This is a genomic window from Mangrovibacillus cuniculi (genome assembly GCF_015482585.1).
In the GTDB taxonomy this organism is placed as follows: domain Bacteria; phylum Bacillota; class Bacilli; order Bacillales; family R1DC41; genus Mangrovibacillus; species Mangrovibacillus cuniculi.
The window spans coordinates 184,477-242,147 of sequence record NZ_CP049742.1 but is presented as its reverse complement, the minus strand read 5'-3'; the positions used below and the strand labels follow the sequence as shown (position 1 = coordinate 242,147).

The following is a 57,671-nucleotide window of genomic DNA, read 5'->3' as shown; positions in this document are numbered from 1 at the left end:
ACAAACTCACCATCGCTGCTGCTACCTACATTCCATACCCAGTCTAAATAGTTAGCTTGTAAATCTTTAGCACCTAAATCATTTAAGTTAGTGAAACGATCTTTTGCATCACGGTAACGTTCGATTTCCCCTACCTCGATCATTGCGATATCAGGTGCACCTTTACCAGCAGATAATGCTGTAAATAAGTTGTTATGGTGATCCCCCATTTCAGTAGATTGTACTTTAATTTGTACATCTGGGTTTTCTTCCATATAAGCTTTTGCTAGTTCGTCATAACCTGTTGTACCGAATACCCACATATCTAATACTACTTTACCGTCTTTCGGCGTAGATGCGCTTTCCCCATCAGAACATCCAGCTAACATTGTCATTAAACCGACACCCACTGCAGCTTGTTTCCACCACTTTTTCATCCTAATTCCCCCTTAGTTTTTGCTTGTACTTACAGGTAACGGAACTTCGTTTGTTTCCATTACTTGTTTGAACCACTTTGCACTTGTTTTTGGAATTCTTTGCTGTGTATGGAAATCTACATAGACAATTCCAAATCTCTTGGCATAACCAAAAGCCCACTCGAAATTATCTAGGAAGCTCCAAGCATAGTAACCTTTCAATCTAACACCTGCATCGATTGCATCTAGGCAAGCCTCTAAATGTTCGTAAAGATATTCTACACGCTCTGGATCATGTACTTCGCCATTTTCTACTTTGTCGTCGTAAGCTGCTCCATTTTCTGTAATGTAGATAACAGGGTTTGCGTAATCGTCTTTAATACGAACTAGTAAATCTTTCAAGCCAGTTGCGTAAACTTCCCAACCCATTGCCGTTCTGCGATGACCGCCACTTACACCTTCAACGCCTAACCAATCTCCTTTTTTCTCTTCGGAGTAACCAACGGAGTAATAGTTAATCCCTAGGAAGTCGAAAGGTACAGAAATCGTTTCCATATCCCCTTCTTGTACGAAACTAAAGTCACTGAATCCTTTATAGATAGTTAACATATCTGCTGGATATTCACCTTTATAAATTGGATCCAAGAACCATCTATTTAAGAAACCATCCGCTCTTCTTGCAGCCGCAATACTTTCTGGAGTATTCGAAGCTGGATATGAGTGGTTAAGATTTAACGTAATACCAATTTCTCCTGTGAAGTTTAATTCACGGTAGCGTTTTACCACTTCACCATGTGACAATAGCACGTGGTGAGCTGCTTTTAGGAAACTAGGAATATCTTTATATCCTGGAGCGTGCTCTCCTGCTCCATATCCTAACCAAGTTACTACCCAAGGCTCATTGTGTGTAATCCATTGTGATACTCGATTTCCAAATCTATTAAAGATTGTTTCGGAAAAATACACGAATTCATCTACAATATCACGGTTCATCCAGCCGCCTTTATCTTGCAAGGCTTGTGGTAAATCCCAATGGTATAAAGTTACAATTGGTGTGACACCGCTTTCTTCAAGGGCGTCTAGTAAATTTTCATAGAATTGAAGTCCTTCTTCGTTTACTACTCGATCTCCGTTAGGGAAAATTCTTGCCCATGAAATAGAGAATCTGTAGGAAGGAATACTTAGTTCTTTCATTAATGCTACATCTTCTTTGTACATATTATAATGGTTACATGCAATGTCCCCATTTTCTTGGTTGTGTACTTTACCTGGTGTTTTTGCAAATTGATCCCAAATTGTTTCTCCTCTAGAATCTCTTCCACCCTCTATTTGATAAGATGATGTTGCAGTACCCCAAGCAAAATCTTTCGGAAAGCGTCTCATAATTACCCCTCTCTCTTACGAATGTTTTCGTAATGAACGAAAAATAGTAAGTATTGTTTCGTTAATTCCACTATAAACACAAAAGAAAGCGGTGTCAATAATTAATTTTATGAAATATCCGTCGGATTTCAACGAAATATCTACGAAAGTTTTCGTAAATAATTAGGAGTAGTAGGAGTAGTAGGAGTAAAAGATGAAATACTATTTCGATATGTATAGATGATAAGTAATTCCATAGTCGTGTAAAAATAAAAGACAGATACCATCTATAAAAAGATGTACCTGTCTTTTAAATAGTTACAAGAACTACAATAGAATACTGCAGATAATATAATTTACAACAAGACAATTTTGAGATTGTAGCGGAAGGGGGCGACTCCTACGGGAAAGGTGTTGTGTCTAGCTCCAGGTGCGCAACCACTTGGGAAAATCCAAAAGCTCTCCGGTGGCTGAAGAACTGCCTCCTCGATCTTCTGAACTTTCCTGCCGTGGCTGAACGCGCGCCTTCCGCTTTTCGAGGTGGAAAGCGTCCCCCTGCAGCGAAAATCCCTGTGCAGTCATATTTCAACTGCATTTTCGTGATAATTAATCAAACCATTCCCTGCATCACGACATCCATAATCTTTTTATTCGTCGATGATATACTGCTTGCAGAAACATTAAATTCCGTTGCTAGATCTTGCTGCGTCCATGTTTTCTCCACTGACACCATTTGATCCACTACGTATACTAATGCAGCCGTATAGTTTTGAGCGTTACGAATGATTGGTTGTACAGACTTCGTAAAGTTATTCCACATCTTTAAACCAATCTGGTAATCATAGGATACAGAAGATTTCTCGAAGAACGCTAAGAATTCGTTAGCAATCTCTTCATAAACAGGTTTATCCCACTCATATCCCACTTCAGCAGGAGCTGTTTCTTCTTTCCCTTCTACATCCGCTACACTAGTAACAAAGAAGAGAATAAACGTAAAGAACTCTGCTAACACGAATCTAGCTGGATTTTTTCCACTGTTCTCTTGATAATAGTCTATCAATAGTTTTTGGAAATCTTCTTTATCCTGATCTACATACGAGATTGGGCCAACGAAGTACTGATACATGTCACCGACAGGAATTAATGTACCTAATAGGACTTCACCTGGTTCAAAGCGTTCCACACCGTTTACCGTCATGACTTGTTTTACTTCTTTTGTATACAAGTCCTCTACCGTAATAGAACCAGCTTGCTTCCCTTTTACTACAGCAACACTTGGGAAAGATTGATTCCAACTTGCTATCACTTGTTTTACTTCATCTTTATATGTGCTAATTGGGAACGTTTCTAAGAAATGTTGTACGATGCTTTTTTGTTCCACTTGATCGTGTAGAACAAAAATAGTTGATCCATAATATTTTAGTATTAAAGAAAGTTCCGTTGATACATTTTCATCTCCAATGTATCTCTCATGAAAACGAGCAATCTTTGTTTCTAGTAATGTTGTTCCGAATGTATATAGTTGATCTTGAATCTGCGCGTAATCCAGAACTTGTCCCGAATCTTTTTTCTCACAGCATTTTTTATATTTTTTCCCACTTCCGCATGGGCATAAGTCATTTCTACCAATCTTCATGATTGTGTTGCACTTCCTTTCTAGCAAACCACTTTTACCTATATATAGACATTAAATGCTTAGTTATTATAACGTTTTTCCGACCATATGTACAAACTAGCGTGATTCCTTCCATAAATTACACTGCTCTTTCTTTCATGACAGATAAATCAGCGACAGCTGAATGATTTACACAGAACTTTTTTATAAGTACTTAACGTTGTAATTTGACGTTTCTGTTTCCTCATGGTAATTTGTATGTACAAATGATGTTAGGGTGGATAACATGAAGTCCGAAGAAGAGTTAGTATTAATGAATTGCTTGTTCTTTTCCGCAAACCGTTTCGCTAGGCACATTACGAAACTCACGGAAGACGTGTTTGAGCAAGAACTGGCACCGTCATATTTGTATATGGTAATGGTCATCCATTTTCATCCTGGAATAACGCAAAAAGAACTTTGCCAGCGTCTTTCCATCGCACCTTCTACCAGCACTCGCTTTATTGATAAATTAGTGAAGCATAAAATGGTGGATCGAAAAATGGACGGAAAAGAAACAAATATCTATCTAACCCAAATAGGGGAAGAGAAATACGTGGAGTTTAGACGTTTGTTAAAAGAACTTTTTGAAGAATATGCGACCATTCTTGGAAAAGACTTCAGTCTTCAATTAAGTAGAATGTTGCATGAGGCAAGCGAAAAGTTTGAGGATTAAGTGTCTTATATCGTTACCAAGGGATCTACCACCTTCGCTTCCCTTGGTGTCTACGATACTTCTCTACTAATAACATAAGAGAGATATACTTTTTTTACCCCATCATTTGTACATACAAATAAAAGGAGTTATTGATATGAAAATTTTAGTAATTGTTGCACATCCTTCCATTAATGAATCTATTGTAAACAAACATTTAGCTACAAGATGGTCACAAGAAGAAAATGTTACTGTCCATTATTTATATACAGAATATCCTGATAGAAAAATAGATGTACAGAGAGAACAGGAACTATTACTTGCACATGACCGTATCCTTTTTCAATTCCCGTTATATTGGTACAGCAGCCCCTCTCTATTAAAAGAGTGGCAAGATGTTGTGCTTGAATATGGTTGGGCTTATGGTACTCAAGGAACAAAACTACATGGAAAAGAGTTCGGGTTAATTATTTCCACCGGTGGTCCAGAAACTGCTTACCAAGCTGGTGGTTTTAATCATTACAGCATTAGTGAGTTAACGAAACCGTTTCAGGCAACAGCCAATTTAACAGGAATGCGTTTCCTACCAACATATGCAATCCAAGGTGTACGAACTCTTTCTCCCGAAGATCTATCTATTGAAGCAGAGAGGATGATCAAGCATTTTTAATAGTTGATCAAACGTTTGTTTAAAGATATTGTCGAATGTATGCTACTCTTCGGTGTTGCTGGTCACGTAACAAAAAGCTGCGAAGTCCGTTTCCTCCGCAGCTTTCTTTTTATTTAAATAGATTTGCAGTTAACCGAATATCCTTACTTGCAGCAATAGCAGATATTACTGCTACTCCATCGGCACCTGCATTTCTCACAATCACCGCATTCTCGGGAGTAATTCCTCCAATCCCTACTTTAGGAAGAGAAGGATACATTTTGGTCGCATGCTCAATTAACCACGTTCCTGCTGGTTCTTTTGCATCGTCTTTTGAGCGTGTGCCAAATACCGGACCAATCCCCACATAGTCAGCAAGTTCCGCTGCTCTCCTCAGTTCTTCTTTTGTATGCACAGAGACTCCTAACATTTTACTTGGACCTATCTTCTCTCTAACGGAAGCAATATCTTCATCTTCTTGCCCAACGTGTACGCCATCAGCATCTAATTCTATCGCCAAGTCGACGTCATCGTTTATAATAAATGGAACATGATACTGCTGACACAACGCGAAGAGGGATGTTGCTAATTCTCGTTTCTCTGCACCTTGCAAGCTACCAATACCCTTTTCTCTAAATTGAAAACAAGTAATGCCACCTTCTAGTGCTTCTTTTACTGTCTCCAAAGGGTCTTTCTTCGCGTTTTGACTACCTAAAATAAAATAGATCTCCAATTGCTTACGAATGTCTTGATAGTACAACCGGTTCAACGATAACCCCTCCACCAGTAAGATGTCGTGCACTCTCTTGATACGCCCAATGATTTGTTGGTCCATGTCCGTTGCCAATGTGCAAATCTTGCTTAATAGCCTGATAGATAAAGCATTTTGCTAGATAAGCAGATTCTCTAATAGTTTTTCCTTTTGCTAGTTCTGCTGTTAACGCAGCCGAAAAGGTACATCCCGTTCCATGTGTATTTTGGGTGTGAAGTCTATTACTTTTCACCACATACTTCTCCGTTCCTCTAACTACGAGATCCCATGCATCTGATTCTTCAGCGTGACCTCCTTTTAGAATGACACATTCTGCTCCCATACTAAGTAAATCGTCTGCAGCACGCAACCGATCTTCCATGTTACGAATGGATTCACCTGTTAGCACTTCCGCTTCCGGAATATTAGGCGTAATCACTTTTGCCAGAGGGATTAATTTTTGCACTAAAGCTTCTACCGCTTTCTCCTGCAAAAGGGAAGCTCCTCCTTTAGCAATCATCACAGGGTCAACTACTAATTTTCTAAAGCCGTATTTCCTGACTGCCGCCGCAACCACTTCAATGATTTCATGGTCAAATAACATCCCTGTCTTCACAGCGCTTATTGTAAAATCATTTCCAATAGAAGCTAGTTGACTCTCAACTGCACTTGCGCTCATCGGGTATACAGCCTGCACTCCAGTTGTATTTTGAGCAGTCACAGCTGTAATAACGGATGTACCAAAGACGTTAAGTTCTTGAAACGTCTTTAAATCCGCTTGAATACCTGCGCCGCCTCCTGAATCCGATCCTGCAATCGTCAATACTTGAGGAATCATCGAACTACCTCCTCTATTTGCAGTCGTGGCTTTATATCTTCCGCAGTCACATCATGTAAAAGATCCATAAAGGCAACCACAAAACTACCAGGTAACTTGGTTTTTTCTGCTGCCAGCTCTCCTACCACGCCGTATGTCGCAATAGCAGTTGTTACTTTTGAAAGAATAGTAGACGCTGATTCCACTCCTAAAAATGCACCAATAACGGCGCTTAGTAAGCAGCCAGAACCAGTTATAAGCGGCATTACAGGGTCTCCATTTTTTACCTTATAGACCGTATTCCCGTCCGTGATAATATCGATTTCTCCCGTCATTCCAACCGTACATTTATGTTTTGTCGCCACCAATTCTGCAATGTACTCAGCGCTATGAGACCCAACTCCAGCGTCCACCCCTTTTGCTTGCCACTCCACATCTGCTATCGTTGCAAGCTCTCCAATATTCCCACGAATCACATCCACATTCACTTCTTGCAAAATAGTCTGAACAACACGTCGACGAAATTGACTTGCCCCAACTCCTACTGGATCCAGCACGACAGGAACTCCTTTTACATTCGCGGCTTTTCCAGCTAAAATCATTGCTTCCACAGTAGTAGGGTTTAACGTACCGATGTTTAAAACGACGGAGGAAGCAATAGTCACCATATCTTCCATTTCTTCTGGTGAATCCGCCATAATCGGTGAGGCCCCTAAAGCAAGCAATCCGTTAGCAGAAAAGTTGGCTACCACGATATTGGTGATATTGTGAACCAAAGGATTCTCTTGTCGAATCTTTTGTAACAGCAGCCCATCATATATCATCGTTGTGCCACCTCTCTATTCATCAACGAATCCCACGATTCTAATGACCAACTCATCTCCCAAAATGCTAACTCGTAATAGCTACTCTTCACGAAATGTTTCTCTATTCTATCTTTCTCATGATCTGATAACTCACCTACCAGCTCATCTAAACGATTAATTTGTTCTGTCACTAGTTCACCAAACCAATCTGATGCATAGGTTGCAATCCATTTATCATAGATTGGATGGTTTGGTTTTGCGTGTTGCAACTTCTGGCCAATCTCATAATACAGCCAGTAGCAAGGCAAAATCGCTGCTAGTAAATCCGCTAACGTCCCTTCTTCTGCGGCACGATACATATGGGACGTATAGGCGTAAGCAGTCGGAGCTGGTTCAAACGCTTGAATCTCTTCTTCTGTAATATCTAATAGTTCATAAAAATGTTGATGCAAGGAAAGCTCTGCCTCAAATGTGTGACTCGCATGTGTCACAAAACGCTGCGCAGTATCCATATTGTCTGATTTAATCGCACCGAGTGCTTGCACTTTCGCAAAATGGTGTAGATAGTAAGAATCTTGCATCACATAGTGTCTAAAGTTCTTTACCGGTAAACTACCGTCTGCAATCCCTTTGACAAACTGGTGCTGAAAGCTTGCTTCCCAAATCGGTGCTACTTTTTCTCGTAAGTCTTTTGTAAAAGTGGTCATTATGAATCGCTCCTTTTTTGTTTTAGATGGAACATGAATACTCATCTAAGAACGGACCACATCTCGTGATCAACGATGAGTGGTTACTGGTCACGTAACAAAAAAGCCACTCCCAATGGAAGTGGCGTTAGAAGGTCAATAAATAATAAACACATTGAACGACTCGCCCACTTCCCTCCGCTAGTATGAACTAGATCAGGTTCAAAGGGTCTTTGCGTAACACGCTCATCTCAGCCTATTGTATAGGCCCCCCTAGTGGTAAAAATATGTAGTTGTGACGTTTCTTTCACTATAACATGTCAGAAAATTAATTCAAGCAAAAAGATAACTACCTCATTGATCAAACGTTTGTTTAAATTTAATGTCGAAATAGCACGAAGGAAACTCAACCAAGATCTATATAATTTTACGAGAGTTAGTGTATCTATCTTTGTTATCTGATAAGCTAAAAGTTAAGATAATCCACTTCCGTTAAGGTGTCGTTAAAAATAATTTAAAATACAATAAATGAAAAAGTAGGTATCGTATATGATAGATGAATTTTTGCATCAAAACCCTTTTGAATCAGATGATACCATAGAGGTAATTCTTACAAGATTGGTAGGTTACTTGTCAGAAATATTTACAGAAGCTACCGTTACCACAATGATTTATGATGAATCGTCTCAAACACTTAATCCCGGACCAGGATATGAAGCGTTCCCAAATTCTTACACGAAGGTTGCTAGTAACCTCCCTTTACGAATGGGTGGATGTGGAGTTGCTGTAGCAGAAAAGCGCGTAGTAATAGTAGAAGATACACACAAAAGCGAAATATGGAAGCCTTTTGTCGTTCACAGTGATAAAGTTGGTGTTCGAGCTGTTTGGTCCGTTCCTATAATCTTCCGAGACAAAATTTATGGCACATTCGCCATCTACCACTTTGCCCCATATACACCTACAGAATTAGATATCAAGTTAACTATTTTAATGAGTAAACAAGCAATTACTGCCATCTCCTATGTAAAACAAAAAGAACTAGAAAGTATGTATACCATCATTGCTAATAAATCTAAAGATATTATAACGATCACGTTATCTGATGGTTCCTTATCCTATATCAACCCAGCAGCAAAGAAAATATTAGGCTATAGTTTAGAAGAAGTGATGGGGAATAACTTTGATCGGTTTATTTATCCGGAAGATCGAGAAATAGTAAAAGAGTATCGAGATAAAATCCTTCAATCAGATAGTAATTCCAGTGTAGAGTTTCGAGCATTTACGAAAAAAGGCACTTTAACTTGGTTGGAAACAACTTCTACAGCAATTTATAATAAGAACGGAAAGCTCACACAAGTTGTTAGTACCACAAGAGATATACAAGAGCGAAAGTTTTCTGAGAAAGCTTTATTGCATTCAGAGAAATTAACCACAGTTGGGCAAATTGCAGCCGGCATTGCGCATGAAATTAGAAATCCATTAACCTCCCTTAAAGGATTTTTACAATTACTAGATGCGAAAAACGATATTACAAGAGAATATATATCGATCATGTCAAATGAGCTAAGTCATATCGAACTGATTTCCAATGAGATGTTGATTTTAGCAAAGCCTCAAGCAAAACATTTTGTTTATGCCAACTTATTAGAAATTCTAGAAAGCGTTCTAGTCTTATTGGATAATCAAGCAATCTTACATAACGTCGAGATAAAAAGGAATATCACATGTAGTCCAGTAGTCTTTTGTGTACCTAATGAATTGAGACAAGTATTTGTGAATCTAATAAAAAATGCAATGGAATCAATGAATAAATCAGGTGGCTCCATTTTAATAAATGTTCAACAAACTGCTTCGTTAGTGACAGTGGAAATAGTGGATTCTGGTGAGGGAATAACGTCAGAAAAGTTGGTCCAGCTAGGCACTCCATTCTATACAACGAAAGAAAAAGGAACAGGACTAGGATTATTAGTTACCTACAAAATAATTGATCAGCACAATGGTAGTCTTGTGTATGAAAGTGAAGTGAATGTCGGAACTACTGCTAGAGTAACATTGCCGCTTCATCATCAGTAGTAAGGTCTAAAGTAAAAGCAGCGAACCTCTCTTCCTTAACAGAAAGGTTCGCTGCTTTTTAGTTTCTTTTTGCTTTAAAGGATAACAAACTCACTACTAATAAGAGTACTAGGGTCCCTACATAAAGATAGGTGGGCAGTTGTTGGAGAACGGTGACAAATCCAACTTCTAAGAAAAGGGATGGAATTTTCCCTATCGTTGTCGCAATCGTGAAGGATAGAAATCCCATCTTACTAAATGCAGCGGTTAGAGCAACTAACCCAGATGGTACAAACGGTAGTAACCTTAAAATAATGACGGCAAAGAAGGCCTCGGCACCTTCTTTATCTCTTACAATGCGTAGAAATTTATTGTTTACAGGCTTTTCTTGCTTTTCACGGAAGAGATTAATCCCTTTTCGATATAGGATAAAGCTCGCCATAGCTCCCAGTGCTTCTCCAATAATTAAAATAGGGATACTTGCTTGTACACCGAGAGCAGAAACGGTGCCAAGTGTGACGAATGTACTTGGAACCACTCCTAAAATGGATACAATAATGTTCATAAGGATACTTATAATAGCCACTAATATTGGGTCTAGTGTGGTCCATTGTTCTAGAATACTCATATAATTTCCTTTCTACTGAAAAAGCTAAGCGACGCTTCATCGCTTAGCTTCTTTTATATCATAAATCCGTCAATTCTTCCTGTGTTACCCACTTATGATTCTTCACTTCTTTACCATCCGTTGTGGTGTAATCTACCATGTAGACAGTTGTTTCTTCTGCAGCTTCAATTACACCAGTCGCTCCCATCATACCTTCCATATGGTCGGTATTGATTTCTACTTCTGTGCCTGGTTCAATTGGCGCTTCTGGAGCATTCAGTAATTCTTCTTGCACAACCCATTTGTGGTCTTTCACTTCAGGGCCGCCAGAAGTTGGCGTGTAGGTAATGACATAGGCTGTCGTGTCAAAAGCTCCAACGATAGTCGCTTCCACACCTTCCATTTCATCCATGTGAGCATTTTGGATTTTTGCTTTGGATCCGACTTCATATGTAGGATTTTCCGCTTCTTCTAGTCCCTCTGGTATAGAGCCGTCGCTAGAGTGATCCATCTCCGAATGATCCATACCACTGTGGTCCATGTCACTGTGATCTTCTTGTTGAGCGTTTTCTTCTGGTTCGTTTACTTCTTCATCATTGTTGCAAGCACCTAACAAAAGAATGGAAGAAAGTGCTAAGCTTCCTATGAGTGTATATTTCTTCATTGTCATCGCCTCCTATAATGAAAGTATAGCCAATAGAAATCAAATTAAAAAGTAATATGGAGTTGGGGGGAAACTCTCGGATGGCGGCTTTGGCGACTTCTATGACTTGCCGTATGGCGCATGCTGCTTTTTCCGCGGCTTTGACGACTTGCCGTATGGGGCACGCTGATTTCTCGGCGGCTTTGGCGACTTGCCGCATGGGGCACTCTGTTTTCTCGGCGGCTTCTACGACTTGCCGCATGGGGCACGCTGCTTTCTCCCCGGCTTCTCCGACTTGCCGCATGGGGCACGCTGTTTTCTCGGCGGCTTAAGCCATTTGTCGCCTCACTTCCATTCCTGTCATGGCGACTTAACCCTTTTGTCGCCTCGGTCCCACTCCTGCCATGGCGACTTATCCCGTTTGTCGCCTCACTTCCACTCCCCCAATGGCGACTTTACCCTTTTGTCGCCTCGCTTCCACTCCTGGCATGGCGACTTAACCCTTTTGCCGCCTCGCTTCCACTCCTGCCATGGCGACTTTACCCTTTTGTCGCCTCGGTCCCGCTTCCCCCATGGCGGCTTAAGCCTTTTGTCGCCTCGCTTCCACTTCTACCATGGCGACTTAACCCTTTTGCCGCCTCACTTCCATTCCTGTCATGGCGACTTAACCCTTTTGTCGCCCCGCTTCCACTCCCCAATGGCGACTTAACCCTTTTGTCCCCTCGCTTCCACTCCTACCATGGCGACTTAACCCTTTTGTCGCCTCGGTCCCACTCCTGACATGGCGACTTATCCCTTTTATCGCCTCGGTCCCGCTTCCTCCATGCCGGTTTTGCCCACTTGCGACAAAAGAAAGGGACAAAACGGAATTCCGCTTTGTCCCCACTATACTTCTATTTATTTTTCGTTCTGTATCCAATCAATCTCATCGAATTAAATACTACTAACAATGTCGCACCCATGTCTGCGAAGATGGCCATCCAGAGTGTTAACCATCCTGGTATGATCAACAACAGTGCAGCCACTTTTAACAATAAGGCAAAAGAAATGTTCTGCTTTATAATCGTCAGTGTTTTTCTGCTTAGACCAATCGTATACGGTAGCTTCGTTAAGTCATCTGCCATCAAAGCAATGTCTGCCGTCTCAAGCGCTGTATCAGTTCCAGCGCCGCCCATTGCGATTCCCACTGTTGAGGTAGCTAATGCTGGAGCATCATTCACTCCATCTCCCACCATTGCAATGCTTCCATACTTTTCACGCAGAGCTTTCACAGCTGTTACCTTATCCTGTGGAAGCAATTCCGCTTTCACATTGGTAACGCCAACTTTCTCTCCAATAGCTTTACCAGTTGCGCTATTATCTCCAGTGAGCATGATTGTTTCCTGAATACCAATACTGCTCAGCTCTTTAATAACCGCCTTACTAGTATCTCTCACCTGATCAGCTACGGCGATGATGGCTAATACGTTTTGGTGTGTTCCAAGCAACAACACTGTCTTAGCTTCTTCTTGCAGGGACGTTACTTTCTCCAGCACTTCCGAAGGTACTTCATCGAATAACGCTGGACTTCCAATCAAGTACTCTACTCCATCAACAGTCGCCTTGGCACCTTTACCTGTTATTGATTGGAAATCTGCAGCTTCCAACTCTTTTTGGTCAATACCAAGCTGTTCTCCTTTTAACAAGATTGCTGATGCCAAAGGATGTTGAGAGTATTTTTCTATTGCCATCGCTATCTTGATTACTTCTACTTCTGAAGAATCTAACAACACGATGTCTGTTACTTCTGGCTGTCCTTTTGTTAACGTACCTGTTTTATCAAACGCAATAGCTTTTAATCTACCGGCCTCTTCTAAATGAATACCGCCTTTAATTAATACACCTTGCTTCGCAGCGTTGCCAATGGCTGTTACGATAGCAACTGGTGTCGAAATGACAAGTGCACATGGGCAACCAACTACCAATACCGCTAATCCCCTATAGATCCACTCTGACCAATCACCACTGAAAAACAGAGGAGGAAACGTCGCTACCATTCCAGCGATCACTAGTATAGCAGGGGTGTAATACTTCGCAAATTTATCCACAAAAGCCTGTGAGGGTGCACGTTCTGCTTGTGCTTCCTCTACTAAATGAATAATTTTAGCGATCGTGGTGTCTTCCACTCGCTTCGTAATCTTCACTTCTAAAGAGCCTTCTTCGTTTAAAGTACCAGCATACACTTCGTCCCCAACTTTTTTGGAAACGGGGATTGACTCACCCGTTATGGTGGATTGGTTAATAGTCGACGTTCCTTTCACTACCTCCCCGTCCATCGCCAATTTTTGTCCTGGCTTGACTAACAAAATATCTCCAATCTGCATCTCTTCTCGCGCAAGCTCAATCTCTAATCCGTTTCTTCTGACAACGGCTTTTTTCGGTGCTATGTCCATTAGTGAACGAATGGATTGCCTTGCTTTATCCATAGAGTATTGCTCCAGTGCCTCACTGATAGCAAAAAGGAACACCACTACTGCTCCTTCACTCCATTCCCCAATTAAAGCAGCACCTATTACAGCTATCGTCATTAACGTTTTCATATCAAAATGGATAGAGACTAAATTCTTTAACCCTTCCTTAAATAGGCTAACTCCACCGATAATAATAGACAGTGCGAACAGTCCTATCGTCCAGTAAGACTCTTCTCCAAAAGAGAAGAATGCTACGTAACCCGCTAGTAAAAATAAGAAAGAGATAAATGTTTGTTGAACATGTTTACTTTGCCACAAAGGTGTTTTTTTCCTATTTGTCTCTTGTTCACGGTACACTTTGATCCCATCAAACGCTCCTGCTTTTTCTAACTGTTCTACCGTTGCATCACCGAACACCGTAATTTTGGATGCTCCAAAATTCAGCTGAACGTCTGACACGCTGGAGATATCACGTATGTTTTTCTCAAATTTAGCAGCACAATTTGTACAGGAAAGCCCTTGTAATCTGTACGTTTCTTGTTTATTTTCTATTTCCTTCGCCATGGCTTACACCTTCTTTAGAGTGAATTAATGCAATGGAAACGAGCTGGTGAATATGGTCATCGTCTAGTGAATAGTAAACCATTTTTCCGTCTTTCCTAAACTTCGCTAACCCTTTATCTCTTAATAGACGCAAATGGTGTGAAGCTGTTGCTGTTGTAGATCCAATAATATTGGCAACATCGCATACGCATAGTTCTTTTTCTATCGTTAATGCATAAGCAATTTTCATTCGAGTTGGGTCTGCTAATGCTTTAAACAATTCGGCTACACCATTTACTTCTTCTACTCTGTCCTTTAAATCCTTTACTAATTCTTCATTGAAGCATGTAGTATCGCATGTGGAATCTTTTTTTATTATTTGACTCATTTCGCATCCCCTTTATATTCAAATAGTTGTTTGAATGTTTGATTATATGCTTAGTGTATGCAGAAGCGAAGGATATGTCAAAGAAAACATTTCAAATAAGTATTTGAATGTCATAGTCTTTTGTACTATACCTGCACTAATAAAACAGGGAATATGAAGTGAATAATCTCTCTTTATACATTAACCAAAAGTGACTGCACAGGGATTTCCGTTGCAGGAGGCGACTCTAATCCCAAATATTTATTCTGTAGAATCATTAATTTTGAAATAATTTAATACAAAAACAACACAAAAAAGGTACATTCGTATTTTGAAATAATTTAATACAAAAACAACACAAAAAAGGTACATTCGTATTTTGAATGTACCTTCTTATTTTATCTCAGCCTCTTCTTCTAGTTTAAATCGTTACCTCTTGTGTATAGGGCAAGATTACTTTTTATTCGTCGTCCTTACCGTTGCCTTTTCCATTTCCTTTACGATTTGAATCATTGTCTTCGTTGTCCTCTTTATCTTCTTGCTCGTCATCATTTTCAGACTTACTGTTATGTTTATCTTGTTTGCGATCTTCATTCTTTTGCTTGTTTTTTTCAGCTTTTTCTTTACCTTCTGCTCTTCTCTCTTCTGTTTTAACTTTTGTTTCTTCTTTCTTCTCTTTCACTTCTGCTTTTTTCTCTTCTGCAACAGCTTTACCAGTTTGCTTTTTCTCTGGTTGTGTTACCACAGTTTCATCTTTTTCTGTTGTTTCTTCTACTACTTCTTCAACCGTTTCTTCTGTTATTTCATCTGTTTCTACTTCATCTGTAATAACTTCTTCTGTCGTTTCTTCTGGAAGTTCAACTTCTACTTCTTCCATTTTCTTTTGTTCTTTTTTCTCGATTTTTTCGATCTTCTTCTCTAGTTTACCGAAGCTCTTCTCAATATTTTTCATTAACGCTTCTTGAGCAGTTGGGTTGTCCACTTTTTCTAAAGCAGCAAGCAACGCTAAAATATTGTTTCCAAGCATTGTACGAACTTCTTCTTTCACCGTATCTTCTTCTGTTACTTCTTCTTCTGTCTCTTCTACTGTATCTTCTTCAGCAGTTTCTTCTTCCGTCACTTCTTCTGTATTACCTTCTACAGCTTCCGTTTCTTCTGTAGTTTCTTCCTCCATAGTGTCTTCTTCAGGAGTTTGCTCTACTTCTTCCTCTGTACCTTCTAGTAGGTCACTCGCTTCTTCTTGCATTGATAAAGCTTTTTCTAATAGCTCTGCAGCTTCTTCTGATTTCCCATCAGCAATTAATGCATTTGCTTCTGCAATACGCTCTGCAGCAAATTCAGCTAATAGTTTTGCTTCTTTGAAATCATCGTTCGTAATAGCAAGACGAATGTTTTCCATAAACGTTTTCACAAAATAGAAGAACTTTCCTGGTACTAGAGAAGGTGCTTCTTCTTCCAATTCAGGAACTTCTACTACTTCATCAGTTTGTGAGATACCCTCGACGATAATCGCTTCTGTTTCTTCTACACTAGTGTTTTCATTTGCTGAAACTGTTCCACCAGCAGCAGCTAATAATAGAGCTGACGTAATCATTCCGCTAGTTGCTAATTGATATAGTTTTTTATTATTCATGTTTGTTCCATCTCCTTTTTTGTTTTTCGTTAAAAGATACGGAACCGTTTTCTCCTTTTTGTCGGCTTATTAGAAAAAAGATAGAAAATAGTAGAATATTCATACTATCTTTCATACCAAAAAAAACACGATTTCCCTTAATAACAAATCGTGTTTTTTCCAAGTTCACATATACCTATATTTAGTTATTCACAGGCCCATCCATCTTTGTCACCATCGTGTTTTGGATTATAGGAAGGATGTTCTTTCCCTACTCCATTAGGGTAAACTTTTCGAAGTTCCGTACAGTTTGCGAAGTCTCCATTTTCCGCTTTCTGATCGAAATCTCCAGAAGTTGTTCCATTAGGTCCAATTGACCATAACCCTACTTCTTTTTCTCTAGCTTCTTCCGCAAATTTTCGGAATAATTTACTATACGACACATCGGGTGGGAAAGTAGAAGGTTCTGCATATCCATTTAATAGCAGGTCTGCATTAAACATGTGTTCTCTTATTTCTTGTTCATTCCTAACACTTTTCGGAATCTCCAACCAAATGAAGCGAAGTTGTCTGTCATATCGGTCTCTATCAGAAACATCTCGTTGCAAGAAGACTTCTTTACCTAGGATCATTGCAGTAGTATATTTTTTAGCTTTTTCTCCGTACTCTTCTATGCGATTAGAACTTTCCGGACTGTTCACACCGATCAATCTAATTTTTTCTCCACTTTCTGTCACAACTGTATCACCATCAATTACTCTATCAATGGTAACTGCTTCTAGTTGTAAATCGTCCAATAATTGTTGCCTTTCACGCTCGGTCAAATTGGGTGACTCTATAAGTTCTTGAGCTTTTCTTTCTGCCTCTCGTTCACTTTCCACATTGCCTTTTGGACCTTCTATAGTAGAATTATGAAAATTTACTTCCTCAGATTTCCTGTCATTCGTTGAGTCGCCACCATTGGTTGCAAAACCTATTAAACTAATGGTGATACCAAGGACAATGAGAACAATAGAACGCGTTTTCTTTTTTTGTAAACGCGTACTAGCCTTCCACTCTCTAATTCCCCAAGCCGTAATGACAATTCCGATCATAATAAGGGGAAATTGAAGGAGAAACAGAAGAAGAATTAATATGACGATAACAAATAAACATCCTCTCATCGAATTTCCTGCCTTTCATAATATACTTATAACAAAAAAAGTAGCTTACTAGCTACTTTTCCTTGTTTATCTAAGTATTATCCTATTGTTAAACAATGTAAACAAATATACTCTCAACCTGTTAGCTAAATCAATGCCTGAACACTTTCCCACTTGTCTTTCAAGAAGCATAAACTCCTACCGTTGGAAAATATTCAAAGATGATATGACCAAAATCCACCGATTAATTTACTGTAACTAACATGATAATATCCTCTATTTACTAAGCAGATAAGACTATTATTTTGTCCATTGTCAATTGTGTAGGTACCTGCCCAGCCATTTACCATTTGTCTGAATAGTATTAAGTAGACAGAGAGGAGGAAAGAAGTATGCAACATTTTGGTGTGCCCCACTATCGCAATGGTAATCAACGTATATTCGTAGGAGGCTTTGGCCGTAGACCGTTTTTTGGAGGTCCATTTCTTGGAGGTGTGGCTGGAGGTTTGTTAGGTGCAGCATTATTAGCTCCTGCTGTAAGACCACCTGTTTATTATCCATACCCACCTTATCCTTACTATCCACCTTACTATTATTAATATGATATCAAAAGAAAGGGATAGACTATTCTACCCCTTTCTTTTCCCTATTCCATTAATCTAAACCACCCAAAGAGATATACTTCACTTCTAGATATTCCATAATTCCTTCTTTTCCACCCTCTCGGCCAAGACCACTCTCTTTATATCCCCAAAAGGAGCTTGAGCTGCTGAAGTGGATCCATCGTTAATTCCGACGATTCCAAACTGAAGTCGATCCATTAAATAAATGGCTTCATTCATTTTCTCTGTAAAAACGTAAGCCGCTAATCCATAAGGTGTGTTATTCGCTCGCTGGATTGCTTCATCTAAGGTTTTAAAAGTAGAAACAGGGATAACAGGACCAAATGTCTCTTCCTGGAAGCAGAGCATATCGTCTGTAGCGCCCTTAATAACAGTTGGTTCAAAGAAGTGACCTGCTCCCACGTGTGCTCTTTTTCCACCCGTAGTAACCTCTGCTCCTTTTTCCACCGCATCGTTTACATGCTTCTCCACTTTCTCCACTGCATCAGCATTGATTAATGGACCAACATGTACCCCTTCCTCTAATCCATTCCCGCAAACTAATTCAGCAGTTCTAGCGGTGATCCTTTCTACAAATTCATCAAATAAATCTTCATGCACCAAAAATCTGTTTGCTGCAACACATGCTTGCCCACCGTTTCGGAACTTTGCTTGAAGCGCTCCATCGACCGCTTTTGCTAAGTCTGCATGCTGAGAAACAATCAATGGGGCTTGCCCACCAAGTTCTAAAGAAATCTTTTTCATTGTCTCCGCAGCGTCTTTCATTAGGATTTTCCCAACTGGTGTAGACCCTGTAAACGTTATTTTGCGAACACGCGCATCTTTTTGCCATACACCTGCAATTGTCTTAGCATCACCGGTTACGATGTTGATGACACCTTTAGGTATTCCCACTTTCTCTGCTAGCTCCGCTAATTTTAAAGCGGTAAACGGTGTTTCTTCCGAAGGTTTTAGTACGACAGTACATCCAGCTGCAAGCGCTGGTGCAAACTTTCGAGTTATCATCGCTGCCGGAAAGTTCCACGGGGTGATAGCTGCAACTACTCCAACAGGTTCATGTTTTACAAAAATTCGTTTATCTTTCGTCGATGCAGGGATGATCTCTCCATACACCCGCTTGGCTTCTTCTGCATACCACTTCATATAGGCATTTCCGTACACTAGTTCACCGATAGCATCTTTCTTAGGCTTTCCTTGCTCCAACGTCATAATTTTCGCTAATTCCTCTTGCTCCTCATCAATTAGACGACTCCAGTTAGCCAGATACTCACTACGCTCATATGCCGATAAACCAGCCCAGCCAGCTAATGCTTGGTGTGCGGCATCTACTGCACTTTTCGCTTCTTTTTCTGAAGCGTCAGGTACTGTCCCTAATACCTCTAATGTAGCTGGGTTCACTACCTCTACTTTCTCTTCCGTTTCGATCCACTCACCATTTATATAATTTTTATGTAAAAACATTGTATTCCCTCCTGCTCTAATTTAAATTTCTACTCTTTATTGTTACTATCCTTTTTACCTCTCTACGAAACATCGGTTTATTTTATCCAATAATAAAATTCCCTCTCCATGAGTCTTAAAATAGTGTTCCATACAAGTTATTTTCCCAAGTACCCTTACGACTTAAGATAATAATTCAAGAGTCGTTTTATTAACACTTTAATTTTCCAAATATTTAGATTAATTATAAGTCTTTCGTTTTATTTAAGGTAGTATTATTGGCATTATTTTATTATCTGAATTATCTAATAGGCCTAATTAACCGGTATATAAACAACCGTACCTCTGATAATATCTGAATTGTGAATATTATTTGAATATTCATCATTACAGATTGAAAGGGTGGATTTTATTGAAAAAGAAATCAAGACTTTTATCTACTGTTGTACTAGGAGCTGCATTATTATTCCCATCATTCAGTACTGTTACAGAAGCGAAAACGTTTGAACCGGAAAGTAATCAAGAAAAGTTCAGAGTCTTTATTACCTCTACTAACTCGAATGAAAAAGCTGCTGCAAAAGGAAAGTTTGGCGTACGTTGGGAACTAGATGAAAATACATTTTCCACATCCGTCAATCAAGCGCAATACGAAGCGCTCCAAAAGAATAAAAATTTAACCGTGGGTAAAGTCTCTGAGGTGCAAGTCGCAGCTAAGCCATCTACTGGAACTGCTGCTGTTGCAGATCAAACACCTTGGGGAATTGAAGCTATATATGAAGATGCCAACATTACAGCGACTTCAGGTGGTAACAATGTCCGCGTTGCAGTTCTAGATACTGGCGTTTTAACCACACATACTGATTTAAAAAACAATGCTGAGCAATGTAAAGATTTCACTGCAAGATCTAGCTCATTAATTAACGGAAAATGTGAAGATAGAAATGGTCATGGTACGCATGTAGCAGGAACTGTTCTTGCTGATGGTGGTGATACAGGCACAGGATTATACGGTGTAGCACCTGACGCTAAGCTGTGGGCATATAAAGTACTTGGTAACAGTGGTTCAGGGTATTCCGATGACATTGCTTACGCTATCCGTCATGCTGCTGATGAAGGTAAACGTTTGGGCGTAAAAACAATTATCTCTATGTCTCTTGGTTCAGCTGGTAAAGATACCCTAATTTCTAACGCTGTTACTTACGCGTATAGCAATGGAGCTTTAGTGGTGGCTGCTGCTGGTAACTCTGGTCCTAACGAAAACACAATCGGCTACCCTGGGGCATTAAAAGATGCAGTAGCTGTTGCTGCTTTAGAAAATACATTTGAAAATGGTACTTATCGCGTTGCAGACTTCTCTTCTCGTGGTGTAAAAGCAACTGCTGGTGACTATGTAATCGGAGAAAAAGATGTGGAACTTTCTGCACCAGGTCGTAACATCTTCTCTACATGGAGCAACGGAACTTATAACACAATCAGTGGTACTTCCATGGCTACACCACATATCTCAGGATTAGCAGCAAAAATTTGGGCTGAGAACCCTTCTTTCACTGCGCAACAATTACGTACAGAACTTCAAAACCGTGCGAAAGCAAACGACATTAACGGTGGATTGCATGCAGCTGCTGGTGATGACATCGCTGCTGGTTTTGGTTTCCCAACTGTTAAATAAGAGATTACTATTTTCATAGAAATTTATGCGGGTTTATTAATTTCACCATTCGGCTTGTCTGAATGGTGACCTGCCTACTTAACGCGAAAAAATTATTTTTTATGGAGGCATATCATGAAATCAAAATTAATTTCTTCTATTGTACTTGGTAGTTTACTTACTCTTTCTTCTTTCCAGCCAACTGTAAATGCAGCGACTGCGGACGATAGTAACACAAAAGAAAAGTTTAGAGTTTACATTCAAACAATTGATAAAAAAGAAAAGGCCAATGCAAAAGAGAAATATGGTGTACGTTGGGAATTAGATGAGAAGACATTCTCAACAACTGTAAACCAAAATCAATATGAAGCGTTAAAGAAAAACAAGAATATTACAATTAATAAAGTATCCGAAGTACACGTTGATCTAATTGATTTAAGACCAAGTGCTGCTGCACCAACCGACCAAACTCCTTGGGGAATTGAAGCAATGTATGAAGATGCTAACATTACAGCTACTTCTGGCGGAAAAGATGTACGTGTTGCAGTATTAGATACTGGTGCTAAGAAGGATCACCAAGACTTAGCAAGCAGAGTGGAACAGTGTAAGGATTTCACTGGTTTCCTTTTCCCTCTTCGTAACGGTAGCTGTTCAGATTTAAACGGTCACGGAACACACGTTGCTGGTACGGTATTAGCTGATGGCGGCTCGAATAAGACAGGAATCTACGGTGTAGCACCAGAAGCAAGTCTATGGGCGTATAAAGTTTTAGGTAATACAGGCTCTGGTTTCTCTGATGACATTGCCTATGCTATCCGCCATGCTGCAGATGAAGGAAAACGTTTAGGAGTTAAAACAATCATCTCGATGTCGCTTGGTTCCTCTGGTAAAGACACGTTAATCACTGACGCAGTAAAATACGCTAACGCTAACGGTGCTTTAGTTGTTGCTGCTGCTGGTAACTCTGGTCCTAACGAAAATACAATCGGTTACCCTGGAGCACTTCCAGAAGCAATTGCCGTTGCTGCTCTTGAGAACACATTTGAAAATGGTACCTACCGAGTAGCAGATTTCTCTTCACGTGGTGTCAAAGCTACAGCTGGTGATTTCTCCATTACGGAAAAAGATGTAGAACTATCGGCACCAGGTCGAAATATCTTATCTACTTGGATTGATGGTGGATACAACTCCATCAGTGGAACTTCCATGGCTACTCCACACGTTTCTGGTTTAGCTGCAAAAATCTGGGCACAGAATCCATCTTTATCTGCACAACAATTACGTACAGAGCTACAAAATCGTGCGAAAGCAAATGATATCAACGGTGGATTACATGCAGCTGCTGGTGATGACATTGCATCTGGATTTGGTTTCCCAACAGTAAAATAATGTTTAAGAAGACTTCCGAGCAATATGTTCGGAAGTTTTTTTACTTTTTTACCCATGTATTTACTAACGCTACCCAACAAATACTTAATAGCAGAATCTATGACATGGACGAGGTGACAAGATGGCTGAACAATGCACAACTAATAATAAAGTAAGTAACTGGTGTGTCGTAAGTATGGCATCCATTCCGCTCGTAATGACGCTTGGAAACTCCATGCTTATCCCTGTTCTTCCAATCTTTGAAGAAAAAGTAGGCGTGACTTCTTTTCAAACAAGCATGATTATCACCAGCTATTCTATTGCATCTATTTTTTTAATTCCCATTGCGGGCTATCTTTCTGATCGTTATGGTCGAAAAATGGTCATTTTACCGAGTCTAATTATGTCTCTGATTGGTGGATTAATCGCTGGATTTGCTTCATGGAAAATGAACGATCCATTCACATGGATTATTGTCGGCCGTGTTCTGCAAGGAATCGGAGCTGCAGGTGCGGCACCTATTATTCTTCCTTTAGTAGGAGACCTCTACAAAGACGATGATGAAAAAACCAGTTCGTGTCTAGGGACCATTGAAACATCTAATACATTTGGTAAAGTGTTAAGCCCTATTTTAGGTGCTGCTTTTGCGGCATTTTTATGGTTTTTACCGTTTTTCTCGATATCCTTTTTCAGTCTAATCTCAATTCTATTGGTAATTTTCTTTATTAAAGCTCCAAAGAATACGGATAAGCCTGTTGAAATAAAAGTATTTCTGCACAAGACGAAAGATATTTTCAAAAAGCAAGGCAAATGGATTTTCACCGTCTTTCTTGTCGGCGCTTACGTGATGCTCGTGCTGTTTGCAACTCTCTTCTTTTTGTCTGATTACTTGGAGAAAGTTCACGACCTTCATGGTGTTTTAAAAGGATTTGTATTGGCAATCCCTCTCTTATTTTTATGTATCGCCTCCTTTATTACAGGAAAAAAGATCAAAGGCGACTTGAAACTAATGAAGTGGATCATGATGTTTAGTTTGGTCACAATGTCTGTTGCAGTCGCGTTTGTAGGATTTACAAGTGAGCAGTTATATTTGCTACTAGCAGTAACTAGCTTTGTGGGATTATCCATTGGCGCTTTGCTTCCAACGTTGGATGCTCTTATTACCGAAAACATTGAAAAAGCAGAGCGTGGTACCATTTCCTCTTTTTATAGCTCTTCCAGATTTATTGGCGTTGCAGCTGGTCCACCCTTGATGTCTGTTTTAATGAAAGACCTGCTAAACCAAACATTTATTGGGGCAGGGATACTCGGTGGTGTCATTTTGTTAGCAGTGATCTTTTTTATTAAAGGGAAGTCCTCTGATAAAAGCCCAAAAGCGGAAGCTATGCCTGCACATTAACATTTGGGGAATAACGTGTGCTCTGCTCTGCCTTCCCTTCTACGTGAGCGCACGTTATTTCTTTAACGTGTGCTCTGCTCTGCATTCTCTCCTCCGTGAGCGCACGTTATGCTCAAAATAGAACGGAAAAAGCTATCCAGAAAAATACAGATAGCTTTTTCACCAATCATTGTTAAACTTTCGCTAATTTATACACAGTTCTATCTTCAAATAGCTCTGCTGCTTTCTCTCGGTAGGTAACGTAATGTGCAGACTCTACATGTTTTTGGACAGCTTCTGCATCTTTCCACACTTCGTAGAAAACAAAGGTAGATATATCTTCCAAAGATTGGTGCAACTGATACGTCATACACCCTTCTTCTTCTCTAGATGGTGTTACTACTTCCTGCAGCGCTGCCAATGCTTCCGCTTCTTTTCCAGGCTTTGCTTTTAGCACTGCTGTAATGACAACATTTGTCATAAAACACCCTCCTGTTAGAACTACTTATTTTGATAAAAGGTTAACTACTTCTTTTGCTACAGCTTCAGTAGATTGAGGATTTTGACCAGTTACTAATTTTCCATCCACTTGTACATGGTTTGCCCAGTTTTCTTTTACTACTACATTAGCACCAAGTTCGCGTAAACGAGTCTCTAAAAGGAATGGCATAAAGCGATCTAGTGTTGTCTCACGCTCTTCTTCATCTGTGAAAGCAGTTACTGTTTTACCTTCTACTAGTGGTTTACCATTAGAAAGTGTTACACCAACTAGTCCAGCTGGTCCGTGACATACTGCTGCGACTACTTTATCTGCTTCATATAGTTCACGAGTTAGTTCATGTAATTTCGTGTTGTCTGGTAAATCAAACATCGTACCGTGTCCACCAGGCATGAAGATTGCGTCAAATTTAGATGCATCTGTGATTTGATCTAGTTTTATTGTGTTTTCAAGATATTTCGCCGTATCTAAGATTTCTTGAGGTACTCCACCTTCTAGGCTTCGATCGTCGACAGGAGCTTTTCCACCTTTAGGGCTTGCAACGGTAATTTCATAACCTAATTTATCAAATTCTACATATGCTTCACCGAACTCAGATAACCATAGTCCTGTTTCGTGTCCTTCGTTCATTTTATCTGCTGTTGTTACTACCATTAAAATATGTTTAGTCATTGTTCATTCCTCCAATAAATTTTAGTTAATAAATCCCAACGATATATATTTCACTACTATTAAATTATTTATTCTCACTTTACCACGATGAGTAAAGTGTTAAACGTAACAAAATCAATCAAAGTTGTTGCATTTGTTTTTGCTACAACCATAGGTTATCATCGCTTTAAATAGATTGGTACTTCCACTAAGTTTGGTGGGAATAACTAAAAGTTATGAGGGACAAAACATGAGATTCGAATGGTTAGAAGCATTTCAATTAACAGCAGAAACACAAAGCTTAACGAAAGCTAGTGAACTTTTACATATGAGTCAACCTGCACTTAGTAAACAAATTAAAAACCTAGAGAATGATTTAGGAGCTTCTTTGTTTAAAAGGACTACGGTTGGTGTTTCTCTCACGCAAGCTGGTGAAAGATTGTTGCCAGTTAGTCAGCGGATTTTAAAAGAATTAAACACGGTAAAAAAAGCGATTGCTCTTGAACAGGGGTTGATGGGGGTCACAATTGGAGCTTGGCCAAGCGTTGCTACTTCTTATTTACCTACGAAATTAGCCTCCGCCAATCGCTCGGATTATTCGCTGAAAATTTCTCATAGTTATGTGGAATTATTAGAAGGGTTGAATGAGGGGAAGATAGACGTAGCCCTCTTTGATGAGACAGGTATACAACATAGCTATTTTTCTACGCCAGTATTTTCGGAGTCTTTTTTGTTATTTGCTCATAAGGACCATCTCCTATTTGGCAGCAGAGAATCTGTTACGTTTAAAGAAATAAAGGATGAAGAGTTTGTTATGCTTTTGGAAACATGTGATGCAAGAAGATTAATACAAGATGCTTTTGTTGAAAGAAATGCTACGTTGAATATTCAAGCAGAAATAGAATTCGGCCACAGCATTTTGGGGTTTATTGAAGCGAACATTGGCATTTCTATTTTGCCAGAAATCTTTACAAAAGGTATCTCTCCTAATGTTAGAGCGATACCAATTGAAGGATTTCCTATTAAACGAACAGTTAGCTTGATCGCAAGGGAAGAGAGTGTAGGTAAAAAAGTGCTCGCAATGCTAAAGTGAAGTAAGTAGACGGTCGCGTGACTAGCAGAAAAGTGGTTTTGGCGACCGTCTAACTGTGCTGACGGCTCTCTATCCCGCATTCTCACGCTTTTGACGACCGCCTCCCATCGCTGACGGCTCTCTAACCCACCTTCTGACGCTTTTAACGACCGCCTCCCACCACTGACGGCTCTCTACCCCACCTTCTAACGCTTTTGACGACCGCCTTCCACCGCTGACTGCTCTCTACCTTACCTTCTCGCCCTTTTAACAACCTTCTCAATCCCCAAACACATCGTCATAGTCATGAAATCCATCTGCAATCACCGTTTCTACCACATTCTCTTGATCCACAGCAATCGGAGACAGCAACACAGACGGAACTTGAATCTTACCGTTGTTTACTTTTCGATCCGCTCCAACATCCTCATCCCTCGCCATCTTCACCGCTAACTCAGCAGCTGCCTCCGCTAAAATGTTAATTGGTTTGTATACCGTCATCGTTTGCGTTCCTTCCACAATCCTTCTCACAGCAGCCAACTCCGCGTCCTGTCCAGCGACTGGAATCTCTCCCAACAGTCCATATGCAGCCAAAACCTTCGTCGCACTTCCAGCTGTAGCATCATTCGCTGCAATAACCGCATCAATTTCACGGTTGTTTGCCTCTATTGCAGATCGCATATTTTCAAATGCATTTGACGGTAACCAGTTCTTCGTCCACTGATCGTACACCACCGTTATATCACCTTTTTCAATTAACGGTTGCAACACATTAAATACACCCTTCTTAAAAAGATGCGCATTATTATCTGTTTCCGCCCCGCCAATATAAACGTACTTCCCCTTCGGAACCAATTTCGTTATCGCTTCCGCTTGCATTTCTCCTACTTTCTCATTATCAAAGGATACATATAAATCTAAGTCCGCATTCTTAATAAGCCGGTCGTAGGACATCACTTTAATTCCTGCATCGTGAGCTTTTGCTACAATCGCTGCGGTCGCCTCGGCGTTATGCGGCACCACTACTAACACATCGACACCTAATTGAATCAGCTGCTCTGCTTGGACAATTTGCAAGGCATCATCTCCACTTGCAGCCATAATAGTTACCTTAGCTCCTAAGCGTTCTGCTGATTCTTTAAACAAATCTCGATCGCGTAACCAACGCTCTTCTTCTAACGTATCCATGGAAAAGCCGATATGAATTCTCTCTTTTACCTCCGTTTTGTTCGGAACTGCGGTCGTTTCCTTAGCGCAACCACTTAAAAGAAGCAGGAGAAGTAAATAACTCATCAAACGTTTCATTAACATACTCCTCCTTCACTATTGACTCCACATGAGATTTTTTCGATATTCTTTCGGCGTCACCTGACAGATTTTTTTAAACACCTTACTAAAATAATTTGGATCGTGGTAGCCCACTTCAAAAGTAATTTCTTTCACACTTTTTTCAGGGTCTGAAAGAAGCTTCTTTGCTTTTTCCACCCTGCATTCTGTTAAGAAATCAATATAATTTATCCCTAACTTCTCTTTAAACATTTTGCTAATATATATAGGACTTAACTCTACTCGGTTTGCCAGTGCATCTAAGGATATATCTTCATGGGAATGAGCCATGATATAGTTCTTGAGTTGATGGATGGTGTCCGTTTCTGTTTGTTCCTTTAATTGTTCAAAACCTTCACGCATGCCATTAAAAACCTGTAAAGCAGCAATTCGTAGGTGTTGATAATTCTCTACTCCATCAAGGAAATAAGAATTCCTTTCCAGCCCTAGCTCTTCCAATACATTGGAGACGCTCCACAACACCTCTAAAATTCTCTGCTGCGCCTGAATAAGAGAAACATTTTCTCTCTCCAAGCTATCCACAGTTTTTGTCATATATTGAGAGATTTGATGCCACTGCCCCAGTCGAATATATTCGCCAATTTCCTGTCTAGTAAACTGTCCTATGTTACTACTATTCACTCGAACTTGATCGTAATAGGAATATTTCGATTCTAAAGAGAGATCCATTGTTGCAGCTAATGCATGTTGATAAGATTGCTTCACTGTTTCTAATCCTTCACATTCACTTCCAATTCCGATAAAGACACCACTTGAGTAAACTGTTATTTCTTGCAATAACTTTTTCACCACTTGTTGTGCTTGGGAACGATAAGTCGTCTTTTCCTTTCGAAAGACGATAATAGGTAACTGATTTCCATACAGAGGACCGATCCAACCAAGATGATGCGTTCTTACATATTCTCGAACAGTCTTGGTAACAGAAGAGGCGTTATTAGGTACATGAAGAACTAAAACAAAAAGTTTATGAGGTATCGGCGTATCCAACATATCCACTAGCATATCCACATGAACATCATGCACATGATCAAATAACAACTGTGTGACAACATCCGTTTCAATCACTCTAGACGTCTGTTGTTCCAAGAATCTTTTCTTTTTCGCCTCTTCCACTTGTTCCACGACTTTTCCAATCGTTGACACAATATCACTAACTTTACTAGGCTTTAGCAAGTAGTCTTTTACACCAAGTTTTATCGCTGCTCGTAAATAATCAAACGTGTCGTATGCCGTGACCATCACAAAATGAGTGGTAGGAAAATCCGAACTAATTTTTTCTACAGCCTCTAATCCAGTCATTCCTGGCATTTTGATATCCATTAATACAATGTCTGGTTGAAAGGTATGGGACAGCTCCACTGCCATCTGACCGTTCTTCGCTTGTTCTATGATAAGGTTCGGAAATGCTCTCTCTAAAATCGTTTGCATCCCTTCCCTCTCCATTTGCTCATCATCGACGATTAAGACTTTCATCATCTTGTTTTACACCTCTCTTTTCAATGAATATCATTACTTTTGTCCCTACACCTTGTGTACTTTCGATGCGGATGACGTCATACTCCCCGAAAAACAGACGAAGTCTCTTCACCACATTTGGGAAGCCGATACCGGTAGAGTGACCTTCTAGTTGAACAGGTTTTTCCTGTAAGATTTCCTCCATCTTCTGAGGTGTCATTCCGCTACCATCATCCTCTATTTCTATCACTACTTTATTTTGAAGATCTTTTACACGGATGATTAACTGACCTCCTTCCACTTTTGGCTCGACAGCATGTATTACCGCATTTTCTACAATCGGTTGAAGTGTAAGTGCTGGGATAGGAACAAATAAACAATCTTCATCAATTTCATAGCGCACGTGTAATCGATCAGTAAATCTAGCTTTTTGGATTTCGATATACTGCTTTAAAACAAATATTTCTTCTCTTAACGAAACTGAACGATCTACTTGTTTTAAGTTATATCGCAAAATACCAGCAACACTTACTAACAGATCGCTTGTTTCCTCAGAACCTTCTAAATAAGCTTTTTTGGACAACGTATTTAGCGTGTTAAATAAAAAGTGGGGGTTAATCTGACTTTGCAAACTTTTAAACTGTATTTCTTGTAATAGTAGTTGATTCTGTTGTAGTTCATGCTCTAATTGTGCTTTATGTTTAATTTCTCCTATTAAGTTATTAATATTGATTCGCATGCGGTCAAATGTCTTGGCTAGAAAAGCAATTTCGTCATTTGACTCTACCTTAATCGGTTTTTTAAAACGACCATTGGAGAGGTCATTTGCTGCCTGTGTTAATTGCTGAATAGGTCTTGTAATACTTAAGGAGAACCAGTATGTAGCGATAAATAATATAGCTGTCATGATTAGTAGTAGCCATATACCTAACCTAATCACTTCCTCCGCTTGCTGCATAATCCCACGATAAAAAATGTCATACGTTGTTAATTCTTTATCTAACAACGTTAAAGTCATCTCAGATATATAACTAGATATTCGTGTCGCTTCTTCAAATTCCTTCGCAGAAGCTTCCTGATTATTTTCATCAAAAAATATAACCGATCTGTCCATCGTTTCTACTAAACTATCAATTAAAGAGACGTAAGTGGTTAAGGTAAATTGGTTAGCTTTGTTTTCCAGTTTCAACACGTCTCTCTTTGCTTTGCGAACATTTTCTTTACTATGTTCAAAACGAATAATATTACTAGAGATTGGCTTCCTTAAATAACTATTTAGGTCAGCGATACTTTGTTGACTTGCCGTAGTAACATCATTCATCGTTAGATAACGTTTTAAAATTTCATTGTACTGTTTATGTGTTTCATTGTTGTAGTAGGTTAAAGTAATCCAGATAGATGACATAAATATTAGTACTAGTGAGGTTAATAATAAGATTTTCTTTTGGATGCTATTCATCGTTTGTCTTCACTTTCGCAACCCTTATATTAGTGAAATATCCTTCGCTATCGAGTGGAAAACTTTGTCCTCTAACCCATTCCGCAAGTTTTTCTACACTAATTTCTCCAATCATAGAGGGATCTTGTTCAATGATCGCATCTAATTTGCCAGTTTCTAAGAGTGCCGTTGATTCGGCTCCATCATCGAACGAATATAAATAATACGGTTCTACTTGATAACGCTTACTTATTTCATGAACTAAAGGACTTGCCATGTTGGCATTAACGGCTATATATGCTTTTGCTTTCGGATATACGTTTAACATATGTTGGGTCGTCATCTGAATTTGTTCACGTGAACCTTCTGACTTTGCATGATAGACAGAAATGGATGGGTATTTTTCTAAAACACTCTGAATCCCCTCTATTCGTTTCATTTGGTAATCAAACTTATTCGTGTCATAGAGTAAGATTACTTCCCCTTGATTCCCCATATCTTTAACTAATTGGTTCGCTATCATTTTACCTGCTTTCTGGTGATCTGATCCCACATACGTTTTACGTAGACTTTCTTGCATTGGCACATCATTTGCAACTGTTACGATAGGGATTCCATAAAAAGATGCTTTTACTTTTGTTAGTTCTTTAAATTTATCCGTATCGGAACCTTGAACAATAATGCCATCCACTTTTCCGTGTATAGCTATCTCTATTTGTTTAAGAAATGTCTCTTGTTGATTACCATAACTTCCCCACACTTCTAAACTTATGGTTAGTTCCTCTGCGGCTTGTTTGGCGCCTGTAGCGACTTTATCCCAAAAAGGAGTTTCCAAGTCTTGTGTAATCATGACAAATCGGAGGGTTTCCTCTTCTGTTATGGTTGGTGTAGGTAATTCCCAGTTTGTTTTTCTTACTTTATCAAGCGTTTGAAGGGTTACTATTCCAAAGAAGATAAACACTAGAGTAAAAGTTGCTATACCAATCTTTTTCATGCAGAATCCCCCCTCCTTTCTTCCTCTTATCATACCAAAATAGAGAAAGCGCTTACTATAATAGTCATAAAATTTCTTCCTATTTAGCAATAATTTTCGTGTCAATAGATTCACTACTAAGAGATGTAAAGGAAAAACCCTGAGTAAAGACATCTCAGGGTTTTCAGGGAACGTTCTTATCGTTTCTCTAATTGTATTTCCAGTTCCGCATCCTTTACAAATGCTTCAGGAAATAATATGGCTGTGGGATCAAACGCTCGTTGTTCTTTCCCAGCTTTCACTAAGTTTGGTGTATCTGGATTTGCTAGTGCAGTAGCTCCAATGGAAACAAAATCTGCTTTCTCTTCTGTAACAGCTTTTAGTGCTTTATCAGGATCACCTAATTTACCGTTAGCAATTACCGGGAGTCCTACCACTTCTTTTGCAAGTCTTGCAATGGAGCGAGAATGTTCTCCGAAAGAAGGTGCTGTACCATCTGCATCTGTCACATGGATATAGTCTAGTGGAAGTTCTTTTACCAGATTAAAGAAGTTCTCAGCACCTTGTTCTCCACCCGGCCAGCGGTACTCCTGATCAGATACTTTACCTTGTGAAAGTCGAATTCCTACAATGAAAGATTCCCCTACAGCTAAGCGCACTGCATCTGCTACTTCTTTTACATACCCCAATCCAGCTTCCATAGAACCACCGTATTCGTCATCTCGAAGGTTCATATATTCAGTTAGAAACTCATCTAGTAAATAACCGTTTGCTGCATGTAATTCTACCCCATCAAATCCAGCATCTTTTGCATGAATAGCCGCCTGAACAAATCCTTCACGAACTTGTTCAAAATCCTTTGTTTCCATTGCTTTAGGCGTTTTGTAAGGGCCTGATCCACCGTAAAAAGCCAGCTGTTCTCCCTTCGGTGCAGTAGCGGACGGAGCAATTGTTTCATCTGTATAGGCATTCCCTTGAGACTGTGCTCCTCCATGCATTAATTGGGCAATGAACTTGGTACCGTGAGCTTTTACCGCTTCTACTACTGGCTTCCAAGCATCGACATGCATATCCGACGCTAATCCCGGTTGATTTCGGTATCCCTGACTATAATGTTTATCCGTATATATTCCTTCAGAGATTATTGCCCCGAAACCACCTACTGCAAAACGCTCATAGTAAGCTTTCATTCTGTCATTCGCTTTGCCGTCAGATTCTGCAGACACTCTTGTCATAGGTGCTACTATATAACGATTGGAAAACGTTTGTTGTGAGATTTGTTGAGACTCAAATAATGGTTGAAACTTCATTTTAGTGACCTCCTCCATTTAGATAAATCGGTATCATTGTAAAGAGCTACTTCTACTAGGACAACCATTTTGCTTACGGAATGTTCTATAAAAATTATCTTAACCTAAAATTTGGAATCAATGCTTACTTCCTGCTATTAGACCAATAAAAAGACAGAGGGTACAATACCCTCTGTTGATCTTTCTTTATTTTCTTCCTCGAGTCATGACATCAAAAATTACTGCTCCTGCTAGTACTCCCCCACGAATCATATATTGATAAGAGATTCCTACCCCGAGTAAGTTCATTCCGTTCGTTAAAGAAGCCATTACGATTGCTCCAATGATAGCACCGGTTACTTTCCCTACTCCACCAGCTGAAGAGACCCCTCCAACGTATGCTGCTGCGATAGCATCTAACTCGAATAGTGTCCCTGCAGTTGTCGTTGCAGATTGCAAACGAGCTGTGAATAGGATACCTGATAAAGCAGCTAACATTCCCATAGAACCGAATACGATATACGTAATCTTCTTTACATTGATCCCGCTTAGATGTGCTGCTTCCGGGTTACTACCTACTGCATAAATGTGACGTCCAAGAACTGTTTTTGTCGTTAAGAAATGATATAGAAGGACAACCGCTAACATAACGATGACAGTCCATGAGAAACCATTATAGCCTGCAAGAATCCATGTGACATAAGCGATAATCGCAGATACGAAGACTAACTTTAAGATGAAGATTCCTGTGGAAACCACTTCAAAATTATATTTCATCTTGTTCTTACGTGTATTCATTTCACTGTAAATATAAAAGATAATACCGACCATACCGACTAACAAAGATAATAGATGAAGTCCGTTTACTTCCATTAAAGATGGAATATAACCGTTACCAATTGCGTTAAACATATCATCACGAATAATAATCGTTCCCGTTTTCTCCGTTACTTGTAAAAGTGCTCCACGGAAAATTAACATTCCTGCGAGCGTTGCGACAAAGGACGGAATACCAATCTTCGCTACTAGCACACCGTTTAATAAACCAGTTGCTACCCCTAACACTAGAATGATGGGGATAGTAATAAACATGGATACACCAGCTTGCGTTAATAAAATCGCAGCTACCGCTCCTAGAAATCCGGCTGCATAGCCAACAGATAAGTCAATGTGACGTATGACAATAACAAGCGTCATTCCTACAGCTAAAACAGCAATATACCCCGCTGAATCTAGTAAGTTACTAATATTACGAGAAGAGATAAATAGACCATTTGTCATCACGGTAAACGTTAAAATAATTACTGCTAAAGCAATATACATACCATAATCACGGATATTTTCACTAACTAGCGTTCGTACTTCTTTTATAAAACTCATCGTCAATACCCCCTTATTGCGTTGCAAGTTCCATAATAGTTTCTTGTGAAGCGTCTTCGATTGTAAGTTCCCCTTTAAGCTCATTTTGCGCCATGACGTAAATTCGGTCACTCATACCAAGAACTTCTCCAAGTTCAGATGAAATCATGATAATACTCATACCAGCTTCTATCAATTCGTTCATTACAGTGTAAATTTCAAACTTCGCTCCCACATCAATTCCTCTAGTAGGTTCATCTAAGATTAGTAGTTTCGGTCCTACAAACAACCACTTACCTAATGAAACTTTCTGTTGGTTCCCTCCACTCAATTTACCAACCTCTTGCTCGATGGAAGATGCCTTAATATAGAGGGATTTTTTGTATTTATCTGCAATGATAATTTCCTCATTGTCGTTGATAATACCCTTTGAGGAGATTCCTTGTAGATTTGCTGCGGAGATATTACTTTTGATGTCTTGTAATAAAAATAATCCGTCGCCCTTTCGATCTTCTGTTACATAAGCAATACCAGCTTTAATTGCTTCGTTTGGATGTTTTAAATTAGTTAAATTCCCGTTAAGCATTAGGTCCCCTTGAAGCTTATACCCTTTTGCATTGCCAAAAATACTTAAAGCTAACTCTGTTCGGCCAGATCCCATCAAGCCTGAAATCCCAACAATTTCTCCTTTATTTACATGTAGGTTAACGTTTTTCACCACGTTACGACCTATTGCAGGATCATAAGCAGTCCAATCGTGTAATTCTAAGATTCTCTCGCCTTTTTCTCTCTTCGGACGTTTTGGGTAAATATCTTCTATCTCTCTACCAACCATGTTTTTAATAATGATACTTTCCGTAACTTCTTTCTTAGTCGCATCCAGCGTACAAATGGTTTGTCCGTCCCTTAGTACCGTTGCTTTGTCAGCAATAGAAATGACCTCTTTTAACTTGTGCGAAATCATAATGCAAGTGATGCCTTGTGTTTTTAATTCTTTTAACAACTTCAATAAATTCTCGCTGTCATCTTCATTTAACGCTGCCGTTGGCTCATCCAAGATTAGCAACTTAACATCTTTACTTAATGCTTTTGCGATTTCAATTAGCTGACGTTTTCCCACCCCAAGATCTTTTACTAACGTCTCTGGATTTACATCAAGCTTTACCTTCTGAAGTAACTTCTTAGCTTGAAGAATCGTTTCGTTCCAATCAATAACTCCTCCGCGTTTCATTTCATTTCCAGTAAAGATGTTTTCATAGACAGATAGATCTGGAAACAGGGCTAACTCTTGATAAATGATCGCGATACCAGCTTTTACACTATCGCTAATCTTCCCAAACTGTTGCACATTCCCTTCGTACACAATGTCTCCTTCATAAGTACCAAAAGGATATACACCGCTTAACACTTTCATTAGTGTAGATTTCCCCGCTCCGTTTTCTCCTATTAAACAGTGAATCTCTCCTTTTTCCACCTGGAAATTTACATTGCTTAACGCTTTGACACCGACGAATTCTTTCGAAATAGAGTTCATTTCCAATATATACTGTGACATGTTGCTCCCCCTTTCTTATAACAATGGCGGAGAAGTGTAGGTAACACCGCTCCGCCTAAGCCTTACAGTCCTTCGAATTCGCTAGCTTCGTAGTAGCCAGAATCGATTAGTTCTTTTTGAACGTTCTCTTGATTTACAACAATTACATCTGTTTGTTTTGCATTTACATCTACGCTTCCGTTGTTATAAGAACCAGTAGTTTCCGGTGTATCGCCATCTAGAATGGATACTGCCATACCCATCGCATCCGTTACTAACGTACGTACGTCTTTGAAAACCGTCATGGATTGCTTACCATCAATAACGTATTGAATAGAAGCTTTTTCTGCATCTTGACCAGTCACGATATAACTGGAAACATCACCATCAGAAGCAAATACATCTGCGATGGAGCGAGCTGTTCCATCATTTGGCGCTAATACTGCTACATCGCCTTTTAAGTCTGCTCCAACTGCTGTTAAGTGTGTTTGAGCTTTATTAATTGCTTCATTTGGATCCCAGTTCGTTGTTACTTGGCCTAGAATTTTACTCATTTCATCACGAGATAGCATTGCTTTGTCTTTTAACGCTTCTGCTTCGGAAGAGTTAGCAACTTTGAACGTGCCATCAGCAATTTTTGGTTGAAGGACATTCCATGCACCTTCGAAGAATAAGAATGCGTTGTTGTCAGATGCCGCTCCAGCATAAAGGTATAAAGGAACGTCGGAGCCGCTAACGTTATCCACTAAGTATTGACCTTGTGCCGCACCTACTGCAACGCTATCAAACGTTACATAGTAATCTACTGCATCTGTATTTGTAATTAAACGGTCGTAAGAAATAACCGTAACACCATCTTTTTTCGCTGCTTCTACTGCTGCAGCCGCTGCATCGCCATCGTGTGGACAGATGATTAACACTTTAATCCCCTTATTTAAAAGTGTTTCCACGTTTTCTTTCTCTTTAGCTGAAGATCCTTGGCTAAATAGAATCTCTGTTGTGTAGTCAGAATCTGCTAGCGCTTCTTTGAAACGTTGCTCATCTTGTACCCAACGTGGTTCATCTTTTGTAGGTAATACGATCCCAACATCTACACTACCGCTTCCCCCGCCAGTAGTTTGGGAACATGCTGCCATGAATACCGCAAAGATCGTGACTAATAAAGTCAACGAAAGCCATTTCCATCCCTTTTTCATTTTCTTTTCCCCCTGTGTTCGTTTTTTGTATTAGTACAGTTTGATTATATGATTCTCTAACACCCATTTGTAAGCGTTATCATTAGTAATCTTTTGGTATTAACTGTACTTTTTTGGTGTGGAACAGGTTGGGAGTTACATAGATAATGACTGAACGAGGTAATACAAAACGAATAAAAGGTACATTCATTAGCGAATGCACCTTTATATTTAAAATTCATATTAATTATAGTTTTAGAAATAAGTCACTGCGGAAGTAGTGTTCTTACCTAATTAATCTTAGGGATTGGAGCGGAAGGGGGCGACTCCTACGGGATATAGCGGTTCGTCGAGACCCCACAGGAGTTTTAAAATAAAGATGCCATGTCTAGCTCCAGGTGCGCAACCGCTTGGTAAAGTCCGAAAGCCCTCCGGTGGCTGAAGATCTGCCTCCTCATGCTTTCAAACTTTCCTGCCGCGGCTAAACGCGCGCCTTTCGCTTTTCTAAGTGGAAAGCGTCCCCCTGCAGCGGAAATCCCTGTGCAGTCACTTTTGGTGTTGTCCCAGCCTCTTTTAGACAGGGTGACTTTTATGAAGAAGAGAACACTAAATCTCTTTCTTTTTGACGGTTATAGACAATTTTACAGATTATGATGCTTGCTTCATATAGCAAGATCATCGGTATTAGCACAAATAGCTGGGAGATAAAGTCCGGTGGTGTCACTACTGCTGAGATAATAACCAATGCGAATAGTACATATTTACGGTATTTCATCATAACGGTTGGCGTTAATAAGCGTAGCTTTGTCAAGAACAACACGACAGCAGGCATCTCAAACAGCAAGCCTAATGGCAACGTAATTTGCAATAGGAATCGGAAATACTTCTCCACCGTGAAGGTAGTGTCGAACATTCCGCTAGATAAAGAGACGATAAAAGCATAAACGGAAGGGAATACAACGAAGTAGCCGAATGCTATCCCTCCAATGAATAGGATAAATAATAACGGGATGAATACGAGCGTTGCTTTTCTCTCTTCCTGCTTCAATGCTGGTCGGATAAAAGCCCACACTTGATAAGCAATGAAAGGGATTGTAAGCGATATGGAACAAAGACTTGCAAGCATGAAATAAATCCATAGAATCTCTGATGGTCCAAGTACTGTTAAGGAAACTTCTGCATTTTGTAACAGCCAATGATACAACTTTTTAACGAACACAAATCCTGCCACTAAAAACACAACATATACAATCAACACATAGATCATTCTTTGTCGTAATTCTTGCATATGCGTGAACAACATCTCATTTCCTTTCACCATTTCACCCTCCTTTGCACCTAAAGAAAGGGTCTACACCCATCATGTTGGGTGTAGACAACCAATTATGCTTCTTTGTTTTTTTGTGTTTCCGTTGTTGCTGTGGATGGTTCGTCTGCCATAATATCTTTTGTTCCTTTTTTAAATTCTTTCAATGTGACTCCAAACGAACGTCCAATTTCCGGTAGCTTGGATGGCCCAAAGACAATTAAAGCAATAATGAGAATTAAAATTAAACCTGGGATTCCTATACTCTGTAGCACGTAATCTCCTCCTTAGAAAATACTTCCTTCTAATACGTTAATTTTCGCTTTACCGTTTGGTACTTCACATTGCCATAGCAATGACTTTGTGGATGATGGTTTTTCAATATTATCTACTGCATAAGCAGTCCATTTTGCGTTTGTCTTCGAAAGCTGTAATAAAGCATACCCATGCGTCGTACTATCGAATAGCTCAATCCATGGGTTTTCTACTTTTACAATATTTTGTAATTCTTTAAAAAGAAGTTCTGCTGTAAAGGTACTTGCATCTGTCAATCTCGTTTTTAGTTTATTTACAAGCTCACTTGCTGCACTCATAGGAATAGGACTTGAGAAATCTGGTGTTTGATTGATAACATTTCGGAACGTTTCACGTAAATTAGTGGAAGTTACCGATCCTACCATTAGCTCTACACCAAGTTTTTCTCCAAACAGCTTGTACTCATCTTGAATGTAGGAAGCTTCAAATGTGTGGAAGTCTCCTGTAAGTGCAAGGAAATTCTTAATATTGTTGTTTTTTAAGGTGTCTGCAATTAGTTTACGCTCATAAGCATATCCATCCCAAGCATCCAAGTTAAGGAAATTGGTTAATGCTTTTAGTTGGGTAACTTGTACTTCATTCCCCCATACTTTCCACGTTTTATTAGAACTTTTAATTTCGTTTAAGAACCAATCGCGTTGCGTCGTTCCAAGCATGGAGCGATTAGAAGCATTAATATTTTCACAACCTCTAGTTAGGTAGCGATCTAATGTCTCTTGCCCACAAGGATGCGCACTACGATATAACCTTTCATCTGTCATAACAATGGAAGCAAGGTTTCCGATTGTCACAGTACGATAGATTTTAACGGAATCTTCAAAAGTCCCATTTGGGTTGTAAGGTACTCTTGCTGGCATATATTCGAACCAAACTTGATTCGCCACTAGTCGACGATATGGATCTGATTCTGGGTTATCATCTGGCGCAACGGCTGGATAATAAGTGTCGTTGGCAAACTCATGATCATCCCAGATCCCAACCATCGCATGTCGTTCATGAAGCTTTTGCAGATCTTTATCTTTTCGATATGTTTGATACAATTTGCGATAATCATCTAATCTAATAGCTTTTGTTTGTCCACTTGGAAGGGTAATTTGACGATCTGCTAAATCTCCTTGATAAGCAGCATCTCCCACAGACTCGTAAATGTAGTCCCCAAGATGAAGGAAAAAGTCCATTTCCTCATCCGCCATATGTCCAAGTGCAGTAAAATAGCCATTCGTATAATCTTGGCAACTAACATATCCGATAGTAGCACTTGCTACATCTGAATTCTCAGTTGGTAACGTTTTGAATTTACCTGTTTTACTCACTAAACCTGATTTCGTAATGAAACGGTAGTAATACTGTTGATTAGCGGATAGCTTTCCATCTAAATCAAGTCGTACAACATGGTCATGGTCTTTCCAGATTGGCGTAAATCCTCGGATTTCTGTAGAAGAGAAATCTTGTTGTTTACTCACTTCAAACATAATGAATTTTCCTTCTGATATTGCTGACTCAAGTGTTGCATCGTTTTGTGCTTGTTGGTTTTCTAACCAATAGATTACATCACTTGTAAACTCTCTATTTGAAAGTCCAGGTTCTGCTGTAGGCTCTACTCTAGACCAAAGCATGATTCCAGAAGAAGTAGGATCTCCAGATGCAATAGATTGAGGGAACCCTTCTCCAACAGGTTTAGATGCCACAAAAGGAGATACTGCTGTTGCTGCTTGTGCGGAAGAAACAAATGAAGATAGTTTTGTTAACCCACTCGTTTCCATAGCCACCACTGCTGATCCAGCTAGAAAGTATTTTAAAAAAGATCTTTTGGACTGATCGTATTCTTTCTTATCAAAAGTAGGTTCATTATTCTTACTCAAAGGTAACGCCTCCTTCATTGGAATTACCTTTATCATAAATACTTAATTTAAAGCAGGTACTAAGAAAGCATGACAATGATGTTATCGTTTCATGAAGTCACAGTAATATTTCATGATAAATTTGGTTCAATATTGCGTAATCTTACTTCTTTCCCATAAAATAAAAAAACTACCTCATTCAGGTAGTTTTTTCTCGGATTGACTCTCCATCTCTATTATAGAAACGATTTGATAATTGCTTTGCTTCGAAATATCGATATACGATTCTCCAATTCTTACAATTGGTTGTAGTGGCTCATTTGGATGAACAAATACAATTTCCGCTAATTCCCCTGTGTTTAGCGTGACTTGTTGTCCATTTTTTCCAGACATAATATAGTATAGAAATGGAATAACGATAGCAAGATTTAGCTTTCCATCTCTTGCTTCATCTAATAGAATTTTCAACGCTACATACAAGTTCATTCTCTTCCGATAACTTCTAGTTGAATAAAGCGCATCATAGATATCTGCTACTGTTATAATCTGAACTAAAAACGGGATCTTTTCTTTCGTGATTCCTAAAGGGTATCCAGAGCCATCTAGCTTTTCATGATGAAGTAAAGTGCCTTGCAACACAAACTTGTGCAATTGTGCATTACCCTTTAAGAAATTGTAACCCAACATAGGATGCTGTTTCATTTTATCCCATTCATCTTCTGTCAATTTCCCACTTTTATTTATTATATTCTTATCAATGAATAGTTTACCAACATCATGAAATAATCCCGTCAGTCCCAAAAGACGAACTTCTTCTTCTGACAAATTCAAAATCTTACCTATGACAACACTATAAATACCAACATTCATACTATGAAGATACGTATAGTTATCATATTGTCTGACATCATCAACAAATCTCCCAAAATGAGTAGATTCCATAATAGAATTGATAAAAGGAGTAAACGTATTGGTTAAATTCTTAACGGTAGACTGCGGACGAATCTTAAATTGTTGAAAGGAAGCCTCGACTGCTTTATTCACTTCGCCATACATCTTTTCCGTGACATACTTTGGTGAACTTTCATCTACAATAAAACTTTTATCGAAGTAATACTGATGCTTCTGGAGATTCTCGAGATGACTTTCTTCGATTCGTACACCCTTTTTCAGCAATAACATCCCGTGGACAGAAAAAATATCCACTGATAATTGTTTGCCTAATAGATCTCTCGTAATGTAATCCATAACTATCCTCTTCCTTAAGAGCACTATTCCTTACTTATATCGGTTACTTTAGTTAATTATAAATAGATTACCAATTGATTAGTAACTAGGTTTTCACCTTTTTTATTACTAATTTACTAGGGATTTACTTCCGTATCAGCTTATCCCATACTAATTACTATTATTTCATACGTCCCCCTCAATACGAAAGACCTAATTCTTTTTGCAAGAAGATTATTTAAGAATTTAACAACTAAATACTGGAATTATTGACAGAAAATTTGACAATAAAATTAAACAAACGTTTGTTTAATGTCTACTATATGTAGTTTTATAGAGGTCTACAGTATGATCCAACAGCTTTTGTCCTTACCGTTGTTTTTGATCCTATCTCTTGGCGTATTTATTGGAATGTGGATTTATTTGGCGAAGCGTGGGAAAGAGTGAGGCGGCTTAAGCGCTTTTGTACCCTTTCTTGCTTCCGCTTCTCTGCGGCTTTGACGACTTGCCGCATGGAGATCTTGCTTTTCCTTGCGGCTTAAGCGCTTTTGTACCCTTTCTTGCTTCCGCTTCTCGGCGGCTTTGCCGACTTGCCGCATGGGGATCTTGCTTTTCCTGGCGGCTTAAGCGCTTTTGTACCCTTTCCTGCTTCCGCTTCTCGGCGGCTTTGACGACTTGCCGCATGGGGATCTTGCTTTTCCTTGCGGCTTAAGCGCTTTTGTACACTTTCTTGCTTCCGCTTCTCGGCGGCTTTGACGACTTGCCGCATGGAGATCTTGCTTTTCCTTGCGGCTTAAGCGCTTTTGTACACTTTCTTGCTTCCACTTCTCGGCGGCTTTGCCGACTTGCAGCATGGGGATCTTCCTTTTCCTTGCGGCTTAAGCGCTTTTGTACACTTTCTTGCTTCCACTTCTCGGCGGCTTTGCCGACTTGCAGCATGGGGATCTTCCTTTTCCTTGCGGCTTAAGCGCTTTTGTACCCTTTCTTGCTTCCACTTCTCCCCGACTTTGACGACTTGCCGCATGGCGCTCTTCCTTTTCCATGCGGCTTAAGCGCTTTTGTACCTTCTCTTGCTTCCGCTTCTCTGCGGCTTTGACGACTTGCCACCTTGTACTCTTGTTCCTCCTGGCGACTTAAGCCGTTTGCCGACTTGCTCTCTTGCTCCTCCTGGCGACTTAAGCCGTTTGCCGACTTGCTCTCTTGCTCTCTCTAGCGACTTAAGCCGTTTGTTGCCTTGTACACTTGCTCCTCCTGGCGACTTAAGCCGTTTGTCGCCTTGTACTCTTGCTCTTCCTGGCGACTTAAGCCGTTTGTCGCCTTGCTCTCTTGCTCTTCCTGGCGACTTAAGCCGTTTGTCGCCTTGCTCTCTTGCTCTCTTTGGCGACTTAAGCCGTTTGTCGCCTTGTACTCTTGCTCTTCCTGGCGACTTAAGCCGTTTGTCGCCTTGCTCTCTTGCTCTTCCTGGCGACTTAAGCCGTTTGTCGCCTTGTACTCTTGCTCCTCCTGGCGACTTAAGCCGTTTGTCGCCTTGCTCTCTTGATCTCTCTGGCGACTTAAACCGTTTGTCGCCTTGCTCTCTTGATCTCTCTGGCGACTTAAACCGTTTGCCGCCTTACTCTCTTGCTCCTCCTGGCGACTTCAGCCGTTTGCCGCCTTGCTCTCTTCCTCTCTTTGGCGACTTAAGCCGTTTGCCGCCTTGCTCTCTTGCTTTTGCTTTACCAAATCACCAACCTAATCCCCTCTTGCCTAAATTCCGACAATAAAATTAATCAAACGTTTGATCAAGCACTCATGAAAGTAGGTATGGAGCTAGTTTTGCGTAAAAACGAATGAAAAAGGGACTGTCGATTATTCCCGACAGTCCCTTTCTCATTATTCAAGTCCCACAAAACGTTTGGTAACCTTTATCTACCTCTCCTGGAACATTCGTATAATAAATCTCACATGACTTCCATTCATAAGGGGTTTGCATTATCTCAATTAGTTTCTCCACTTTTCCATAATCCCCATGCTCCACGGCTTCTTCTATCGTTTCTTCCACCAAATGATTACGTGGGATGACATGCGGATTGTGTTGCTTCATTACTTGTTTCGACTGCTCTTTCACATCTGCCGGTTGGTCGTCCACTCTCTTTTTCCACTTTTGATACCACGACGAGAACATAGGATATACCAGCAAGTCATCCTCCTGACCTAACGTCAACGCTCGGAACGTGTTGGTGAAATCCAGCTTTTGATCTTTCATCACCGAAAGAAGTTCGTTTACTAGTGCTTCATCACCTTCTTGCTCACCAAGTAGTCCCAACTTCTTTTTCATCCCCGCTAACCAAGTTTCTTCATACAACTTTGGGAAACGATACAATTGCTCCTGAGCTAGCTCCAAGCCTTTTTGCTCGTCTTCGTGCAACAACGGAATCAGTGCTTCCGCCAATCTTGCTAAGTTCCATCCAGCTATCGGTCCTTGATTCCCATAGGCATAGCGACCTTGATGATCGATAGAACTGAATACTGTGTCAGGGTCGTAAACGTTCATAAACGCACATGGACCATAATCGATCGTCTGACCACTGATGGTCATATTGTCTGTATTCATAACTCCGTGAATAAATCCAACCATCTGCCACTTGGTCACTAAGTCGATTTGCTTCTCCATGACTTTACCTAACAGCTCTAGATAAGGTTGGTCTGCTTCCGCTAATTCTGGATAGTGACGGTCAATCGTATAGTCTGCTAGTTTTTTTAATTCATCGACACTCGCAAATCGTGATGCATATTGAAACGTGCCGACTCGAATATGACTGTCCGCGACTCTAGTTAGAATCGCTCCTTCTAGCTGGATTTCACGATAAACTGGGTCTCCCGTCTCCACCACCGCAAGACTTCTCGTCGTTGGTATTCCTAGACCATGCATCGCTTCACTGATAATATATTCCCGAAGCATCGGTCCAAGCGCCGCACGCCCATCTCCTCCTCTTGAGTAAGGGGTTCTTCCGGGGCCTTTCAACTGCAGGTCTACTAGGGTTCCCTGTTCCGTTTCAAACTCACCAAGTAAAATTGCTCGTCCATCTCCAAGCATCGTAAAGTGTCCAAATTGATGACCCGCATATGCTTGTGCGATGGGAGTACTGCCTTTCACTATTTTGTTACCAGACAAAATTTGTGCGTCTTCTAACTCTTTTGGAATGCCTAGCTTTTGGGCTAATTTTTTATTGTAAAGGATAAGATTGGGTTGAGAGACTGGTGTGGGTAGTTGTTCTTGATAGAAAGTGGCTGGCAATGTTTTATATGTATTCTGGAAAAGTTTCATTCTGCATGCTCCTTTTTTGGTTTGGTCAAAAAATAAGCTGTTCAAAAAGCGATTCTTTATGCTTTTCGAACAGCTGATCTACGAGAAATGTTTATTCCATTGGTTATACGCTTTACGCACCGTTTCCACAATCCATAGTGGTACGGGTTTTCCATCAAAGAAATGATAGTATTCTTCATATCCTTTTTTTAAATGCTCCCAACGAAAATCATTGCCTGGTTTTACGTATTCGGACACATCAATAATTTTTCCACGTCCGTTTTGAAGAATGATATTTTTCAAGTGAATATCTCTTGGATTAAGACCTCGTTGTCTTACGTGTTCCCTAGCACGTTCCACATCTAATACGACTTGCTCTGGGATATGAATTCCTTCTACGATACAGTCATACAAAGTTTTCCCTTCTTCATGACTAAGGACAAGACAATGATCCATCGCAGCATAAAAGGTAGGGAAATATTCGGAAGGTCCAAGCTTTTCATATACTTCTTTTTCAATCTCCACTTTATGTTTCTTTTCGTCTGCAAATAGTTTGTATACATAGTTAGGAACTTCTTTATGTTGAAAGACAGCAGCATCTGTTCCAAGCCCAACACAATTTAGCGTGGAAGGAACTTCAGAAATCGTTACTGGCTCATTATTTACATTGGAGTTAACTTTCACCTTCGCTAAAGATTCCGCAGCTTGCTCCCATAGTGTCTCCATGTTGTTCTCCTTTAACACTCTTTAGAATCCATTCTATTCAGGATAATATAGCATTGATGTTAGCGAAGAACAAATAGTTTACTTATTCTCTTGGATAGACTTTCTTAACTCTTTATTTTTTCTAACAAGAATGCCAGCTCCGATACCAAACGGAAATACGATCGCGGTCGTGATAAATAATTCTAGCGCAAAAGCGGTAAACGCCTCACTACCTCCGTCAGCATCTGGTAACCCAGTAAGTATGATTTGAATTGCCGCTCCAATACCTAAAGACCAGAAAAAAGCATAGATAAGTACAGGTTTCCATTGAATATTCTTCATGTCGTACATCCTTTCTATTCATCGCTCTCTTTATTGTATCTTAACTTCTTATACATAGAAATGTTAAATCAAGGTGGAGTTATATATGTCCTGTAATAAAAAACAGATGCATTCTTAAGTTGAATGCATCTGTTTTTATAACTATTAAGTGTGTAAGGTGAATTTTTAGAAACAAAATTTCTGCAGATAAAATGCTTACTGTACACGTTTTTAGGGATTGGAGCGGAAGGGGGCGACTCCAGCGGGATAAAAGCGGTAAGTCGCGACCCCACAGGAGCGTACTTCAGCGACGAGGAGCTCGACACCGCCCTGCGGAATGCGTCCCCCTGTAGCGGAACCCTCTGCAGTCATTTTTACACTAATTTCTACCCTAAACTACATTATTTAATCTCTACTCGACCTTTTTCCCCTTCACGAACGTTTCCTTCTTTAATGGAAACAGACTCTTCTGGAGTTAAGTTTGTAAAGATAATCGGTGTGATAATAGAAGTTGCTTCTTCTGAAATGATACCTAGATCCACTTTTAGTAAAGGTTGTCCTTGCTCCACTTTATCGCCTTGCTCTACAAGTGTTTCAAAGCCTTTACCTTTAAGATTTACTGTATCAATACCAACGTGAACAAGTACTTCTTTTCCATCTGCTGTTTCTAAACCGATGGCATGTTTTGTTGGGAATAGGTTAACAATCGTTCCTGTCACAGGAGAAACAACTGTTCCTTCTGTCGGTTCAATCGCAAATCCATCACCCATCATTTTTTGAGAGAAAATTTGATCTGGAACAGCGCTTAACGGTAATAACTTACCTGCCATTGGAACTGCCACATCTAACCCTGCTGAAGAGACTGCTTCCGTTTGTTTTGGAACATCTTTCTTTACAGGTGTCTTTCCACGAATAATATCTTCAATTTGACCTTTTATGATTTCAGAACGAGGTCCGAAGATGACTTGCATGTTTTTATCAATTTGCATAACACCAGAAGCACCAAGCTTTTTCAGCTTGTCCTTATCAACTGATGATACGTCGTCTACACTTACACGAAGACGAGTGATACATGCATCTAAAGAAGTTAAGTTTTCTCTACCACCAAGTGCAGCAAGAACTTCGTATGGAAGCTCACTAACTTCTCCGCCTTCTTCGTCGTCTCCTTCAGACTTTTCTTCACGACCAGGAGTCATTAAGTTAAACTTCGTAATCGCAAAACGGAAACCGAAGTAGTAAATAACAGCGAATGCTAAACCTACTGGAATGACTAACCACCAATCTGTTCTATTCGGTAGTACCCCAAATAGTAAGTAGTCAATAACCCCACCAGAGAATGTCATCCCGATTTTTACATCAAGAATGTGCATAACCATAAATGAAAGACCAGCAAATACAGTATGAACTGCGAATAGAACTGGTGCTACGAATAAGAAACTGAACTCAAGTGGTTCTGTAATACCTGTTAAGAAAGAAGTTAAAGCGGCAGAACCCATGATACCTGCAACAACTTTCTTGTTTTCAGGACGTGCTGTGTGGTAAATCGCTAAAGCTGCTGCTGGTAAACCAAACATCATGAATGGGAATTTACCAGTCATGAACGTACCAGCTGTTAATTCTGCACCATCTTTAATCTGTTCCATAAAGATTGGTTGATCTCCACGGATTAACTCGCCTGCTGCATTTGTGTAAGATCCAAACTCAAACCAGAACGGTGAGTAGAAAATGTGGTGTAAACCAAATGGAATTAGAGCACGTTCAATTACTCCGAAAATAAATGCTGCTAACGTACGGTTTGATTCTGTCATGAAATGAGAGAATGTGTTTAACCCTTCTTGTACGTAAGGCCAAATAAATGTCATAACAATACCTAATACAAGAGCTGATGCAGCTGTTGCAATTGGAACGAAACGCTTACCTGCGAAGAATCCTAAGTAAGATGGCAATTCAATGTTAAAGAATTTCTTGTACATATAGGCCCCGAGTGCACCGGCGATAATACCTCCGAATACCCCTGTTTGAAGCGTTGGTATACCAAGAACGTTCGCATAAGCTGGGTCCGCACCAATATCTTCTGGTGTAATTCCCATAATTACGCTCATGGTTACGTTCATAATCAAGTAACCAATCATGGCAGCAAGACCTGCTACCCCTTCTCCACCAGCTAAACCAATGGCTACCCCAATGGCGAATAGAATTGGTAAGTTAGAGAAAACAATACCTCCCGCTTCCTCCATAACACTAGCAAATAATACAATCCAGTCCGCTTCTAAGAACGGAAGACGAGCAACTAAATCTGGATTTTGCATCGCGTTACCGAATGCAAGTAGAATACCTGCTGCCGGTAGTAAGGCAACCGGTAACATTAGTGCGCGTCCGATACGCTGTAAGACACCAAATGAATTTTTAAACATGGTGTTATTCCTCCTTTTTTTATTGCAACAAGAAATCTTCTTAACCATACAAAAAGGCATGAGAGTATAGAAAGTGTGTATGCAAAAACAGTGATGAGGATAGTTTCATCCTTATCTACCGATTCGATACATGCTTTCTTTCTCTCATGCCTGCTTTACCAGTAACACGGAAAAAAAGTGTATTTATTATTTCATTGTTTTGAAAGCCTTTGCAGATGAAGTGTTAAATAAACAGCCTCTACGCCGGGTACAGGCTTGCGAAGTTCTTGTTGCATAATCTTTATTAACTTCCATGCGAGATTATAGCACACGGGATATTCACCTTGCAATACCTTTGCAAGCACTTCTTGGTTATCTTTTTCATGTTGCTCATTAATAACCCTTTCGATTGAAGCATGAAAATGTCTAACCAAGCGCAGATAATTAATGTCAGAACGATCAATAGAAATCTTTAAAGACTCTTCAATTACTTGCACCATTTCTAGAATTAAATGTGTATGGCGATTAATTTCCGAAATATCTCTGTTTGTCAGTGCGCTATGAATATGGAGCGTAATGAAGCCAACTTCTCCAATTGGAATCGACACATGTAATTTCTCTTTTAGCCACTCTACAATCTCCAGTGCTGCAGCATACTCTTTTGGGTAGGCAAGCTCCGTCTCTTTTAAGAATGGATTACGTATATCAAGTCCTTGTTTTATTCGCTTAATAGCATAAAATAAGTGATCCGTTAGTCCAACGTGAATGTGCTCGTGAAGCTCCACTCCAAATCGCTTTTCTAAACGGTCAATGCACTCATTCATGACCCCGATAAACTGCTCGTCGACATGTTCGAGCAATTGTTTATACTGTTCTTGTTCTTCTTGTCCTTTTAACACAAAAAAACGCTCGGCATGGTCTAAAGAGATGCTTGCACCAACCTCTTTTCCAAAGCCAATACCTTTTCCTGTCAAAATGACTTCTTTATATTCTGGGTGGGATGCTATCAACACATTGTTGTTTAACACCTTCTGAATAAGCATCACCATCGGTAACCTCCTTGTCCTGGCAATCTTATTCTCTAAAGTATAAGACCAGCCTCTTCTAGTCAAGGAGAAAATCTTATTCCTCCTCCTTGCATACAGCCAATGGATAGTGTTGTTACTGCCCAATGGAACACTCAAATTGGAGTATAGCACCGCTGTAAACTATACTAAAACGATAGAATTCTATCGAGGTGTTCAGACTATGCTTATTAAAGATTATAGTTTCTCATTTGACTCATATCATTCCCTAAAATTTGTTCCCGTTGGCCGAAAGTACCCATCTATCCGTTCCATCGGACATAAAAAGAACGAGCTGTGTTAACACGCGTGCAACATATAGTAGAACCGCTCTTTGCCAACATGTCTCAAGAAGATGTGGATAGCTTGCTGGACTTTTTGGGTGGAAGTTTGTATCTACCAGTCCCAGTTTACAAAGAGGAAGAATTATATCCACAATTATTGCGACCAGAAACGTTTCTTTGGAAAGAGCATTCCTTGCAACGAGGAATTCCTATTGAGAAGGAATATTTTTATCCACAGAACTATTCTGCGTTGTCTGGAAAAGAATTAGAACGCCATCTCTCCAAAATTGTAGCTGATTATTTATTCTGTGCAAAACTTCATAAACAAAGTCAAGAACAGTGGATACGTAGATTAGAAGATGCTTATGTTACACATGGTTTCATTCAATTAGCGAACGAAAAAAACAGCGTGGTAGAAGCTGTGGAAAAAATGAACAAAAACTCCTTATTATCCGTTTTACATTATCCAGAGGATGTGGCATTCTGGCGGCACCGTGTAGAAATCGTCATGCGACCATATCGTCATGTACCTGACGAATGGAAGTGGAAGATGTGTGATCACCAAAAAAACCTCGTGATGCAAGCGGAGAATGATAGTATCCACTGTCGCTGTGAAACGTGTAATTACGGGGTTACTTACCATGTTTCCACAGGTCAGGTGACATTGCCGCTAGAAGTAGACTTGGCACAAGCGACAAAGCGGATTGCAACCATCGAGCGTCAATTCAATGACATGGCGGAGAAGACCCCGAAAGTGATAAGTGTGATTCGAGATTTGCATGAGTTGAAGGTGGCATTGACCGCTCAATCACAAAGGCTAGAACAGCTAGTCCTTTTTAAACATCAGGTCGAAGCGTTATCCCATCCTCTAGTGGAGGCCTATCAAGAGATTTTAAGCATACATTTACCTTTGGAGCCAGTAGAGCCTAGTCTTCTAAGTCTAGTAAGTGTGGAAATACCAGACATGCGCGTCTTGAAAAAAGTAGCGTTGTGGAAAACCTTCGTCCAGGACGGATTGGAAAGCCAACTGGAGATGTTACTAGAAAACTGGGGACAAGCTGTGGAAGAAGCTGCGCCTAAAGCAACGGACGTGGTGTTTCAGATGAAGGATTTGGTGTTAATGCGTGGCGACGCTGAAAAGATCAAGGAGTTTTTGGAGGACTATGAAGAAGAAGTCCCTACGCAAATGCTAGTGAAGATATTAAACGGAGAAGGAACAAGCAAAATCAGAAGACTCAGCTTGCACGAGGCGCCTATTTTTGGACTGTTAAGAGATTGGCCGTCCAAGTATGTGACGAAGGCGTTGTTGGAGATGAGGTGAGGGGCGCACTTGGTGTGTCTCTTTTTTGTACCTCACTTCCAACGGCGGCTTAAGCGCTTTTGTGCATGGCGATACCTCTCCTCACCGGCGGCTTAAGCGCTTTTGTGCATGGGGACAACTCTCCTTTCCTGCGGCTTAAGCGCTTTTGTACATGGAGGCAACTCTCCTTTCCTGCGGCTTAAGCGCTTTTGTGCATGGAGGCAACTCTCCTTTCCTGCGGCTTAAGCGCTTTTGTGCATGGGGGCAACTCTCCTTTCCAGCGGCTTAAGCGCTTTTGTACATGGGGGCACCTCTCCTTCCCTGCGGCTTAAGCGCTTTTGTACATGGGGCACCTCTCCTTTCCTGCGGCTTAAGCGCTTTTGTACATGGGGGCACTTATCCTAACCTGCTGCTTAAGCGCTTTTGTACATGGGCACAACTCTCCTTCCCTGCGGCTTAAGCGCTTTTGTACATGGGGGCACCTCTCCTTCCCTGCGGCTTAAGCGCTTTTGTACATGGCGACGCCTCTACTGACCTGCGGCTTAAGCGCTTTTGTACATGGGGGCACTTATCCTAACCTGCGGCTTAAGCGCTTTTGTACATGGGGGCACCTCTCCTGACCTGCGGCTTAAGCGCTTTTGTACATGGCGACACCTCTCCTGACCTGCGGCTTAAGCGCTTTTGTCGCCTTCCCTTCCTCTCCAGGATGGCGACTTAACCCGTTTGTCGCCTTCTCTTCCTCTCCCGCATGGCGACTTACCTCGTTTGTCGCCTCATCTTCCTCTCCCGCACGGCGACTTAACCCGTTTGTCGCCTTTCCTTCCTCTCCCGCATGGCGACTTAATCCGTTTGTCGCCTTCCCTTCCTCTCCAGCATGGCGACTTAACCCGTTTGTCGCCTTCCCTTCCTCTCCAGCATGGCGACTTAATCCGTTTGTCGCCTTCCCTTCCTCTCCAGCATGGCGACTTAACCCGTTTGTCGCCTTCTCTTATTCTCCAAACCCCCGGCTTAACCGCTTACGCCGCCCCCCCAAACTCTCCTCACCAACCCCCTACTCCAAATAAAACACTTCCGGATACGGGTGACTCAAGAAATCGTGGTGCGAGATGGTCCACGCGTATGCTCCCGCGTGGGTGAATACAATTAAATCACCCGCTCGCACTTCTTCCACCGACTCTTGGCGCACCAAGACGTCGTTCGGTGTGCATAACTCGCCCACTATGTTCACTTTTCGCCCTTGCACTCCTGGCCTCTCAAATGGGTAACTCCATTTATCCACAGGAATTGCCACGAATGGGTGACTCATTTTCCACGCTGCTGGTAAACGCAAGTGGTGAGTTCCACCCCTTAAGACTACGAAGACTTCGCCGTGGTTTTCTTTTACGTCCAGCACTTCCGTCACGTAGAATCCACACTCCGCTGTCATGAAACGCCCGATCTCTAGAATTATCGTTAAACTCGCATGTCGCTCCACCACTTCCCGTAATCCGTCAGCAAAAAGGTCCCAGTCAAAGGCTTCTCTTGGGTTCCAGTAATTAATACCGATGCCTCCTCCAACATCTACAATTGGCGCAGAGATGGCGAAGTCACATTGCCACTTGTGAGAAAGTTCCAGGCAGAGATCTACAAATTTTATATGTGCATGTGCATCTAGATTATTGGACATTGCGTGGAAATGGAAACCTTTCAACTCCAAAGAAGGATGACTTAATGCTTCCGCAATTACTTGTGGAATGTCATCTTCTTCTATGCCAAATTGCGTTGGTACACCTGACATTTTAAGTTTGCTTTCCGACACGTTTCGATTCAAGTTAACTCGCAACATAACGGGCGCTTGCGTACCTGCATGCTCTGCTAAATAGGCGATGCGATGCAGATCGTGCACACTTTCGACGTTTATTAAACAAACGTTTGTTTGAATTAATTGTCGGATTTCCTCGTCTTTTTTTCCAGGTCCACCGAAGATAATTTGGTTATTCACATAGGAGGAAACTCTTTCTAACTCACCACGTGACGCAATCTCGAAACCGTCCACTACTGGGGATAGTGTCTGGATAATCTTGTCGTCCGGGTTCGCCTTCATCGCGTAAAATAGCTGACAATTGGCAGGTAGACTTTCCTTCATCCTTTCCACATGGGCTTTTAAGAATTTCAAGTCATACACATACGCACAAGCTGGTTCTTTCTTTGCGTGCTTCGTTACGATATCCACAATCTCTTGCACGTCCGTTCCTCCTTACATACTCCAAATTTCTTTTCTTCTCCATAAAATTAACAAGACACTTGTGACACAGCCCACTCCCATCAGCCAACCTGCTGCTGCAGGACCAAAAAGACTCGCGACAAAACCGATGATTATAGCGCCAAGTGGAATATAGGCTCGGTCCATTAGGGCGATGCTCAGCACTCTCCCTCTCCATTCGTCACTCGTTTGAAGTTGGAGTGCAATACGACTCGTGGTACGGTATAGCTGGCTGAAGAATCCTATGGCTCCCATAGCGATTAGGGATAAAATATAACTCGATGAAGCCAGCATCCACATCATTAAAAATCCCCCAAAACAAAGTGCCGATAACACTAACGTGCGACCCTTTGGAAGAGTTGTGACGGTTAAAACCGCAGTCGCAATAATAGCGCCCAAAGAAGAGACAGACAATAAAATGCCTAATCCACTAGGCCCTAATCCCATCAACTGATCTACAAAAAGAGGGAGCATAGTGGTATATGGAAAACCAAAAATCATAGGAGCTATAGCAAATAAGAGGATGGAAAGCAGTAACGGATTTTGTTTGATATACCCAATTGTCTCTCGCCATTGTTTGCTTTCTAAGCTCTTTCTGACTTTAGGCTTCTCTGTCGTAATTTCCAACTTCCCAAGGAACGCGATAGCAACCAGCGATCCAAACGCGACGATAAAAAATAAGAGCCAAACCTCTGTGAAAACTAGTAGCCACCCTGCAATGGCAGGTCCAATCATACGGGATACGTTAATAAGCATCGTTTGCAGGGATATTGCTTTTGGTAAAAATTCTTTCGAAACCACGTTGGATAAGAAAGCATTTCGTACCGTAACTTCTAATGTCATAAACAACGATCGACCGACCACCAAGACGAATAACCAACTAATCGACCATTGTAAAAAAACAATGAGTGCGAGCAACATCGTGAAACAAAACACACCTATATTACTGATAATTAACAGCTTTTGGCGGTCAAAACGATCTGCCATCACACCTGTAGGAAAGCTAATCAACAGAGTCGGTAATAAACGACAAGCGTTTAAAATTCCTAGCGCTACCGGGGAACCCGTCCACTGAAAGACAAACCAATTGAGTATCGTTAAATCCATCCAATCGGTTGTCCTCACAATGAACGTCCCTGTTAAAAAACGATAAAAGACGCTTTCTTTTCGTTTTCTTAATGAAAATCCTTGCCTCCAAAGGAGTGTTTTGTCACTCATTTGAAACGCCATCCCAAGAAAGTGGATTTGGCACTTCGTTATACTCATAGCCTTTTCCATCTTTCAATCTCATGGTAGTAAGCGATTTATGTTGCACGATTGGTTGGAATATGAACGTCGAATCGTCCTCCACACAAACTTCTTCCCTTAATGTCGACAGGATCTCTTTACATTTCTGTTTGACCAATTGCCATAAAGATAATTCCGAAACGTCGTAATGCAGGACGAGCTGACGAATGACCTCCCCATAATGGTTTTGGAACACCGTGTAATAAAGTTTATCATGCATGTCTCGTATACTATTGGTAATGGATACCGAATTTTCTTCGAAGGAAATAGAAACTCCCTGATTCTCTAGCCTCGGCTTGTAAATTCTCGCACCGCCCCAATCGCGGAAGAAAAAGCGCGTAATTTCTCCGTCTTTCATCACAGGTACACTGTTTTGCAAATGCCCCTCTAACGCCACGCCATACTTGACCATCAGCGTTAAAAATCCAGCTAAACTCTTATCCACGTAGTCTTCAAAGAATCCAACAACATCCTTCTTGTAGCTATCCACCATTTCTTGCACGATTGTTTTCGTAGAAAATGGAGACTTCGCGTACAAGGATGAACCCGCTATCGCTATTTCTCCTGGTTCCAACTTATCTTCTATACTTTCTCTTAACAAGACAGAGAGATTCCTGCTCTTCAAATTATCCCCAGAAGGAAATGCCGCACCTGCAATCTCGTTTATGGGTACAAAGCTTGTTAAGTGTGGTTCTCTCTTTTTTATCTCATCTATCATTGCTGAAAATGACGTCGTATTTAACGCCGTGTTCGTGGAAATAGATCGAACCGTTGACGTCATTTGGCTGTTTACCGCGAGTTTAATTCCTGGCGCTGACTTTTCCAGTGGATACACTGTTCGGAATGAAGATGTTGCCTTCGCTTTAAGAGTTACGTTAGGTAAAAATAACAATTGTTCTCTTCTGATTTCCTCTTCATAAATAGAGGCAAGCGCAAACTTATACTGCCATGGATGGACTGGCAAGATATCATATTCACTAGCTTCAAACCCTCTATCCTGCAGCTCTCTCATTCCTTTTGCATGAACACTTGGAAGAACTGTTTCTAAGAATCCACCTTCCTCTGTAGTACGAAGTAACGTTCGATGTACTGCAACAAATCGAACAGAAAACGTCTGGTGAAACTCAGGTGAATAACGAAAGACATTATCTACTCGAAGCCCTGTTTTCGTCTTGGCACCAGGGTGCAAATGGTGGCCTTCTACCGCTAATTGTTCAAAGAAAAGAGCCGTTGAGAACGATGGATCTTCTAGCTGTTTTTCACGAATATAATCCCACAGATTGCACACATTCCGCTCCTTCCCCTCTACTCGAACCTGATGTGACCAGATTTCTTCATACAAGTAGGAAAGCGTAGCATTCGCAGTTCCGTTATCCAACTCCACGATGAAGCCTTCGAAATTTTCAGGAGAAGCGCTGTTTTGGTAGAACTCACCTAGTAATTGAGACGCCGTATCTATCGCAGAAACACCGTGTTCTGTGACGAGGAGAATATCCCCTGTCGTCTGCACTCGCTGGTAGGCAAACTCTCCTTCTATTTGGAAAACAAAGTAACGACCATCTCTCTCCACAATTTTGTAGGTGCCATTGTGACTGAGAGGCATTGTTTTGATCCAAGTAAAGAAATAGGAAGGTAGATGGCTTTCTCCCCAAGTCTCACTGGTCCCTTTACGAGTAACTGCGTTAAGGTAACTATCATCTATATTTTCTCGGAGGATACCAGATGCGAGTTTATGCAATATACCCTTTCGGCCTTTGGATAACAGAGAAATGTAACGAGGTGCATACTCCGGCATTTTCTGCTGAAGAAACTCATACACTTCTTGTTCTTCTTTTAGCATGTTTTGATTCTTAAGTTGAAGTGCCTTCATGGTTGTTTCACCTCCTTCAGATGTAAGGGATTCGGTAATGTAACGTACAAATTATCCATAAATGCATCAGAAAGTCTCATTTTCACGAGTGCTTTCATGGTTGTCGTTGGAGCAAGGATGGCTTCTCGGTCCATTTCTGCATGTGGAAGTCGTGAAAACACCTCTTCTATCTTTGTACGGACAATGTTCCAGAGCGTTTCTTCCTTACTTAATCCTTTTCTTGTCAAAGCCACAATAATTTCACCCAAGTGATTGTGAATGACGGCATGAGAGAAAATGGCGTGCAGATCTTTTGCTTCATCTGTTAGTAGGTTTGTTCTGTTATCAATGTCTACTTCTTGACCTAATCGTGAAGGCATAATTCTAACGCCACCGTTATCACGGATGAGTAGTCGTTTTGGCAGTTTATCTTGAAAGACGATAACAGCATTCTGCAAGTGGACTTCTAGACTAATGCCAAACTTCGTCATTAACGTGAGAACTCCTGGTAGCACCACATCTACATATTTTTGTAGGAAAGCTTTTGTGGCCGCTTCTTGCGATAGATTTTCTTTTTCCGCAAGACTTTGAATGAGCTCTTCTATGACCATTTTGTTTGTGAACGGTGATGGTGCAAGAAGGGAGACACCTGGCATGGCAACCTCTCCGGTATGTAACTTCGCTTCGGGATTTTCTCTAATGATGGAAGCAAGATTCTTCTCATAGAAATTCTTATCCGTATCCGAGAGATGTTCAGAAGGGATAAAGTGAATTCCCGATTTTTCTTGTAAAAACTGAACATTTGCTTCCCTCTCTAGTTGTTCGAGAATCACGGAAAGCTTCGGGCCGTTGATGGTAGAAGCTGCTGACACCGTTCGAACCGCGCTTGTCATCTGAACATTAATAGCCGTTTTAATATGGTGTAAACGTTTTGAACCTGTTGGTGAAAGAGAACGGAACGACACCAAAGCGGACATAGGGATGCTGATTTTTTCTAGTGGCACAACCACTTTTTCCGTTATCTCTTTTTGGTATCTTGGAATAATTGTATTCTCTAATTGCCAGGGATGGACAGGGATGAGTTCGTACTGCTTCCACTCTTCCCCTAATTGCTTCTTCAGTTGTGCTTGAAAGGAAGGGTAATCTTTCAGCAGTAATTCAGTAATCCCTTCTCCCTCTTTGTTGGTCACATGGACATGTCGTTGATGAACCGCAACGACAGGGACCTCAAAATCCGACCCCCATTCTGGTGCATAGGTCGTAACAGCTTCTGCTGCCATGCCTAATCTCGTTCTGGAACATGGATGAATGGTGTGACCTTGAATCACCAGCTGTTCAAAGAAGGTTAACGGACTAAAGTTGGTGGATTGATTCGTTACATACTCCCATACTGAGTTTTCTTTTGGTAACGACGCAAACCTGATAGGTACACTGGTCAAACCTAACGCATAGTTGTACACACTGTTTTCCACTTCTAATTTAAAAGCTTGCAAGTCATCTTTCTCTAAAATAGTTGGAGAAAGTGCAAGCAAATCCACTAGTTGACAAGGGTCTTTGACCGTTTCTTTTTGTTCCTTAGTGATAAAGGTAATGTCACCTTTTATATCGAACTGACGTAACTGATACACGTGTTGAACTGGAACCTCCAGCACCACATCCTGCCCTAAGTATGCAGTCAGCTGCTTATCCCCCAAGAAGTCTCTACTAATTGTTCCCTTACGACAGCTTGCATCAGTTGTTGCAGAACTGATTTCTTTGCCTTTTCTACGTTAGCTAAGTATGTTGATTCAAGTTCTGGGAAGTTCGTTTGT

Annotated in this window: 46 protein-coding genes, 1 pseudogene and 1 riboswitch (2 of these 48 only partly in view); of the genes and pseudogenes, 9 read left to right on the top strand and 38 right to left on the bottom strand. The window is 40.5% G+C overall.

Going from position 1 to position 57,671, the window contains the following annotated elements:
* The 3 genes from G8O30_RS01165 to G8O30_RS01155 all read right to left on the bottom strand — a co-directional run.
* A protein-coding gene (locus G8O30_RS01165) for an ABC transporter substrate-binding protein (protein ID WP_239673189.1) crosses the window boundary here: on the bottom strand, nt 1-416 show its 5' portion. 859 nt of this gene lie to the left of the window's left edge; only the first 416 of its 1,275 coding nucleotides appear in the window; the start codon lies at nt 414-416; its stop codon lies beyond the left edge, outside the window.
* A gap of 12 nt (nt 417-428) precedes the next feature.
* A complete protein-coding gene (locus G8O30_RS01160) occupies nt 429-1,778 on the bottom strand; it encodes a GH1 family beta-glucosidase (RefSeq protein ID WP_239673188.1) in 1,350 nt (449 codons plus the stop codon).
* A gap of 589 nt (nt 1,779-2,367) precedes the next feature.
* On the bottom strand, nt 2,368-3,393 hold the full coding sequence (locus G8O30_RS01155) for a YecA family protein (protein WP_239673187.1): 1,026 nt from the start codon (nt 3,391-3,393) through the stop codon (nt 2,368-2,370).
* Between the two features lie 265 nt (nt 3,394-3,658).
* Here G8O30_RS01155 and G8O30_RS01150 point away from each other — a divergent pair, with 265 nt between their 5' ends.
* Both G8O30_RS01150 and G8O30_RS01145 read left to right on the top strand, forming a co-directional pair.
* Entirely contained in the window at nt 3,659-4,087 is a 429-nt protein-coding gene (locus G8O30_RS01150; RefSeq protein WP_239673186.1) for a MarR family winged helix-turn-helix transcriptional regulator, read from the top strand.
* Nucleotides 4,088-4,223: 136 nt separating this feature from the next.
* Nucleotides 4,224-4,736 carry an NAD(P)H-dependent oxidoreductase gene (locus G8O30_RS01145; protein WP_239673185.1) on the top strand — a complete coding sequence of 171 codons (513 nt, stop codon included), beginning with the start codon at nt 4,224-4,226 and terminating at the stop codon, nt 4,734-4,736.
* 109 nt (nt 4,737-4,845) lie between these two features.
* On the opposite strand, the gene thiE is transcribed toward G8O30_RS01145, so the two are convergent.
* Genes thiE through tenA form a run of 4 tightly spaced genes read right to left on the bottom strand, consistent with a single transcriptional unit; the run spans nt 4,846 to nt 7,796 of the window.
* The gene (gene thiE, locus G8O30_RS01140) at nt 4,846-5,484 is read right to left on the bottom strand and encodes a thiamine phosphate synthase (RefSeq protein ID WP_239673184.1); all 639 of its coding nucleotides are present in this window, start codon (nt 5,482-5,484) and stop codon (nt 4,846-4,848) included.
* Nucleotides 5,453-6,304, bottom strand: a complete 852-nt coding sequence (gene thiD / locus G8O30_RS01135) for a bifunctional hydroxymethylpyrimidine kinase/phosphomethylpyrimidine kinase (RefSeq protein ID WP_239673183.1) — start codon at nt 6,302-6,304, stop codon at nt 5,453-5,455. The genes thiE and thiD overlap by 32 nt, the downstream gene beginning before the upstream one ends.
* Nucleotides 6,301-7,107: a hydroxyethylthiazole kinase gene (gene thiM, locus G8O30_RS01130; protein ID WP_239673182.1), complete on the bottom strand. Its 807-nt coding sequence runs from the start codon at nt 7,105-7,107 to the stop codon at nt 6,301-6,303. Before thiM ends, thiD begins: the two co-directional genes overlap by 4 nt.
* A complete protein-coding gene (tenA, locus tag G8O30_RS01125; protein ID WP_239673181.1) occupies nt 7,104-7,796 on the bottom strand; it encodes a thiaminase II in 693 nt (230 codons plus the stop codon). Before tenA ends, thiM begins: the two co-directional genes overlap by 4 nt.
* 155 nt (nt 7,797-7,951) lie before the next feature.
* Nucleotides 7,952-8,060: riboswitch (TPP riboswitch) on the bottom strand.
* Between the two features lie 264 nt (nt 8,061-8,324).
* On the opposite strand from tenA, the gene G8O30_RS01120 reads away from it, so the two are divergent.
* Complete coding sequence (locus G8O30_RS01120) at nt 8,325-9,848, top strand: PAS domain S-box protein (protein ID WP_239673180.1); 1,524 nt, start codon at nt 8,325-8,327, stop codon at nt 9,846-9,848.
* A gap of 58 nt (nt 9,849-9,906) precedes the next feature.
* On the opposite strand, the gene G8O30_RS01115 is transcribed toward G8O30_RS01120, so the two are convergent.
* From G8O30_RS01115 to G8O30_RS01090, 6 genes are all read right to left on the bottom strand, one after another.
* Nucleotides 9,907-10,455 (bottom strand): TVP38/TMEM64 family protein, encoded by a 549-nt coding sequence (locus G8O30_RS01115; RefSeq protein ID WP_239673179.1) that lies wholly within the window; start codon nt 10,453-10,455, stop codon nt 9,907-9,909.
* A gap of 58 nt (nt 10,456-10,513) precedes the next feature.
* A complete protein-coding gene (locus G8O30_RS01110; RefSeq protein WP_239673178.1) occupies nt 10,514-11,098 on the bottom strand; it encodes a YdhK family protein in 585 nt (194 codons plus the stop codon).
* Nucleotides 11,099-11,970: 872 nt separating this feature from the next.
* Complete coding sequence (locus G8O30_RS01105) at nt 11,971-14,091, bottom strand: heavy metal translocating P-type ATPase (protein ID WP_239673177.1); 2,121 nt, start codon at nt 14,089-14,091, stop codon at nt 11,971-11,973.
* Complete coding sequence (locus G8O30_RS01100) at nt 14,069-14,458, bottom strand: ArsR/SmtB family transcription factor (protein WP_239673176.1); 390 nt, start codon at nt 14,456-14,458, stop codon at nt 14,069-14,071. The genes G8O30_RS01105 and G8O30_RS01100 overlap by 23 nt, the downstream gene beginning before the upstream one ends.
* 439 nt (nt 14,459-14,897) lie before the next feature.
* Nucleotides 14,898-16,070 (bottom strand): DUF5667 domain-containing protein, encoded by a 1,173-nt coding sequence (locus tag G8O30_RS01095; protein ID WP_239673175.1) that lies wholly within the window; start codon nt 16,068-16,070, stop codon nt 14,898-14,900.
* 185 nt (nt 16,071-16,255) lie between these two features.
* Nucleotides 16,256-17,212 (bottom strand): thermonuclease family protein, encoded by a 957-nt coding sequence (locus G8O30_RS01090; protein WP_239673174.1) that lies wholly within the window; start codon nt 17,210-17,212, stop codon nt 16,256-16,258.
* A 371-nt stretch (nt 17,213-17,583) separates the two neighbouring features.
* Here G8O30_RS01090 and G8O30_RS01085 point away from each other — a divergent pair, with 371 nt between their 5' ends.
* Nucleotides 17,584-17,790, top strand: a complete 207-nt coding sequence (locus G8O30_RS01085) for a hypothetical protein (RefSeq protein ID WP_239673173.1) — start codon at nt 17,584-17,586, stop codon at nt 17,788-17,790.
* Nucleotides 17,791-17,845: 55 nt separating this feature from the next.
* Here G8O30_RS01085 and G8O30_RS01080 read toward each other — a convergent pair.
* Nucleotides 17,846-19,275: pseudogene (locus G8O30_RS01080) on the bottom strand (NAD-dependent succinate-semialdehyde dehydrogenase).
* A gap of 391 nt (nt 19,276-19,666) precedes the next feature.
* On the opposite strand from G8O30_RS01080, the gene G8O30_RS01075 reads away from it, so the two are divergent.
* From G8O30_RS01075 to G8O30_RS01065, 3 genes are all read left to right on the top strand, one after another.
* The gene (locus G8O30_RS01075) at nt 19,667-20,923 is read left to right on the top strand and encodes a S8 family peptidase (RefSeq protein WP_239673172.1); all 1,257 of its coding nucleotides are present in this window, start codon (nt 19,667-19,669) and stop codon (nt 20,921-20,923) included.
* A gap of 114 nt (nt 20,924-21,037) precedes the next feature.
* The gene (locus G8O30_RS01070) at nt 21,038-22,291 is read left to right on the top strand and encodes a S8 family peptidase (RefSeq protein ID WP_239673171.1); all 1,254 of its coding nucleotides are present in this window, start codon (nt 21,038-21,040) and stop codon (nt 22,289-22,291) included.
* Nucleotides 22,292-22,412: 121 nt separating this feature from the next.
* Nucleotides 22,413-23,669 carry an MFS transporter gene (locus tag G8O30_RS01065; protein WP_239673170.1) on the top strand — a complete coding sequence of 419 codons (1,257 nt, stop codon included), beginning with the start codon at nt 22,413-22,415 and terminating at the stop codon, nt 23,667-23,669.
* Nucleotides 23,670-23,841: 172 nt separating this feature from the next.
* Here the strand turns inward: G8O30_RS01065 and G8O30_RS01060 are convergent, their stop codons facing one another.
* Both G8O30_RS01060 and G8O30_RS01055 read right to left on the bottom strand, forming a co-directional pair.
* Nucleotides 23,842-24,129 carry a putative quinol monooxygenase gene (locus G8O30_RS01060; RefSeq protein ID WP_239673169.1) on the bottom strand — a complete coding sequence of 96 codons (288 nt, stop codon included), beginning with the start codon at nt 24,127-24,129 and terminating at the stop codon, nt 23,842-23,844.
* Nucleotides 24,130-24,153: 24 nt separating this feature from the next.
* Complete coding sequence (locus G8O30_RS01055) at nt 24,154-24,819, bottom strand: type 1 glutamine amidotransferase domain-containing protein (RefSeq protein ID WP_239673168.1); 666 nt, start codon at nt 24,817-24,819, stop codon at nt 24,154-24,156.
* 229 nt (nt 24,820-25,048) lie between these two features.
* Between G8O30_RS01055 and G8O30_RS01050 the strand changes: the two genes are divergently transcribed.
* Entirely contained in the window at nt 25,049-25,891 is an 843-nt protein-coding gene (locus G8O30_RS01050) for a LysR family transcriptional regulator (RefSeq protein ID WP_239673167.1), read from the top strand.
* Between the two features lie 258 nt (nt 25,892-26,149).
* Here the strand turns inward: G8O30_RS01050 and xylF are convergent, their stop codons facing one another.
* The 17 genes from xylF to glcT form a co-directional block, all read right to left on the bottom strand.
* Entirely contained in the window at nt 26,150-27,175 is a 1,026-nt protein-coding gene (gene xylF, locus G8O30_RS01045) for a D-xylose ABC transporter substrate-binding protein (protein WP_239673166.1), read from the bottom strand.
* A gap of 18 nt (nt 27,176-27,193) precedes the next feature.
* On the bottom strand, nt 27,194-28,693 hold the full coding sequence (locus G8O30_RS01040; protein ID WP_239673165.1) for a response regulator transcription factor: 1,500 nt from the start codon (nt 28,691-28,693) through the stop codon (nt 27,194-27,196).
* Nucleotides 28,668-30,131, bottom strand: a complete 1,464-nt coding sequence (locus tag G8O30_RS01035; RefSeq protein WP_239673164.1) for a sensor histidine kinase — start codon at nt 30,129-30,131, stop codon at nt 28,668-28,670. Before G8O30_RS01035 ends, G8O30_RS01040 begins: the two co-directional genes overlap by 26 nt.
* Nucleotides 30,124-31,104 (bottom strand): sugar ABC transporter substrate-binding protein, encoded by a 981-nt coding sequence (locus G8O30_RS01030; protein WP_239673163.1) that lies wholly within the window; start codon nt 31,102-31,104, stop codon nt 30,124-30,126. Before G8O30_RS01030 ends, G8O30_RS01035 begins: the two co-directional genes overlap by 8 nt.
* Before the next feature lie 176 nt (nt 31,105-31,280).
* On the bottom strand, nt 31,281-32,393 hold the full coding sequence (locus tag G8O30_RS01025; RefSeq protein ID WP_239673162.1) for an oxidoreductase: 1,113 nt from the start codon (nt 32,391-32,393) through the stop codon (nt 31,281-31,283).
* A 186-nt stretch (nt 32,394-32,579) separates the two neighbouring features.
* On the bottom strand, nt 32,580-33,752 hold the full coding sequence (locus G8O30_RS01020; protein ID WP_239673161.1) for a sugar ABC transporter permease: 1,173 nt from the start codon (nt 33,750-33,752) through the stop codon (nt 32,580-32,582).
* Between the two features lie 13 nt (nt 33,753-33,765).
* Nucleotides 33,766-35,286, bottom strand: a complete 1,521-nt coding sequence (locus G8O30_RS01015) for a sugar ABC transporter ATP-binding protein (RefSeq protein ID WP_239673160.1) — start codon at nt 35,284-35,286, stop codon at nt 33,766-33,768.
* A 62-nt stretch (nt 35,287-35,348) separates the two neighbouring features.
* The gene (locus tag G8O30_RS01010) at nt 35,349-36,461 is read right to left on the bottom strand and encodes a sugar ABC transporter substrate-binding protein (protein WP_239673159.1); all 1,113 of its coding nucleotides are present in this window, start codon (nt 36,459-36,461) and stop codon (nt 35,349-35,351) included.
* A gap of 568 nt (nt 36,462-37,029) precedes the next feature.
* Complete coding sequence (tatC, locus tag G8O30_RS01005) at nt 37,030-37,761, bottom strand: twin-arginine translocase subunit TatC (RefSeq protein WP_239673158.1); 732 nt, start codon at nt 37,759-37,761, stop codon at nt 37,030-37,032.
* 62 nt (nt 37,762-37,823) lie between these two features.
* Entirely contained in the window at nt 37,824-38,021 is a 198-nt protein-coding gene (gene tatA, locus G8O30_RS01000) for a twin-arginine translocase TatA/TatE family subunit (RefSeq protein WP_239673157.1), read from the bottom strand.
* Nucleotides 38,022-38,033: 12 nt separating this feature from the next.
* The gene (locus tag G8O30_RS00995; protein ID WP_239673156.1) at nt 38,034-39,923 is read right to left on the bottom strand and encodes an alkaline phosphatase D family protein; all 1,890 of its coding nucleotides are present in this window, start codon (nt 39,921-39,923) and stop codon (nt 38,034-38,036) included.
* A 174-nt stretch (nt 39,924-40,097) separates the two neighbouring features.
* The gene (locus G8O30_RS00990; protein WP_239673155.1) at nt 40,098-41,150 is read right to left on the bottom strand and encodes an HD-GYP domain-containing protein; all 1,053 of its coding nucleotides are present in this window, start codon (nt 41,148-41,150) and stop codon (nt 40,098-40,100) included.
* A 1,855-nt stretch (nt 41,151-43,005) separates the two neighbouring features.
* A complete protein-coding gene (locus tag G8O30_RS00985; protein ID WP_239673154.1) occupies nt 43,006-44,436 on the bottom strand; it encodes a protein adenylyltransferase SelO in 1,431 nt (476 codons plus the stop codon).
* A gap of 78 nt (nt 44,437-44,514) precedes the next feature.
* A complete protein-coding gene (locus G8O30_RS00980; protein WP_239673153.1) occupies nt 44,515-45,141 on the bottom strand; it encodes a serine/threonine protein kinase in 627 nt (208 codons plus the stop codon).
* Between the two features lie 78 nt (nt 45,142-45,219).
* A complete protein-coding gene (locus G8O30_RS00975; protein WP_239673152.1) occupies nt 45,220-45,462 on the bottom strand; it encodes a hypothetical protein in 243 nt (80 codons plus the stop codon).
* Nucleotides 45,463-45,842: 380 nt separating this feature from the next.
* On the bottom strand, nt 45,843-47,855 hold the full coding sequence (gene ptsG / locus G8O30_RS00970) for a glucose-specific PTS transporter subunit IIBC (protein ID WP_239673151.1): 2,013 nt from the start codon (nt 47,853-47,855) through the stop codon (nt 45,843-45,845).
* Between the two features lie 191 nt (nt 47,856-48,046).
* Entirely contained in the window at nt 48,047-48,877 is an 831-nt protein-coding gene (gene glcT / locus G8O30_RS00965) for a glucose PTS transporter transcription antiterminator GlcT (protein WP_239674458.1), read from the bottom strand.
* Between the two features lie 318 nt (nt 48,878-49,195).
* Here glcT and G8O30_RS00960 point away from each other — a divergent pair, with 318 nt between their 5' ends.
* Nucleotides 49,196-50,503, top strand: a complete 1,308-nt coding sequence (locus G8O30_RS00960) for an RQC-minor-2 family DNA-binding protein (protein ID WP_239673150.1) — start codon at nt 49,196-49,198, stop codon at nt 50,501-50,503.
* Between the two features lie 1,030 nt (nt 50,504-51,533).
* Here the strand turns inward: G8O30_RS00960 and G8O30_RS00955 are convergent.
* The 5 genes in view from G8O30_RS00955 to G8O30_RS00935 are tightly spaced (at most 12 nt apart) and all read right to left on the bottom strand, a layout consistent with a single transcriptional unit that may run on beyond the window.
* Entirely contained in the window at nt 51,534-52,706 is a 1,173-nt protein-coding gene (locus G8O30_RS00955; protein WP_239673149.1) for a type III PLP-dependent enzyme, read from the bottom strand.
* Nucleotides 52,707-52,718: 12 nt separating this feature from the next.
* On the bottom strand, nt 52,719-53,942 hold the full coding sequence (locus tag G8O30_RS00950) for an MFS transporter (protein ID WP_239673148.1): 1,224 nt from the start codon (nt 53,940-53,942) through the stop codon (nt 52,719-52,721).
* Nucleotides 53,935-55,881: an IucA/IucC family protein gene (locus G8O30_RS00945; RefSeq protein WP_239673147.1), complete on the bottom strand. Its 1,947-nt coding sequence runs from the start codon at nt 55,879-55,881 to the stop codon at nt 53,935-53,937. Before G8O30_RS00945 ends, G8O30_RS00950 begins: the two co-directional genes overlap by 8 nt.
* Complete coding sequence (locus G8O30_RS00940; protein WP_239673146.1) at nt 55,878-57,554, bottom strand: IucA/IucC family protein; 1,677 nt, start codon at nt 57,552-57,554, stop codon at nt 55,878-55,880. The genes G8O30_RS00945 and G8O30_RS00940 overlap by 4 nt, the downstream gene beginning before the upstream one ends.
* Nucleotides 57,536-57,671 carry the 3' portion of a hypothetical protein gene (locus G8O30_RS00935; RefSeq protein ID WP_239673145.1) on the bottom strand. The gene runs 44 nt beyond the window's last position, so 136 of the gene's 180 nt are visible here — the last part of the coding sequence; its start codon lies off the right edge, out of view; it ends in the stop codon at nt 57,536-57,538. Before G8O30_RS00935 ends, G8O30_RS00940 begins: the two co-directional genes overlap by 19 nt.

Excerpts from the sequence above, each read along its gene's own strand:
- G8O30_RS01020 (WP_239673161.1), bottom strand. The coding sequence starts at position 33,752 with ATGAGTTTTATAAAAGAAGTACGAACGCTAGTTAGTGAAAATATCCGT.
- G8O30_RS01040 (WP_239673165.1), bottom strand. The coding sequence starts at position 28,693 with ATGATGAAAGTCTTAATCGTCGATGATGAGCAAATGGAGAGGGAAGGG.
- G8O30_RS01065 (WP_239673170.1), top strand. The coding sequence starts at position 22,413 with ATGGCTGAACAATGCACAACTAATAATAAAGTAAGTAACTGGTGTGTC.
- G8O30_RS01070 (WP_239673171.1), top strand. The coding sequence starts at position 21,038 with ATGAAATCAAAATTAATTTCTTCTATTGTACTTGGTAGTTTACTTACT.
- G8O30_RS01115 (WP_239673179.1), bottom strand. The coding sequence starts at position 10,455 with ATGAGTATTCTAGAACAATGGACCACACTAGACCCAATATTAGTGGCT.
- G8O30_RS01025 (WP_239673162.1), bottom strand. The coding sequence starts at position 32,393 with ATGAAGTTTCAACCATTATTTGAGTCTCAACAAATCTCACAACAAACG.
- G8O30_RS01105 (WP_239673177.1), bottom strand. The coding sequence starts at position 14,091 with ATGGCGAAGGAAATAGAAAATAAACAAGAAACGTACAGATTACAAGGG.
- tatC (WP_239673158.1), bottom strand. The coding sequence starts at position 37,761 with ATGGTGAAAGGAAATGAGATGTTGTTCACGCATATGCAAGAATTACGA.
- thiM (WP_239673182.1), bottom strand. The coding sequence starts at position 7,107 with ATGATATATGATGGGCTGCTGTTACAAAAGATTCGACAAGAGAATCCT.
- G8O30_RS01145 (WP_239673185.1), top strand. The coding sequence starts at position 4,224 with ATGAAAATTTTAGTAATTGTTGCACATCCTTCCATTAATGAATCTATT.
- G8O30_RS00945 (WP_239673147.1), bottom strand. The coding sequence starts at position 55,881 with ATGAAGGCACTTCAACTTAAGAATCAAAACATGCTAAAAGAAGAACAA.
- G8O30_RS01015 (WP_239673160.1), bottom strand. The coding sequence starts at position 35,286 with ATGTCACAGTATATATTGGAAATGAACTCTATTTCGAAAGAATTCGTC.
- G8O30_RS00950 (WP_239673148.1), bottom strand. The coding sequence starts at position 53,942 with ATGAGTGACAAAACACTCCTTTGGAGGCAAGGATTTTCATTAAGAAAA.
- G8O30_RS00985 (WP_239673154.1), bottom strand. The coding sequence starts at position 44,436 with ATGAAACTTTTCCAGAATACATATAAAACATTGCCAGCCACTTTCTAT.
- G8O30_RS01055 (WP_239673168.1), bottom strand. The coding sequence starts at position 24,819 with ATGACTAAACATATTTTAATGGTAGTAACAACAGCAGATAAAATGAAC.
- G8O30_RS01085 (WP_239673173.1), top strand. The coding sequence starts at position 17,584 with ATGCAACATTTTGGTGTGCCCCACTATCGCAATGGTAATCAACGTATA.
- G8O30_RS00980 (WP_239673153.1), bottom strand. The coding sequence starts at position 45,141 with ATGGAGACACTATGGGAGCAAGCTGCGGAATCTTTAGCGAAGGTGAAA.
- G8O30_RS01035 (WP_239673164.1), bottom strand. The coding sequence starts at position 30,131 with ATGAATAGCATCCAAAAGAAAATCTTATTATTAACCTCACTAGTACTA.
- G8O30_RS01155 (WP_239673187.1), bottom strand. The coding sequence starts at position 3,393 with ATGAAGATTGGTAGAAATGACTTATGCCCATGCGGAAGTGGGAAAAAA.
- G8O30_RS01110 (WP_239673178.1), bottom strand. The coding sequence starts at position 11,098 with ATGAAGAAATATACACTCATAGGAAGCTTAGCACTTTCTTCCATTCTT.
- G8O30_RS01100 (WP_239673176.1), bottom strand. The coding sequence starts at position 14,458 with ATGAGTCAAATAATAAAAAAAGATTCCACATGCGATACTACATGCTTC.
- G8O30_RS01010 (WP_239673159.1), bottom strand. The coding sequence starts at position 36,461 with ATGAAAAAGGGATGGAAATGGCTTTCGTTGACTTTATTAGTCACGATC.
- xylF (WP_239673166.1), bottom strand. The coding sequence starts at position 27,175 with ATGAAACGTTTGATGAGTTATTTACTTCTCCTGCTTCTTTTAAGTGGT.
- G8O30_RS01150 (WP_239673186.1), top strand. The coding sequence starts at position 3,659 with ATGAAGTCCGAAGAAGAGTTAGTATTAATGAATTGCTTGTTCTTTTCC.
- G8O30_RS01030 (WP_239673163.1), bottom strand. The coding sequence starts at position 31,104 with ATGAAAAAGATTGGTATAGCAACTTTTACTCTAGTGTTTATCTTCTTT.
- G8O30_RS00990 (WP_239673155.1), bottom strand. The coding sequence starts at position 41,150 with ATGGATTACATTACGAGAGATCTATTAGGCAAACAATTATCAGTGGAT.
- G8O30_RS01050 (WP_239673167.1), top strand. The coding sequence starts at position 25,049 with ATGAGATTCGAATGGTTAGAAGCATTTCAATTAACAGCAGAAACACAA.
- G8O30_RS01090 (WP_239673174.1), bottom strand. The coding sequence starts at position 17,212 with ATGAGAGGATGTTTATTTGTTATCGTCATATTAATTCTTCTTCTGTTT.
- glcT (WP_239674458.1), bottom strand. The coding sequence starts at position 48,877 with ATGCTTATTCAGAAGGTGTTAAACAACAATGTGTTGATAGCATCCCAC.
- G8O30_RS01060 (WP_239673169.1), bottom strand. The coding sequence starts at position 24,129 with ATGACAAATGTTGTCATTACAGCAGTGCTAAAAGCAAAGCCTGGAAAA.
- G8O30_RS00975 (WP_239673152.1), bottom strand. The coding sequence starts at position 45,462 with ATGAAGAATATTCAATGGAAACCTGTACTTATCTATGCTTTTTTCTGG.
- G8O30_RS01095 (WP_239673175.1), bottom strand. The coding sequence starts at position 16,070 with ATGAATAATAAAAAACTATATCAATTAGCAACTAGCGGAATGATTACG.
- G8O30_RS01160 (WP_239673188.1), bottom strand. The coding sequence starts at position 1,778 with ATGAGACGCTTTCCGAAAGATTTTGCTTGGGGTACTGCAACATCATCT.
- thiD (WP_239673183.1), bottom strand. The coding sequence starts at position 6,304 with ATGATTCCTCAAGTATTGACGATTGCAGGATCGGATTCAGGAGGCGGC.
- tenA (WP_239673181.1), bottom strand. The coding sequence starts at position 7,796 with ATGACCACTTTTACAAAAGACTTACGAGAAAAAGTAGCACCGATTTGG.
- G8O30_RS01120 (WP_239673180.1), top strand. The coding sequence starts at position 8,325 with ATGATAGATGAATTTTTGCATCAAAACCCTTTTGAATCAGATGATACC.
- ptsG (WP_239673151.1), bottom strand. The coding sequence starts at position 47,855 with ATGTTTAAAAATTCATTTGGTGTCTTACAGCGTATCGGACGCGCACTA.